General features: G+C 53.2%; 39 protein-coding genes and 1 pseudogene (1 of these 40 cut by a window edge). 23 read left to right on the top strand and 17 right to left on the bottom strand.

What is annotated here, in order from left to right; all coding sequences use genetic code 11:
* Positions 1-100 precede the first annotated feature (100 nt).
* The 6 genes from ACIGCM_RS20070 to ACIGCM_RS20045 form a co-directional block, all read right to left on the bottom strand.
* Positions 101-1,120 (bottom strand): phosphotransferase enzyme family protein, encoded by a 1,020-nt coding sequence (locus tag ACIGCM_RS20070; protein WP_397503814.1) that lies wholly within the window; start codon positions 1,118-1,120, stop codon positions 101-103.
* A gap of 9 nt (positions 1,121-1,129) precedes the next feature.
* Complete coding sequence (locus ACIGCM_RS20065; RefSeq protein WP_397503812.1) at positions 1,130-2,410, bottom strand: aspartate aminotransferase family protein; 1,281 nt, start codon at positions 2,408-2,410, stop codon at positions 1,130-1,132.
* A 1-nt stretch (position 2,411) separates the two neighbouring features.
* Complete coding sequence (locus ACIGCM_RS20060) at positions 2,412-3,725, bottom strand: amino acid permease (protein ID WP_397503811.1); 1,314 nt, start codon at positions 3,723-3,725, stop codon at positions 2,412-2,414.
* Between the two features lie 128 nt (positions 3,726-3,853).
* The gene (locus ACIGCM_RS20055) at positions 3,854-4,483 is read right to left on the bottom strand and encodes a TetR/AcrR family transcriptional regulator (RefSeq protein WP_397503810.1); all 630 of its coding nucleotides are present in this window, start codon (positions 4,481-4,483) and stop codon (positions 3,854-3,856) included.
* Positions 4,484-4,645: 162 nt separating this feature from the next.
* Entirely contained in the window at positions 4,646-5,578 is a 933-nt protein-coding gene (locus ACIGCM_RS20050) for a hydroxymethylglutaryl-CoA lyase (RefSeq protein ID WP_397503809.1), read from the bottom strand.
* 10 nt (positions 5,579-5,588) lie between these two features.
* Positions 5,589-6,791: a CaiB/BaiF CoA transferase family protein gene (locus ACIGCM_RS20045; protein WP_397503807.1), complete on the bottom strand. Its 1,203-nt coding sequence runs from the start codon at positions 6,789-6,791 to the stop codon at positions 5,589-5,591.
* A 196-nt stretch (positions 6,792-6,987) separates the two neighbouring features.
* Here ACIGCM_RS20045 and ACIGCM_RS20040 point away from each other — a divergent pair, with 196 nt between their 5' ends.
* The 14 genes and pseudogenes from ACIGCM_RS20040 (at position 6,988) to ACIGCM_RS19975 (ending at position 23,480) form a co-directional block, all read left to right on the top strand.
* Entirely contained in the window at positions 6,988-7,908 is a 921-nt protein-coding gene (locus ACIGCM_RS20040; RefSeq protein WP_397503806.1) for a LysR family transcriptional regulator, read from the top strand.
* Positions 7,909-8,079: 171 nt separating this feature from the next.
* Positions 8,080-9,087 carry a TRAP transporter substrate-binding protein gene (locus ACIGCM_RS20035; RefSeq protein ID WP_397503805.1) on the top strand — a complete coding sequence of 336 codons (1,008 nt, stop codon included), beginning with the start codon at positions 8,080-8,082 and terminating at the stop codon, positions 9,085-9,087.
* A 286-nt stretch (positions 9,088-9,373) separates the two neighbouring features.
* Entirely contained in the window at positions 9,374-10,003 is a 630-nt protein-coding gene (locus ACIGCM_RS20030; protein WP_397503804.1) for a TRAP transporter small permease, read from the top strand.
* Complete coding sequence (dctM, locus tag ACIGCM_RS20025; protein ID WP_397503802.1) at positions 10,003-11,286, top strand: C4-dicarboxylate TRAP transporter large permease protein DctM; 1,284 nt, start codon at positions 10,003-10,005, stop codon at positions 11,284-11,286. Before ACIGCM_RS20030 ends, dctM begins: the two co-directional genes overlap by 1 nt.
* 1,242 nt (positions 11,287-12,528) lie before the next feature.
* Positions 12,529-12,834: a DUF2845 domain-containing protein gene (locus ACIGCM_RS20020; RefSeq protein WP_397503800.1), complete on the top strand. Its 306-nt coding sequence runs from the start codon at positions 12,529-12,531 to the stop codon at positions 12,832-12,834.
* 675 nt (positions 12,835-13,509) lie between these two features.
* Complete coding sequence (locus ACIGCM_RS20015) at positions 13,510-14,439, top strand: LysR substrate-binding domain-containing protein (RefSeq protein WP_397503799.1); 930 nt, start codon at positions 13,510-13,512, stop codon at positions 14,437-14,439.
* Between the two features lie 280 nt (positions 14,440-14,719).
* On the top strand, positions 14,720-15,910 hold the full coding sequence (locus tag ACIGCM_RS20010; protein WP_397503798.1) for an aromatic ring-hydroxylating dioxygenase subunit alpha: 1,191 nt from the start codon (positions 14,720-14,722) through the stop codon (positions 15,908-15,910).
* A gap of 10 nt (positions 15,911-15,920) precedes the next feature.
* A complete protein-coding gene (locus ACIGCM_RS20005) occupies positions 15,921-17,366 on the top strand; it encodes an aldehyde dehydrogenase family protein (protein ID WP_397503797.1) in 1,446 nt (481 codons plus the stop codon).
* Positions 17,367-17,378: 12 nt separating this feature from the next.
* A pseudogene (locus ACIGCM_RS20000) lies at positions 17,379-17,540 on the top strand (rubredoxin); the annotation flags it as partial.
* A complete protein-coding gene (locus ACIGCM_RS19995) occupies positions 17,529-18,761 on the top strand; it encodes an FAD-dependent oxidoreductase (RefSeq protein ID WP_397503827.1) in 1,233 nt (410 codons plus the stop codon). The pseudogene ACIGCM_RS20000 and the gene ACIGCM_RS19995, both read left to right, overlap by 12 nt.
* Before the next feature lie 9 nt (positions 18,762-18,770).
* Positions 18,771-20,102 (top strand): NAD(P)/FAD-dependent oxidoreductase, encoded by a 1,332-nt coding sequence (locus ACIGCM_RS19990; RefSeq protein WP_397503796.1) that lies wholly within the window; start codon positions 18,771-18,773, stop codon positions 20,100-20,102.
* Complete coding sequence (locus ACIGCM_RS19985; RefSeq protein ID WP_397503795.1) at positions 20,099-20,482, top strand: ethanolamine utilization protein EutQ; 384 nt, start codon at positions 20,099-20,101, stop codon at positions 20,480-20,482. The genes ACIGCM_RS19990 and ACIGCM_RS19985 overlap by 4 nt, the downstream gene beginning before the upstream one ends.
* 237 nt (positions 20,483-20,719) lie before the next feature.
* Complete coding sequence (locus tag ACIGCM_RS19980) at positions 20,720-22,285, top strand: BCCT family transporter (protein ID WP_397503794.1); 1,566 nt, start codon at positions 20,720-20,722, stop codon at positions 22,283-22,285.
* A 229-nt stretch (positions 22,286-22,514) separates the two neighbouring features.
* Positions 22,515-23,480, top strand: coding sequence for a zinc-binding alcohol dehydrogenase family protein (locus ACIGCM_RS19975; RefSeq protein WP_397503793.1), 966 nt, complete (start codon positions 22,515-22,517; stop codon positions 23,478-23,480).
* Between the two features lie 123 nt (positions 23,481-23,603).
* On the opposite strand, the gene ampC is transcribed toward ACIGCM_RS19975, so the two are convergent.
* The 4 genes from ampC to ACIGCM_RS19955 are packed head-to-tail and all read right to left on the bottom strand — an operon-like array spanning position 23,604 to position 25,738.
* Complete coding sequence (gene ampC, locus ACIGCM_RS19970; RefSeq protein WP_397503792.1) at positions 23,604-24,749, bottom strand: class C beta-lactamase; 1,146 nt, start codon at positions 24,747-24,749, stop codon at positions 23,604-23,606.
* Between the two features lie 19 nt (positions 24,750-24,768).
* Positions 24,769-24,990, bottom strand: coding sequence for a hypothetical protein (locus ACIGCM_RS19965; protein WP_397503825.1), 222 nt, complete (start codon positions 24,988-24,990; stop codon positions 24,769-24,771).
* A gap of 52 nt (positions 24,991-25,042) precedes the next feature.
* Positions 25,043-25,420: a Rho termination factor N-terminal domain-containing protein gene (locus tag ACIGCM_RS19960; protein ID WP_397503791.1), complete on the bottom strand. Its 378-nt coding sequence runs from the start codon at positions 25,418-25,420 to the stop codon at positions 25,043-25,045.
* 45 nt (positions 25,421-25,465) lie between these two features.
* Positions 25,466-25,738, bottom strand: coding sequence for a hypothetical protein (locus tag ACIGCM_RS19955; RefSeq protein ID WP_397503790.1), 273 nt, complete (start codon positions 25,736-25,738; stop codon positions 25,466-25,468).
* 301 nt (positions 25,739-26,039) lie between these two features.
* On the opposite strand from ACIGCM_RS19955, the gene ACIGCM_RS19950 reads away from it, so the two are divergent.
* Entirely contained in the window at positions 26,040-26,435 is a 396-nt protein-coding gene (locus ACIGCM_RS19950; RefSeq protein WP_397503789.1) for a lysozyme inhibitor LprI family protein, read from the top strand.
* A gap of 44 nt (positions 26,436-26,479) precedes the next feature.
* Here ACIGCM_RS19950 and ACIGCM_RS19945 read toward each other — a convergent pair whose 3' ends face one another.
* The 3 genes from ACIGCM_RS19945 to ACIGCM_RS19935 are packed head-to-tail and all read right to left on the bottom strand — an operon-like array spanning position 26,480 to position 30,050.
* Positions 26,480-27,193, bottom strand: coding sequence for a sulfite exporter TauE/SafE family protein (locus tag ACIGCM_RS19945; protein WP_397503788.1), 714 nt, complete (start codon positions 27,191-27,193; stop codon positions 26,480-26,482).
* A 23-nt stretch (positions 27,194-27,216) separates the two neighbouring features.
* Positions 27,217-28,614 carry an amidohydrolase family protein gene (locus tag ACIGCM_RS19940; RefSeq protein WP_397503787.1) on the bottom strand — a complete coding sequence of 466 codons (1,398 nt, stop codon included), beginning with the start codon at positions 28,612-28,614 and terminating at the stop codon, positions 27,217-27,219.
* Entirely contained in the window at positions 28,611-30,050 is a 1,440-nt protein-coding gene (locus ACIGCM_RS19935; protein WP_397503786.1) for a uracil-xanthine permease family protein, read from the bottom strand. The genes ACIGCM_RS19940 and ACIGCM_RS19935 overlap by 4 nt, the downstream gene beginning before the upstream one ends.
* 172 nt (positions 30,051-30,222) lie before the next feature.
* Between ACIGCM_RS19935 and ACIGCM_RS19930 the strand changes: the two genes are divergently transcribed.
* Complete coding sequence (locus ACIGCM_RS19930) at positions 30,223-31,245, top strand: substrate-binding domain-containing protein (protein ID WP_397503785.1); 1,023 nt, start codon at positions 30,223-30,225, stop codon at positions 31,243-31,245.
* A gap of 430 nt (positions 31,246-31,675) precedes the next feature.
* Here the strand turns inward: ACIGCM_RS19930 and ACIGCM_RS19925 are convergent, their stop codons facing one another.
* Positions 31,676-31,996 carry a DUF2892 domain-containing protein gene (locus ACIGCM_RS19925; protein WP_397503784.1) on the bottom strand — a complete coding sequence of 107 codons (321 nt, stop codon included), beginning with the start codon at positions 31,994-31,996 and terminating at the stop codon, positions 31,676-31,678.
* A gap of 26 nt (positions 31,997-32,022) precedes the next feature.
* Positions 32,023-32,496 (bottom strand): hemerythrin domain-containing protein, encoded by a 474-nt coding sequence (locus ACIGCM_RS19920; protein WP_397503783.1) that lies wholly within the window; start codon positions 32,494-32,496, stop codon positions 32,023-32,025.
* 227 nt (positions 32,497-32,723) lie between these two features.
* On the opposite strand from ACIGCM_RS19920, the gene ACIGCM_RS19915 reads away from it, so the two are divergent.
* Positions 32,724-33,176, top strand: coding sequence for a PA2169 family four-helix-bundle protein (locus ACIGCM_RS19915; protein ID WP_397503782.1), 453 nt, complete (start codon positions 32,724-32,726; stop codon positions 33,174-33,176).
* 200 nt (positions 33,177-33,376) lie between these two features.
* Here ACIGCM_RS19915 and ACIGCM_RS19910 read toward each other — a convergent pair whose 3' ends face one another.
* Positions 33,377-33,706: a DUF3509 domain-containing protein gene (locus ACIGCM_RS19910; RefSeq protein ID WP_397503781.1), complete on the bottom strand. Its 330-nt coding sequence runs from the start codon at positions 33,704-33,706 to the stop codon at positions 33,377-33,379.
* 248 nt (positions 33,707-33,954) lie between these two features.
* Positions 33,955-34,653, bottom strand: coding sequence for an extensin family protein (locus tag ACIGCM_RS19905; protein WP_397503824.1), 699 nt, complete (start codon positions 34,651-34,653; stop codon positions 33,955-33,957).
* A 521-nt stretch (positions 34,654-35,174) separates the two neighbouring features.
* On the opposite strand from ACIGCM_RS19905, the gene ACIGCM_RS19900 reads away from it, so the two are divergent.
* The 6 genes from ACIGCM_RS19900 to ACIGCM_RS19875 all read left to right on the top strand — a co-directional run.
* Positions 35,175-36,512: a lysine N(6)-hydroxylase/L-ornithine N(5)-oxygenase family protein gene (locus ACIGCM_RS19900; protein ID WP_397503780.1), complete on the top strand. Its 1,338-nt coding sequence runs from the start codon at positions 35,175-35,177 to the stop codon at positions 36,510-36,512.
* The gene (locus ACIGCM_RS19895) at positions 36,512-37,723 is read left to right on the top strand and encodes an MFS transporter (RefSeq protein ID WP_397503778.1); all 1,212 of its coding nucleotides are present in this window, start codon (positions 36,512-36,514) and stop codon (positions 37,721-37,723) included. Before ACIGCM_RS19900 ends, ACIGCM_RS19895 begins: the two co-directional genes overlap by 1 nt.
* Complete coding sequence (locus ACIGCM_RS19890; RefSeq protein WP_397503777.1) at positions 37,713-38,330, top strand: GNAT family N-acetyltransferase; 618 nt, start codon at positions 37,713-37,715, stop codon at positions 38,328-38,330. Before ACIGCM_RS19895 ends, ACIGCM_RS19890 begins: the two co-directional genes overlap by 11 nt.
* Before the next feature lie 8 nt (positions 38,331-38,338).
* Positions 38,339-40,201, top strand: coding sequence for an IucA/IucC family protein (locus ACIGCM_RS19885; RefSeq protein WP_397503776.1), 1,863 nt, complete (start codon positions 38,339-38,341; stop codon positions 40,199-40,201).
* A 111-nt stretch (positions 40,202-40,312) separates the two neighbouring features.
* Complete coding sequence (locus ACIGCM_RS19880; RefSeq protein ID WP_397503775.1) at positions 40,313-41,497, top strand: aromatic ring-hydroxylating dioxygenase subunit alpha; 1,185 nt, start codon at positions 40,313-40,315, stop codon at positions 41,495-41,497.
* Between the two features lie 76 nt (positions 41,498-41,573).
* Positions 41,574-42,206 carry the 5' end (the start) of a TonB-dependent siderophore receptor gene (locus ACIGCM_RS19875; protein ID WP_397503773.1) on the top strand. The gene runs 1,557 nt beyond the window's last position, so 633 of the gene's 2,190 nt are visible here — the first part of the coding sequence; the start codon lies at positions 41,574-41,576; the stop codon falls past the right edge of the window.

Raw genomic sequence — 42,206 nt, 5'->3', positions numbered from 1 at the left:
GGGCTAGCCCCAATTGGACGCCGGATAGATTTAAGCAAGCCAACCATTTCACCCGTTAATCAGTATTGCAAAAAATGGGGTGACCATAGATTTTAATGGCTTACTGGCAGTTCAGATATGTCCGGGCCAGCATGCAGGTACGCTCAATCAAAAAGTCAGTCAGTTCCAGTGCTGTGGCTGAGCCTGCACGGGTATGCACCCACCCCAGGTAAGTCATGCCGCGCAAGGTAAGAAACAATGGCAATAGTGCGCGATCTGCGTTGCTCAGTGGCCGAACAGAGGCGTATCCAGCGAATAGGGCATCCTCCATTTCATTGTAACGAGGATCCTCAAGGCTGAAATACAATGCAGTCGCCAGCTCAAACATATGCCAGCCAAAGCCGGCATCATCGAAGTCGATCAACCGCAGTTTGGCACCTTCAACCAATAGGTTCTCCGGTACAAAATCTGCGTGAATCATGCCGTAATTGGCTTGGTTTCGACCGTATCGACGCAAGTCGTTACGGGCCGCTCTACGGGCCAGCAGTAGAAGCTCGCGCTGCTCGCCGGTGAGTGCCTGAAGGTCCCAGAAACGGCCCCAAAAAGGCTGGCTGCCAATTAAACCCTCTTCATCCCATGCATGACGTATAAACTCGTCAGGTTGTTGCCATGTTTCGCTGTGATTATGAATACTCGCAGCGACGGCACCGGCGTTGAAGAACAATGGCGCTATCTCGGTACTTGTACTGACCCCGGACTCACTGGTGCCGAGAGTGCTACCTGACAACCAGACGAGCATATCGACATGGCGGGTTTCGCCCACGGCATCGGTGTAGACACTGACGAGGTGCTGATCATCGCGGGCGCGAATAATGCTGGGTACCTCAACGCCTTCACCGCCCAAGGCTTCCATCCACTGCAACTCGGAGCGCAAAGCCGCTTCACAATGATAGTTATGCCGATGTACACGAAGGGCGATGCGCTGACCGTCGTGGCGGTAGGCTGAAAACACCGCGTTTTCCCGGTATTTAATCAGCGCTATATCGTGAAACTCGCCGTCCCATTGACGCAGGGCGATACAGGCCATTTCATGCAAATGGGTGATTTGCTCGTCACCGCTTAAATTTTGAAAATTGCTCATGACACCCCCTTAAAGTCTACTCAGCACATGGTCGAGGGTGTCGACGAACAAGTCCGCGTTGGCGATTGAGAACACCAGCGGCGGGCGTAATTTGAGAATATTGTCTGCTGGGCCGATTTTGCTAATAAGCACGCCATTTTCGCGCATAGTGTTGACGATAATTCTGGCTTCAGCCCCAGCAGGTTCTTTGCTGGCACGGTCACGCACCAGTTCCATGGCGAAGAACAGACCTTTACCGCGGACATCACCGATGATGGCGTGTTTCTCTGCCAGTTTTTGCAAGCGGGTATGCACATGGGCACCTACCTGATGGGCATTGGCCAACAATTGCTCGTTTTCGATCACATCAAGCACCGCCATGCCCACAGCAGCGGCAACAGGCGAACCGCCAAATGTGTTGAAGTACATGGCATTACGACCGAATGACTCGATCAACTCACGTGAGCTGACCAACCCGGCCAGTGGATGACCGTTGCCCATGGGCTTGCCTAGGGTGACGATGTCAGGCACAACTTTATGCGCCTGATGGCCCCACAGGTGCTCACCGGTGCGGGCAAAACCGGCTTGCACCTCATCGGCGATAAACAGGCCGCCAGCCTCACGAATCAGGGCGACAGCCTTGTCGACAAAGCCTGCTGGCAGGCGAGGCAGCCCTTCATTGGCAAACAGGGTGTCGATCAACAAGGCCGCCGGCTTAATCCCGTCGGCCTTGAGTGAAGCAATTGCCCCAGCCACTTTCGCGGCATACTCCTCGGCGAGTTGATCGGCACTGACGCCTTGTTTGGCGTGATAAAGATTGGGGATAGGTACTGCTCGCGCATGCCGGCCAAAAGGCTCCGGTGCGGGCAGGGCGGTAGTTACCTCAGCCAATGAAGTGGAGTTACCGTGGTAGTTGTAGTCACTGACGATTACGCCGTGGCCGCCGCTGGCAAAGCGTGCAATACGCAAGGCCAGTTCGTTGGCTTCACTGCCGGTGCAGGTGAACATCACCGCGTCTAAAGGGTCGGCAAAAGTGGCCGTAAGGCGCTCTGCGTAGGCGACTATGCCTTCGTCGAGGTAACGCGTATGGATGTTGAGTTTTGCAGCCTGGTTGCTCAGCGCCGCAACAACATGGGGGTGGCAGTGGCCGACTGAAGGCACGTTGTTATAAACATCCAGATAACGCTTACCGTTAATGTCATACAGCCATACACCTTCGCCACGCACCAGATGCAGGGGCTCGTCATAGAACAGTGGGGACTGATCGCCCAGCACCTTGTGCCGACGTTGCAATAAGGTCGAAACTGTCATGTTAAATATCTCCTACAGAGGCTGTCGTGCGGCCGCGCACACGCATTTTGTCGATGGCGAAACCCAGTGCAAACAGGCCAAGAATGCCGCCGATACTCAGCAACACGGGTGCTGTTAGTTGAAAGCAGGCAGCAATTACACCTGTGGTCAGTAGCAAACCGCACCAGGCAACCAATGGCCCGCAGCGTAGGCGGAATGGACGGGGCAGGTCGGGTTGCGTCGCACGGATGCGCAGGTAGGCGGCAAATACAAAGAGGTAGCAAAGGTTCAATAACAGCACGACAGAAACCAGCACGGTTTCTGGATTAACCAAGGACATCGGCAAGCCGATCAGTGCCGTAAGCAACAGTGCATTGTAGGGCGAGCCCTTTTTATTGGTCTTGCCGAGCAGGCCGGGCAAGTGACCATCGCGAGCCATGGCAAATACCTGACGCGAACCGGCGTATGTCAGCGAGAAAAAAGTCGCAACCAGACCAAACAACGCCCCAAGCCCAACTACCGTTGCAAGCCAGGATTCCTTGCCATAGGCGCTAGGGCTTGTCATGGCGGCATAGAGGGGATCACCTGCAGCGCCTATCAGGGCAACACCACCGGCACCCGGGGCACAAATCAAAACGGTCATGGCGGTTATCAATAGCACGCAAACGGCGGCGACAATACCGCGGGGCATGCTCTTGCCCGGGTCACGGGCTTCTTCAGCAGCGGAACCAGTTTGTTCAACGGTAATAAACAACCAGATAGCGAAGGGAACACAGGCAAACACACCGGCAAGGCTCAGTTCGCTGCCAGGGACGCTGACCAGCAGTTGATCTAACTGGACAAAGGGCAGCATGGCGATGCCGAATGTCAACAATGCGGCAACTGCGATAGCGCCTGCCAGCAAAGTCAGGCCGAGAGCTTCACCAACGCCGCGGATATGAATGCCAATGATCACTGCAAACAGGGCGATTTTTACCGGCCACCCGCCATACCCAAGAACGGATTCTGTGTAGGCACAAATGAAAGTAGCAGCGGCACCTGTACCAATAATCAGGGCCAATGCCGTCGCAACTCCAATCAGGTAGCCAACGAACGGACCGAAAGCACTTTGCGCATATGCAAAGACCCCGCCTGCGTTGGGTAATGCGGTGGACAATTCTGCCACGCATAAGGCTAATCCACTGCACAGCGCAGCCATCAACAACGTGGCAACCAGCATGTTCTGCCAGCCGCCGGCTGCTAAACCAAAGTTCCACCCGGAAAACTGCCCCGCGACAACCAGTGCTATCCCCAGTCCCGCAATTTTTGACCAACCTAAAGCACCCTTGTTCAGCACGTTGTTTCCCCTTCGATCTAGATGATCGTGTTGTTGTTAGTAGGCAAAAAACAAACTCAGAACTAGTCTGTAGTCCGTTTCTGGCGAAAACAAGCCATGGGAAACGTTGTTGGGCGATTATCGATCAGTTACTTGTGGCGGCGGGATATTTGTTCTGGCAGATAAAGTGCGAGATAGGCGAGGGCTGCGCGCTCACCTTCTTCGGCCATGCTGGGGATAATTTCATCGTGCTGTTGCACTGACAGGCAATAGAGAACGTCGGCTAGCTCAATTGCGTAGTAGATGCGTTCAACGGTCGTTGCGTCTGGCGTGAAGTCAAACAGTTGAGTTATGTGCGCCAGTATGACTTCGGCAACCTGATGGTCGTTAGCCCGGTCACTGCGCTTGATTGCTGGAGGTGACTTGGGCCCGTGGATAAGTTGCCGTCCCGCAGGGTCAGCACTTAATAGTTGTGTGCCTCGGCGCAGGCAAAGCAAAAAGACGTCGCGCCAGTCTTGCACTTCATCTGTGATAGGCGCTGCCACCGCGCTGTGCAACTCCTGGCCAATGGTGCTGACCACATCCATGTACAGCTCTGCGATGTTGGCATAGCTGTGATAGGCAGAACCCTTGGAGGCTCCGGCTGCAGTGGCGACGTCGGCGAGGGTGATGCTATCCAGTTCGTGCTCGGCAAGCAGGTTGCGCGTTGCCTCGATCAATTGCTGACGGCGCAGGCGTCCACGCGCTTGAGTACTGGTTTTTTTCAGGATGGTTGTCATCGATGACGGCTGCACACAATTATTTGATGTGCCAAGGGTAGAGAGCGACGCAGGCTGAGGCAATGGCTAAAATGCCTGACGCTCAATTGTCTTTGTGTTGGGTCGTGCAATGTCCGAGAAAGGGCTGCAACTCGTGTCGCAACCGTTTTCTCTGGCTGCGGCCTATGCCTCGGCGTTCATCCACTTAGGTTTTGGATAGCGCCGATCCGCTTTGCCGGCCTTGAGAATCGCGCCTGGAACATCGTGGCCGAGCAATTCAGGCAAGCTGGCTGCTGCTTCGACCAGGGCATCGAGGTCAACGCCGGTATCCAGGCCCATGCGTTGGAACATATGCACCAGATCTTCGGTGCAGATATTACCGCTGGCTCCCGGTGCGTAGGGGCATCCGCCTAGGCCGCCAAGAGAGGCGTCAAAGCGATCAACACCGGCATTCAACGCCGCAATTGCATTGGCCAGGCCCATGCCTCGGGTGTTGTGAAAGTGCAGGGTAAACACGGTTTCAGGCCAGCGCTGAAGAGCCTCGCGGCTTATGCGTTCAACTTGTGCCGGGTCGGCCATACCGGTGGTATCGCACAGGGTAACGCCCTGTACGCCAATATCCGTCAAGCGCTGGATCAGTTCAAACACCCGAGGTTCGGCAACAGCACCTTCAAAGGGGCAACCAAAGGTGGTGGACAGTGAAGCATTGATAAACACCTTGGAACCGCGGGTGACTTCGATGATTTCCTTGAACTGCGCCAGTGACTGTTCAGGTGTCATGCGTAGGTTAGCCAAGCCATGGGTGTCACTGGCTGACATCACCAGATTGACTTCATCGACCTGACACGACAGGGCGCGTTCACAGCCTTTAACGTTGGGCACCAATACGGTGTATTCAACGCCAGCCACGCGCTCGATGCTGCGCATGACTTCTTCAGCATCACGCAGGTTAGGTATCGCCTTGGGCGAGGTAAAGGAGGTGGCTTCGATTTTCGCAAGGCCAGTGTGTGAAAGTTGATTGATCAGGGCGATCTTGTCTTCAGTGGCAACAAAATTCGGCTCGATCTGAAAGCCATCACGGGTGGCGACTTCTTGAATATATAAACGCTTGCTCATTAATCGCTCCTCAGACTATGCCGCGGTCACGCAGGCCTTGGCGCTGCTCATCGGTCAGGCCCAAACCGGCCAGTACATCATCGGTATGCTCACCCAGGGCTGGGCCGCCAGTGCCGATTCGCCCTGGCGTACGGCTCAGTTTTGGCAGCACCCCAGGCACTTTTAGTGGACCCGCAGCGGTTTGCACTGTCTCGATCATCTGCCGTGCAAGGTAGTGGGGGTCCTTGACGATATCTGCTGCGGTATAAGGGAAGCCTGCTGGAACATGGACAGCATTGAGCGCGGCAAGCACTTCATCGCGGCCACGCTGGGTGGTCCAGTCGGCGATGGCCTGGTCGATTAGCTCTGCGTGTTCACTGCGGCCATCGTTTTGCGCCAAGCGTGGATCATTGGCCAGGTCTTCACGCTCAACCAAGGTCATCAAGCGTTTGTAGATGCTGTCACCATTCCCAGCAATCAGTACAAAGCTGCCATCGTTACAAGGGTAAGAGTTTGATGGCGTAATGCCGGGCAGGGCGCTGCCAGCCGGTTCACGAATGTAGTTAAAGGCATCGTATTCAGGAATCAGGCTTTCCATCATGGCAAAGACCGACTCATACAAGGCGACATCAATTACCTGACCCATGCCGCTGCGTTGACGCTCTTGTAGCGCGAGTAATACGCCAATTACACCGTAGAGCGATGACAGCGAGTCACCGATGCTGATGCCGACACGGACCGGCGCTTGCCCCGGATATCCCGAAAGGTGGCGTAAGCCGCCCATGGCTTCACCGATCACGCCGAAGCCGGGTAGGTCGCGATAGGGGCCAGTTTGGCCGTAGCCAGAGATGCGTAACATGATCAACCGTGGGTTGATTTTCGACAGCTCTTCCCAGCCCAAGCCCCAGCCTTCAAGAGTGCCTGGCCGGAAATTTTCGACCAGAATATCGGCTTCGGCAATCAACTTACGGACGATGTCCTGACCTTCAACTTCCTTGAGGTTGAGTGTCAACGACTGCTTGTTACGTGACTGCACATGCCACCAGAGCGAGGTACCGTCTTTGATCTTGCGCCATTTACGCAATGGGTCGCCGACCTTGGGCGGTTCGATCTTTACGACCTGTGCGCCAAACTCGCCGAGCATCTTGCTGGCGAATGGACCTGCAATCAGCTGGCCCATCTCAACCACCTTCAATCCTTGCAGCGCCATGTTGGTCACGTTTTGATCTGTCATTGTTGTGCCTCTAGCAGGGTGCTTTGTTCTATAGGGTCGCAGGATTACTCAAGCCAGACTCAGGAACAATTGATCAATTATCAAGCCTGACTTCGTATTCTACGAAGTAAATCTATGAGAGCCTTGTCTTCAGGCATTAAAGGCGCTGTCGCTGAGCCTGCGCTTTTAACAACTATCCTGGCTGGGAGCATCAACCTTGCGCCGTATCGACTTCATCACCCTTAAAGTGTTTATCGCTATTGCCGATGAGCGCAGCCTCACTAAAGCCGCTGAGCGTGAGCATCTGGCATTAGCGGCCGTGAGTAAAAGGGTGAGTGATCTTGAAAGTCAGCTGGGGATCAACTTGCTATATCGACAACCCAAAGGGGTTGAATTGACGCCAGCCGGCCATGCTTTGTTGCACCATGCACGCACTGTTATGGATAACCTTGAGCAAATGAATGCTGACCTCAGCGAGTTTAGCGAAGGGGTCAAGGGCCATGTGCGGATTCATGCTAATACCTCGGCGGTTATCGAGTTTTTACCGGAAGACTTGAGCACCTTCACCCAGCTGCATGCAGAGGTCAAAATTGACCTTGAAGAGCGGGTGAGCAGCGAAACCATTCGGGCTGTGCGCGAAGGCCTTACCGACATTGGCATCTTTGCCGGGCACGTTCCTGCCGAAGACTTGCAGCTGTTTACCTACCGCCATGACCAGCTTGTATTGGTCACCCCACGAGACCATCCACTGGCTAGTCGTAACAGTGTTGCCCTGCGTGAAACCGTAGGCTACGACTTCATCGGCTTACAGCAAGACGCATCGCTGCACAGCCTGCTGCAGCATTCAGTGCACCATCTAGGTGGAGCGCTACGCCTGCGCATTCAAGTGCGAAGCTTTGAGGCCATTTGCCGAATGATTCATACCGGTATGGGCATCGGTGTGCTGCCTGAAATTGCAGTGCGTACGTATTTACCGGCGTTGAATGTGCAGGTGGTGCCGCTGACCGATGATTGGGCGCGCCGGGAAATAAAGATTGCCGTGCGCAGCATTGATGCACTTTCAGTGACGGCCAAACAGATGCTTGAGCATCTAGTGGGCAGTGAGGCCCGTGCGGCAGGAGTCAATTTGCCTTCGTGAATGCCGAAGGGCTCATTACTGAAATGTGAATTTCAGTTGCGCTACCTGCGCGATAGAGTTCGCCGGTCGATGAAACGCTAGCCTGTAGACGTTTCAACGCTCAGAGAGCCGCTGAAAACTATCGAATCGTTTTCAGCCGCTCCTAAGACAAAAATAATAGGAGCTCACCCCATGAAGTATCCGTCTGTTCGTCGTGTCCTGTTGGGCATGGTCACTGGTTTTGCGTTGGCTGGAGCTCTGACTGCCCAGGCCGCGGACCCCATTCTGATCAAGTTCTCGCACATTACTGCTGATAACACCCCGAAAGGCAAAGGCGCGCTGCTGTTCAAGAAACTGGTTGATGAGCGTCTGGCGGGTAAAGTTGAAGTACAGGTGTATTCCAACTCATCGCTGTATGGCGATGGTAAAGAGATGGAAGCGTTGATGCTTAATGAGGTGCAAATGCTTGCGCCTGCACCCTCAAAACTTGAGCAGTACACCAAGCAACTGCAACTGTTCGACATGATGTTCCTGTTCGACAACATGGCGGCTGCCCAGCGCTTCCAGAACTCTGACAAGGGCAAGGCGATGCTCAAGTCGATGGAAGACAAAGGTATTACGGGGTTGGCTTTCTGGCTTAACGGTATGCGTCAACTGACGGCCAACAAGCCACTGGTCAAGCCATCGGATGCTCGGGGTCTGAAATTCCGGGTTCAGCCATCTGACCTGCAGGCAGCACAATACAGCGCCTTGCGTGCCGTGCCGCGTAAAATGTCCTTCGCTGAGATTTACCAAGGTTTGCAGACTGGCGTGGTTAACGCCCAAGACAATCCATGGTCGAATATTTACAGCCAGAAATTCTACGAAGTGCAGAAGTACATGATCGAATCCGATCATGCCATTGGCAACTACGTATTGATCACCAACACAAAGTTCTGGAACGGCTTGCCAGCGGATATTCGCAGCCAGCTTGAAGAGATCGTCGCTGAGGTTACCACCGAGGTGAATAAGCAAGCAGCTGAGCTTAACGATCAGGCCAAACAGGCGATTCTGGACTCAGGTAAGGTCGAGTTGATTACCCTGACACCTGAGCAGCGCAATGCTTGGCGCGATGCCGTAAGCCCTGCGTGGAAGAAGTTTGAAGATCAGATCGGCAAAGATGTGATCGAAGCGGCTAAAGCGGCAAACAAAGCTGAATAACAGCCCGCTGCGGCCACCGCGTTGGTGGCTGCAGATCCAGTTTCAGGCTTTTGGTTAACCCCCGAAATTCAACTGACCTCAACGTCCCCCACGATCAACGTTGTGGTCAGTTGATTCCCCCAACCAAAAGCCTGCTTTATTCCCTCGCGTTGTTTTTTGCAAAACGGCCTTAGGCTGTAGCGAAACCGGCATCCATCAATGGTGAATGTCGGGCTGCAAGCTGCTGGGGTAGAGTCCCGCATTCTTAATGGATTAAGCCAATAATAACTCGTTCAGGAGGCTCCTTATGAACGCCCTGCGGCGCACCTGGGATCACTTTGAGGAAGCTTTTATCGCCTTCCTGTTGGGTGCTATGACCCTGGTCACTTTTACCTACGTAATCCTCAACAACCTCTACACCTTCTTCTACAGCTGGGCTGACCACTGGGAAGGCGGGAGCGAGACGCTGTTCTGGATCGGTGATCACATTCTCGACATGGCCCAGTCCATGACTTGGAGCATCGCCCTGACCAAGGCCCTGTTTGCCTGGTTGATATTTTTCGGTTTGGCCTACGGTGTGCGTACCGCAGGGCATATCGGTGTGGATGCGCTGGTCAAACTGGCCCCACGCCCAATTCAACGTGTTATCGGCCTGATCGCCTGCGCGGCCTGCCTGACTTACGCCGGGATGATCGCAGTGGGCAGCTTTGACTGGGTCAGAACCCTGTTTATTGCCGGCATCGGTGCTGAAGACCTCGGCCATTACGGCATCAAGCAATGGCACATCACCGCCATCGTGCCATTTGGCTACGCCATGGTGTTTATCCGTTTTCTGGAAATCTTCGTGCGCATTCTGAGTAACAAGCAAACCGGTCTTGGTTTGGCCGATGAAGCGGCAGATGCATTGAAACTGAAAGAGCACGGAGAGCATAACTAATGACTATTTTGTTCCTCTTCGTCGCACTCTTTGTGCTGATGTTTATCGGCGTGCCGATTGCCGTTTCGCTGGGCCTGGCGGGCTCGGTGACCATCATGCTGTTCAGCCCGGATTCGGTCCGTTCGCTGGCCATCAAACTGTTTGAAACCTCCGAGCACTACACCCTGCTGGCGATTCCGTTCTTCTTGCTGTCAGGTGCGTTTATGACCACCGGCGGCGTGGCCAAGCGTTTGATCGACTTCGCCAACGCCTGTGTCGGGCACATTCGTGGCGGCCTGGCGATCTCGGCGGTCATGGCCTGCATGCTGTTTGCTGCGCTGTCGGGTTCATCGCCTGCCACCGTTGCAGCGGTTGGCTCGATTGCCATCGCCGGCATGGTTCGCTCGGGTTACCCGCAGGCGTTTGGTGCCGGTATCGTGTGTAACGCCGGTACGCTGGGTATTCTGATTCCGCCTTCAATCGTCATGGTTGTGTATGCGGCCGCCACTGAGCAATCGGTCGGCAAGCTGTTTATGGCCGGGGTTATTCCGGGCCTGCTACTTGGCGTGTCATTGATGGTGGCGATCTACATCGTCGCGCGCAAAATGAACCTGCCTGCCCAGCCACGCGCGACGTTCCGCGAATTTCTGACCGCTGCTCGCAAAGCCGTTTGGGGCTTGCTGCTGATGGTGGTGATTCTTGGCGGTATCTACTCGGGTATGTTCACCCCGACTGAAGCGGCAGCCGTAGCGGCGGTGTATGCAGGTTTTGTGGCGCTGTTCGTCTACAAAGACCTGACCTTCCGCGACTGCCCGAAAGTGCTGCTCGACTCCGGCAAGCTGACCATCATGCTGATGTTCATCATCGCCAACGCCATGCTGTTCGCCCACGTGCTGACCACTGAGCAAATCCCGCAAACCATCACCGCCTGGGTGATCGAAGCAGGCTTGCAGCCTTGGCAGTTCCTGTTGGTGGTGAACATCGTGTTGCTGGTGGCCGGTGCCTTCATGGAACCGTCGGCAATCATCCTGATTCTGGCACCGATCCTGTTCCCAATTGCCGTGCAACTGGGCATCGATCCGATCCACTTGGGCATCATCATGGTGGTCAACATGGAGATCGGCTTGATAACCCCACCAGTGGGCTTGAACCTGTTCGTCACCTCGGCGGTGACCGGCATGCCACTGACTCAGGTGATCCGCGCTGCATGGCCTTGGCTGATGCTGCTGCTGGGCTTCCTGATGGTGATTACCTACATCCCGGCGGTGTCCATGGCCCTGCCGAACTGGCTGGGTATGAACTAAGCCACAGGTATCGATGATCTGCTTTTGACTCACGTAGGGTGGTTGACGCTTTTTTCAGCCACCATTTGCGTGATCGAATATTTGGATAATTGCCTGCAAATGGTGGCCAAGCTGCGCGTTGACCACCCTACGGATTGGACCATTTTCGCCGCTGGATAGACCATAGGCGGACAACGCTTTTTTGTCCGCCATTCTCTGGCGCAAATATTTGAATAAACCGCTCAACCTTGGTGGACAAACTTCGTTTGTCAATCGGATTGAACTGTTGGCTCATTGCGTGGATATTGGGTTAGCGGCTTTTGACTCACATAGGGTGGTTGACGCTTTTTTCAGCCACCATTTGCGCGATCGGATATTTGGATAATTGCCTGCAAATGGTGGCCAAGCTTCGCGTTGACCACCCTACAAATTGGATCATTTACGCCGCTGGATAGCCCATAGGCGGACAACGCTTTTTTGTCCGCCATTCTCTGGCGCAAATAATTGAATAAACCGCTCAACCTTGGTGGACAAACTCCGTTTATCACTCGGATTGGACTGTTGGCTCATTGCGTGGATATTGGGTTATCGGCTTTTGACTCACGTAGGGTGGTTGACGCTTTTTTCAGCCACCATTTGCGCGATCGGATATTTGGATAATTGCCTGCAAATGGTGGCCAAGCTGCGCGTTGACCACCCTACGGATTGGATCATTTTCGCCGTTGGATGACCCATAGGCGGACAACGCTTTTTTGTCCGCCATTCTCTAGCGCCAATATCCAGATAAACCGCTCAACCTTGGTGGACAAACTCCGTTTATCACTAGGATTGGACTGTTGGCTCATTGCGTGGATATTGGGCTATCGGCTTTTGACTCACGTAGGGTGGTTGACGCTTTTTTCAGCCACCATCTGCGCGAACGGATATTTGGATAATTGGCTGCAAATGGTGGCCAAGCTGCGCGTTGACCACCCTACGGATTGGACCATTTACGCCGTTGGATGAGCCGTAGGCGGACAACGCTTTTTTTGTCCGCCATTCTCTGGCGCCAATATCCGGATAAATCGTCAACTTTGGTAGACAACCTGCGCTTGTCGCACCGTAGTTGCCATTTGCCCCGGATTTACGAATTGCTCAGCGCTCTGAACACGCTTCGCCTTGTCACAACGTTCGAGAAATTGCCAAGCGTCTTGAGGCTCCGGAGAAAAGGAATAGCTGCTATCTTCGGGTAAATCCGTAGCGCCCCTCCAAGGTAGGGTACTTATGAAACTCACACTCAGCCGGACATTGCTGGCGAGCTTAATGCTGATGGCCATTCAGACGAGTGTCGAAGCATCGATGCGCTGCACAAATGGAATTATCAGTAAGGGCGACACGACAGCCGTCGTGCTAGAGAAGTGTGGTAAGCCGGACACACAGCAAACAATCACCCCAGAGATTGGTGCTGATGGACGCCCACCGGACAACTCAGTAACCGTCGAAAACTGGGTGTACGGGCCCGATAACGGCGCATCCAGGCACCTCAAGTTTCTCGACGGCAAGCTGGTTAAAATTGAAATGCACCGATAATAACCGGAGTTCCCAAGCTGTGGTAGCGCAGCGTATCTAGCATTCATCCACCAGCAAAACGTTGTGCCAGTCGAATTAAGAGTACAGGTCGACTGGTCATTGTCTGCCTTTCGTTAAAATTTTCTGATGGAAATAGACTGGTTTTAAAATAATCGTTGTTCAGTTAAATAAATCTAGCCGCAAACAGTACCTGGGACTGGTTGAGTCTGAGGTTTTGACTTTCTGACGCGGCACGCCAAGACATTATGGCAGCCATCGCGGCGCGCAGCGCGTTGGCGTTTTTGACCTAATAACAGGCCGTTTGCAGAGCATTGCGCGAACAACCAAGTAATTAAAATTGTGGTGGGATTAGTAGGTTCATCAATTAGATTGGCAGTATTCAAGGAGAACTCCTGGCAGCAATGCTGGTGACACTCCGGTGCCAGCCTTGACCTCTACTCTGGACTCGGTGCCAACATAAAAGACTGGCGCACTCGCTAGAGGGTGGCGTAAAAAGCCTGTCTTGCGATGAACAACTCATCAGAAACTTTTTATTTGGGTGTGCTGATAAAGCCTAGTTATCTTAAAGACGAGCATCTGTGCCTGCAGATGCTTGATCTGCATTTCTAGGTTTAGCTTTATCAAACCCCGTTTTAAAGTGAGATGAGCTACAAACATAATAAAAGTGGTTGCCTGATGAAAATTAATCCATTGCCACCGTTGAACAGTCTGGTTGCGTTTGAAAGCGCTGCGCGTAATTTAAGCTTCACCCTGGCGGCACATGAGTTGAATGTGACCCAAGGGGCGGTGAGTCGCCAAGTGCGGCTGCTTGAGGATTATCTGGGCAAGGCGTTATTTGAGCGTACAACCCGTGCGATGAATCTGACGCCAACGGGTAATCAGTATTACGAAGTGGTTCGTGACACCTTGCTTGGGCTTGCCAACGCCACCGGTGAAATCCGTCATTGGCGCGGCGCACAGCAGGTTACGGTGGCCACCAGCACCGCTATGGCATCGCTGTGGTTACTGCCGAAAGTGGCTGAATTTCAGCGCGATAACGAAGACATTGATCTGCGCATTATTGCCTACGATCACGTTAAGGATTACTCGCGGCTGGATTGCGACTTAGCCCTGTACTACTGCCGTACACTGCCAAAAAACATGCAAGTAACACCCTTGTTCGCCGAGGAAGTATTCCCGGTTTGCAGCCCGGGCTACCTGGCGAAGCATCCAGAGTTGGAAACGGTTGATCAGTTTTCATCTTGCACGCTGTTGTGGCTGGAAGATCCACAACGGGACTGGATTGGCTGGTCGGAGTGGTTTACCCGCATTGGCACCAAAATGGTGGAGCCACGGCACCGCATCAATATCAACAGCTACTCGATGCTGCTGCAGTCCGCCACTGGCGGGCAGGGCATCGCATTGGCTTGGTCTAATCTGGTCGACAATCACTTACAAACCGGAGCACTGGTACGGCCGGTTGAAGCGACGTTGATGACAGAGGGCCAGTTTTGTTTGCTTGAGCCGAACAATAGAGCGTCCACCCGCCAGAGCGTTAGGCAATTTCGCTCCTGGTTAATATCCCAACTTCCTGTCGTGTTGAGCGACCCTGAAACGGCGACCTGATAATTAGGTGCGCTTATCCTTAGCGCACGCTATTTCAGGCGTCTAAGCAGTTATAAGTTTTCCTCTTTAATTAATGATATTTAATCATAAATAAATAATACAGCCTCTAATTCAGCTATTTCAGAAGGCTTATAAAATTATTAATGATAAAAAATCATAAAACGTGATGTAAAAAATCGTTTGTCGATAATCCCTGTTTTTCTCGAAACTCGCGGTCAACGGAGTGTGGCTAACGCGCCTGCCAAATAAGACTAATCGTGCCCAGCAGGGGAGAAAAACAATGAACAATTCCATCTCTCAACGTATTCCCGTCCAGCAACTGGAAAACGTCCTCAATCCAATTCATCAGGCCACTGGCCTGGGCAATGAGTTTTATACCGAGCAGCGTTATTTCGAACTTGAGCGCGATGAGGTGATGGGCAAAACCTGGGCCTGTGTCGGCTTCGCCAGCGACCTTGTGCAAAATGGTTCGGTCAAACCAATCGACTTCATGGGTTTACCTCTGCTGCTGATGCGTAATCGCGAAGGCGTGGTGCAGGTATTCCACAACGTCTGCAGCCACCGCGGCATGAAGTTGGTGCAAGAAGAAGGGGTGGTGCAGGGCGTTATTCGTTGCCCTTACCACTCCTGGACCTACGATTTGAACGGTTCACTGCGTGGTACACCGCATGTGGGCGGTATCGATAAACACAAAGATGAACGCTTTGCCTGCGAGAAGCACGGCCTCAAAGCATTGCGCAGCGCTATTTGGATGGACATGGTGTTCATTAACCTGTCGGGTGATGCGCAACCGCTCGAAGAAATGCTTGCGCCTCTGACTGAACGCTGGAGCCAGTTTATTGGTGAAGAAGGCATGAGCCTGCTGCGTCGTCGCCCAGGCTTTGATGCCACTAGCCTGGATATCAACTGCAACTGGAAGCTCGCCGTTGAGAACTACTGCGAGGCTTATCACCTGCCTTGGGTTCACCCAAGCCTGAACACCTACTCGCGCCTTGAAGATCACTACAACATCATGTTCGGCGACAACTTCGCGGGCCAAGGCAGCTATGCCTACAACCTGTCTGATGTAGCCGGTACGCACATGCCGAAGTTTCCGAGCTGGCCGCAGGATCGTCTGCGCAATGCTGAATATGTCGCGTTTTTCCCGAACGTACTGCTGGGTATTCAGGCCGATCATGCGTTCGCCATGCAACTTGAGCCTGTCTCTCCGGGCCGCACCCTTGAGCATTTGCGGGTGTTTTATGTTGGTGATGAGGCGCTTAACGATGAGTACGCCGCCTGCCGCAATTCAGTTCTGGAATCCTGGAAAGTGGTGTTTGCTGAGGACATCAGCTCCGTTGAGGGGATGCAAAAAGGTCGTCATTCGCCGGGTTACAAGGGCGGTGCCTTCTCTCCTGAAATGGATATCCCGACTCACTTTTTCCATACCTGGGCTGCCCGCCAGTTTCTAAACACTGATAAGTCAGCCTGAGGAGACAGACATGACCAAGATTGCTGCTCACTGGCTTAACTACATCGATGGCGAATGGATCGACAGCGCGAACCATTTAACGGTCAACCAGCCTGCCAATGGCGAGCCGCTGGCGACCATTGCTCAAGCCTCAGTTGAAGATGCTCAACGTGCACTGGATGCTGCTCGGCGCTGCGCTGACAGCAATGAGCTGACCCGCGTGCGACCTGCGCAACGGGTGACGTGGCTGCTGCAAATTGCTGCTGAAATTCGTGCGGTGGCGGAAGAGGGCGCTTGGGTACTTTGCCAGGAAAATGGCAAAAGCCTGAATGACTCCCGTGATGAGTTCATCGAGTCAGCACGCTACTTTGAGTACTACGCCGGCATGGCCGACAAAATTGAAGGCACGTCAATTCCGCTGGGTAACGGCTATATGGATTTTACCCAGTACGACCCTATGGGCGTATCGGCGCAAATCGTGCCATGGAACTTCCCGGTTTCAATCTGCGCACGTTCATTGGCACCTGCATTGGCCGCTGGCAATGCAGTGGTAATCAAGTCCCCAGAGCTATCGCCGCTGGGCATGTGCGTATTAATGCGCGCTATTGCCAAAGTGGGTCTGCCTAAGGGCGCGGTTAACTTGATTTGCGGCCGGGGTCGTGAAGTCGGCTCGTACCTAGTCAGCAGCAAACAGGTCGATCAGATTGTGTTCACCGGTTCGGTGCCAACTGGTCAGTCAATCCTGCGTGCAGCGGCTGAAAACGCAATCCCGAGTGTGATGGAGCTGGGCGGTAAATCTGCTGCATTGGTGTTTGCCGACGCGGATCGTGAGCAAGTATTGGCCAGCGTCAAGAGCGGTATTTTCTTCAACGCCGGTCAGGTGTGCTCGGCGATGTCACGCTTACTGGTTCAGCGCGAAATCTACGATGAAATCGTTGACGCTGTGGTGCAGATGGCCGAATGCATGAGTGTCGGGATTGGCTCGGAGAACCCTGACCTGACACCCGTTATCAGCGCTGGGCAGCTTTCCGGTATCGAGCAGCTGTGCCGAGAGGCCGCTGATGAAGGTGCAGTTATCGCCACCGGCGGGGAATCCTTCAGTGATCGTGCGGGGCACTTCATGCGCCCAACCGTACTACGTGATGTCACGCCTGAAATGAGCATTGCCCAGACCGAAGTTTTCGGCCCGGTATTGGCCGTCATCCCGTTTGACACTGAAGAAGATGCCTTGCGCATCGCCAACGGTACTGAGTTCGGTTTAGTTGCGGGCGTATTCACCCAAGACATCAGCCGCGCCATGCGCTGCACCCGCCGTTTAAAGGCAGGCCAGGTGTTCGTCAACGAATGGTACGCCGGTGGTATTGAAACTCCATTTGGCGGCGTGGGATTGTCAGGCTTCGGTCGGGAGAAAGGTCAGGAAGCCCTGTACAGCTACGTACGGACCAAAAACGTAGCCATTCGTGTGGCTGGCGAGTAAGTGGAGACGATCATGAAAAAGTGGCTCTGTGTGGTCTGTGGCCTGATCTACGATGAAGCATTAGGCTGGCCAAAAGACGGTATCGTCGCGGGAACCCGTTGGGAAGATGTGCCTGAAGATTGGGAGTGCCCCGATTGTGGTGTTGGCAAAAGTGATTTCGAGATGCTCGATATCACAGAGCCCGTCGCTGCTGTGGCGGCTCCAGTGATCACAGCAAAACCAGTGATAAGCGCGCAACCGCGTCAACCAATCGTGATTATCGGCAGCGGCTATGCCGGTTACGGTTTGGCTCAGGCACTACGCCGCGCAGACGCAAACGTTGAAATTCGTTTGATCACCCAAGAGTCAGGGCATCTGTACTCCAAGCCCGCGCTGTCGATTGGCTTGGCTCAAGGCAAAACCGCTGAAGGGCTGGCAGGTGAGACGCCTATGGCCTTGGAAAAACGCCTGAATATTCGTATCTATGCACATTGCCGGGTCGAGCGCATCGACAGCGTCAAGCGCACACTGCACACCAATTTGGGTGATATGGAATACGGCCAATTGGTATTGGCCAGTGGTGCTGCACCGATTCGGTTGCCAATTGTTGGCGAAAGCGATGCGGTACTGAGCATCAACAACCTGCATGACTATCAAGCTTTCCGCCAGCGTCTGGAAGGGGTTAAGCGGGTCGCAATCATCGGCGATGGCCTGATTGGTTGTGAGTTCGCCAATGATTTGGCCAGCAATGGTTATCAGGTCAGTGTGATTGGGCTCGGGAAATGGCCCATGGAGCGCCTGCTGCCCGCCGAGGCGGGGCAACACCTGCAAACCGCGCTGAGCGAGCAGGGCGTGAATTGGTACTTAGGTAATTCAGTGGCTCAGGTTGATCGGCAGCCGCAAGGCTATCGTGTGCAGCTCACGGATGGCCAGACGCTGGATACCGATCTGGTGTTGTCAGCAGTCGGCCTGCGCCCCAACCTGGCCTTGGCGCAAAGCGCAGGTGTGGCCACTGATCGTGGTATCAAAGTCGACACGCATCTACAAACCTCGGTACCAGGTATTTTCGCATTGGGCGATTGCATTGAAATTGATGGGCAATTACTACCGTATCTTGCGCCGATTAATCAAGGTATTCAGGCTCTGTGCAAAACCTTGCTCGGTGAACCAAGTCCAGCCACATACCCGTTAATGCCCGTGATGGTGAAAACTCCGGCAGCGCCATTGTGCTTGCTGCCACCTGCAGTGGGTGCAATCGGGGAGTGGCGTTGTACGCCAACAGCCGATGGCATATGTGCTGGTTTTTATCACACCGATGGTTTGGTAAGCGGCTTTGTCTTGCTAGGCCGCCAAGCCCAGCTGCAACGTAACGCTTGGCTGCAAAGCTGCCAAACCGCGCAACAAGCCGTAGCCTGAGGCTCAATCATGACTAATAAAAAGATTAACTTGCCGCTGGATGACTCTACCTGCGGCTGGTACAGCGCCTTGCATGATGTGCCAGCGGCCAAGCGTTTAGCCGGCCAACAACGGGCTGATTACGCCATTATTGGTGCCGGTTTTGCTGGTCTTGCCGCCGCTCGACGTCTGGCTGAGCAACTGCCGGAGGCTCGTATCATTCTGGTCGATGCACAGCGCGTCGGCCATGGTGCGTCGGGCCGTAACTCAGGATTTGTGATTGACCTGCCGCACAAGTTTGCCCTTGAGCATCCGGACCCTGCACACAAGCAGCGTTTGCTGGCTCTCAATCGTGCGGCAATCGGTAAGTTACAAGGCTTGGTTGATCAGCATGGGATTGATTGCCAATGGTCGCACGCCGGTAAATACCAAGGCGCAGTCGGCCCGCGTGGGCAAGCTTACCTTGAGCATTTTGCAGGCTTGATGAAGGACCTCGGTGAGCCTTTCGAATGGATCGAACGTGAGTCGCTGGCCAAGGTCATTGGCAGCCAACATTACAGCCAGGCTATTTTTACCCCGGGCTGCTACCTGATGCAGCCTGCCGCCTTGGTTAATGGGTTGGCGCGTAGCTTGCCAGCTAATGTTGAACTGTTGGAAGAGTCGCCCATTCAGCGGCTTGAGCGTGATGGCAATGGCGGCTGGATTTTGCACGGCACTAACGGTCGCATCACTACGCCGACGTTGCTGTTGGGCACCAGTATATTTACTCAGGAATTCGGTTTTCTGCGTAACCGTTTGCTGCCGGTGATGACCTTCGCCAGTTGGACCCGCCCACTCACCGATTCTGAACTGGCTGAGTACGGTGGCCAACTGGATTGGGGCCTGACCCCTGCTGATCATGCAGGCACTACCGTGCGCATGACACAGGATCGTCGGTTGATCATTCGTAACACTTACAAGCATGTGCCCAAGTACGGGCGCAGTACCAATGATGCAATGCGCCAACAGGTTGCAGTTGATCATCGCAAGGCGTTTTTGGCGCGCTTCCCGCAACTGGCCAATGTTCCCTTCACCCATACGTGGGGCGGGGTATATGCCATTTCCCGTAACTTCACCAACTTCTTTGGCGAATTACAGGACGGCGTTTTTGCATCGGCCTGTGACAATGGTGTCGGTGCTGCTTGGGGTACGATTTCCGGCACGCTGCTGGCTGACCTGGCTATTGGCGCAGAGTCGAGTCAGTTACGTGATATTCAAGCGGTTACAGGCATGCCGTCACTTAATCCGCCTGAGCCCTTTTTAGGAATTGGTGTGCGTTCACGCATCCGTTTGGCCGCATTTAACAGCCGGAGTGAAATATGAGTGAAGCAAGCAAAACCTCCGGCAAAGGCCCTGTGTTGTTGGTCGACCATCAAAACCTCGATTTCGCCTTGCGCAGTGCTGCCGATAGTCAAGGACAAGCATTTGTAGCGCGTGCAATCAGCAATGAAATTTCACCCAACATAGGAGTTGGTTTCGCCCGTTGGGAAGGCGCAGAAGTGGCATGGACGCTGCTCTATGACGAAGTTATTTTCGTTATTGAAGGCTGTTTCGAGTTACAGGCAAATGGCCAACTATATCGCGTTACACCTGGGCAAATGCTGTGGATTCCAGAAGGCACAGCGTTAGTTTATGGCGGTCATGCGCTGTTTGGCTATGTGGTGCATCCCGGTGACTGGAAGCAACGTCACGGGCTTGGCTGAGCGACAACCATCCGTAATTTGCGAACAGTTTCACAGGCAGAAAAATGCCTGTGAACGGGTGGCGTGGATGAGCAAAACATCAGTGATAAAAACTCATAAATCAACGAGATAAAATGGTTTGTTGAGTTGTTCGACCTGACTGAATATCGCACCCCAGCACAATTCAGGAAACTTGCCTTGTAGACGAAATGTCTTCCCTGAATTGGCTTAATACAAAAACAATAGCGAGGCCGTGTAATGAAAGATATAACTGCAGAAGCTGCCCAGCCCCCCGCATTAAATATGCGCATCCTGGGCCTGAATTTTCATCGTGTGATCTTTCCAGCGTCATTTTTTATTGTTTTAGCGCTGGTGTTAGCTGCGCTCTATGATCCTGTGGCATTTGGTCAGACCCTTGAATCAACAAAGGGCTGGATTATCCAGAACTGTGATTGGTTTATTATGATCATGGGCAACTTGGCAGTTCTATTCTGCGCCGGGATTGCAATCTCACCCTACGGTAAAATTCGCCTTGGCGGTGAAGACGCAAAACCTGAATTCAGCATGCTGTCGTGGTTCTCAATGATGTTTGCTGCAGGCATGGGCGTTGGTTTGCTTTACTGGGGTGTTGCCGAACCTGTAGCGCAATATACCGAATGGTGGAAGACACCCCTCAACGTCATTAAAAATACCCCTGAAGCCGCGCATGCATCTATGGGCGCAACCATGTTTCATTGGGGCCTTCACCCTTGGGCGATCTACCTCACCAGCGCATTGGTGATTGGCTATTTTGCCTTCAATAAGGGCATGCCATTTTCCCTTAGCTCTGGTTTGAAGCCGCTGATTGGCGACGCCTACAAAGGTTTGCCAGGTCAAATCGTTGATATCTTCACGGTGGTACTGACTGTGTTTGGCTTGGCCACTTCCCTTGGTTTAGGTGCCATGCAAGCCACGGCGGGCATTACCCATGTACTGGGGATTGCCAACTCATTCAGTTTTCAGCTTCTGTTTATCTTCATCGTGACTGCGCTTGCTGCGCTGTCATTGTGGCGAGGCATGCATGCCGGGGTGAAGCTGCTCAGCAACATCAACATGCTGTTGGCTTTGGCCTTGTTCGTTTTGGTCGCTATCGCCGTTGGCGTCGGGACTTTCTTCTCATCTGTCGTCACCACAGCAGCTGACTATGTCGAATACTTTGGGCCATTGGCGAACTGGATTAACCGGCCTGACCAAGACTGGTTTCATGGCTGGACCGTTTTCTATTGGGCTTGGTGGTGCACGTGGGGGCCAATTGTAGGGGTATTCGTTGCGAGGGTTTCTCGCGGCCGTACATTGCGCCAACTGGTTTGTGTGGCGATGGTTTTCCCAACTATTGCGACTATTTTCTGGTTCGCTGCTTTTGGTCTCAGTGCAATTGATCAAGTCACCGCAGGGCAGGGCGGTCTTGCGGCTGGGCTGACCGATATCAACATGGCGCTGTTCCAATTCCTCGAAGTGCTGCCAATGTCGACCATCACCTCAATTCTTGTGGTCGTGTTACTGGTGATCTTTATGGTTACGTCCATGGACTCTGGTGCCTTGGTCGTCGATAACCTGGCTGCAGGGGGAGAACCCGACACCCACGCAGGGCAACGTATTCTGTGGCTGTTGATGGTGGCATTGGTGACCATCACATTGTTCGTCATCGGCGGAGATACTGCGCTCAAAGGTATTCAGGCCGGAGCTGTCGCAATGGGCCTGCCCTTTATGGCGATCATGCTGCTGTTGATGATGGGCTTTATTAAATCCTTGGCAACTGACGGTGTCAGTAAACAATTAAGCTAACGAACTGGCCGTGACGCACGGCCTATTCTCCTCTCGAAACATCCACTAAAGCCGTTGACAAGCAATTGTCAACGGCTTTTCTCTACTCGTGTTCCTGGTGATTAACTTCTGAATAGCACTGCTCAGCTAATTTATACTGTTGTAAATTTATGCGAGCAGTTGCCTATTGAATTGGCATTTAATAGTGTCGCCCTTGAGTGCCTGTAGGTTAATGCAAAGGAAACGGTTCATGATAAAAGCTGCCATCGTTCACGCCTTCGAACGGCCCCCTCAGTATGGTGAAATCGCTGCGCCCGTGGCTCAGACCCAAGAGGTTTTGGTGCGCGTCAAAGCTGCGGCACTGAGCCAGTTGGTCCGGGCGCAGGCAAGTGGTAAGCACTACAGCAGTGGCAAGGTAACGCCTATGGTGCCTGGCGCAGACGGTGTGGGTTTGTTGGAAGATGGAACACGGGTGTATTTCGCATTTCCACGCGGACCTGTTGGTGCCATGGCTGAAACCGTGGCAGTCAAGGCTGACCAATGTGTGGCACTACCGGACAGTGTGGATGATGTTACTGCTGCAGCCATTGCTAACCCGGGGATGTCATCGTGGGCCGCGCTGCAAGAGCGGGCGCATTTCAAAGCTGGTGAGTCTGTATTGATTAATGGCGCCGCGGGTGTTTCTGGCCGTCTTGCCATTCAGGTGGCACGTCATTTGGGTGCGTCCCGAATCATTGCCACTGCGCGTAATCCTAGCGTTGAAGCAGAGCTGCGTGACTTGGGTGCTGATCAATTTATTTGCTTGGGTCAGTCATCTGAATCGCTCACCGCGGCCTTCCGTGAGGCGATACAAAACGGGGGCGTGGACGTTGTACTGGATTACCTGTGGGGCCCGCCCGCTGAATGTTTTATCAATGCGGCAGTAGGCTATGGCAGTGGCGAAGCAGCGCCGCGAATTCGCTTCGTCAATATCGGCGCGCTGGCGGGTGCGACCCTTGCCATGACGACCGGACCACTACGCAGCTCAGGGCTGGAGTTGATGGGTAGCGGTTTAGGCAGTATTTCAAATGCGGACTTAGTTAAAGTAGTTGGCCAACTCTTGCACGCCATAGGACCTGCAGGCCTGAAAGTTGAAGCCTGCGCCGTACCACTGGATCAGGTCGAGGAAGCTTGGTCGCGCACTTCTGCAGAACGGATTGTATTTACCCTTGCATGAACTGAACCGGGCGCGTGCGTAGCGCCTCAGTGAATAGGCATAAATGGTTAGCCACGACATCTGGAGAAGGGGCCTTTACCCTTGGGCGTAGAGGCAGGCAGATACCGTGAAGGCAAAGCGCGCCTACATCGCCCCAAGGTCAGAGAGAATGCGGTATGCAGCCTGGACACGTGCATCGTTGGGGTAGTTCTTGTTGGCCAGCATTATCAGCGCCGTCTGCTTACCGGGCAGCATGACAACATAGCCTGCGAAACCATTTGTAGAACCGGTCTTGTTTATCCAGACATCATTGCGAGGCTTCTGACTGGGTTTGATCGCATCAGCCGGGTTGGGCTTGAGGATCATGTCATAGCCGTTACCCGCCAATAGCCTATCCACTGAAACTGGCAGGGCATACTGTTCCCAAATCATGTCCTGCGTCATTTGGCCAACTTGATAACGACCTTCTCGGGTCGCGTTCAAGGCCGCTTTAAACTTGTTTTCGATATCCAGTAAGCCCAGATTGGCCTGAGCAAAATATGCCAAGTCCCCAGCAGTTGTCTTGATGCCATAGGCCTCGTCGTCGAGTACGCCGGGCGCAACACGAATCGGCTTGCCTTGCTTGTCCTCACCCATGGCGTAATGGGCCTGCTGAGACTGGGGAACGGCATACCATGTATGGGTCATGCCCAGTGGTTTCAGTACGTTTTGCTGCATCGCAGTCACGAAGTCCTCACCCAAGCTTGCAGCGGTTTCGAGGCCAAGCAAGCCGATGCTTAAATTGGAGTAGGTGCGCACCTTGCCAATTGGAGCGGTTGGCTGCCATTGGCGATACCAGGCCATAAGCTGTTGGCGATTGGTGACTTCATCGGGTACGAAAAGTGGCAGGCCGCCAGAGGTGTGAGTCGCAAGATTGGCCCCGGTAATGGCGTCGAAGGCGCTGTTTTTAAGTTCTGGCAGGTACTGAGTGACAGCAGCATCAAGCTCAAGCTTTCCGTGTTGGACGGCAACCGATGCCAGGGTTACGGTAAAGGTTTTGCTAAGTGAGCCAATTTCAAACAGGGTTTGATCATTGACCGCTGTTCTCAGCTTGCGATCGGCAACGCCATAATTCAACACAGCAGTGCCCTGCGGACGAACAATGGCGACCGACATGCCGGGTATTTTCTGTTGTTGCATCAATGAGCTGATGACAGGGTCAATCACCGCTTTTACATCGTTCTTCTGCGCTAGTACCGCATTGGAGTTAGCCAGCAATCCTAGCATCACGCCAGCCATCAACAATTTCATTCGTGTTCCCATAAACAGATTATTGGTCGAGTTCGGCACGTGCTTCTGCGCGATTTTTTGCCAATCCGCGGATATTCATTAAGAACAGACATAGCTGCAAAACAATCAGGGCCCATGCATGGGCGTGCCACCCCCATACGGCCCATAAAATATTGCTCAGTATAAAACTGTAAAAGCCAAATATTCTTCTTTTGGGGCTAAGCGAGCCAATCAACCAAGCTGCCAATACTGTCATGACCATAGCAGGCCACTGAAGTAGATCGATTAGGTCCAAGGTTAACGCCTCATACTTGCTAGGAGTGCTTGCGCAGGGCTTCTAATAGCTGCGCCTTACGCATGGTTGAGCGGCCGCTGATGTTACGTTTTCGGGCGAGGTCCATTAATTGGTCTTTCGTCAGTTCATCGAAGGTTTGTCCAGGCCGAAGTTTTCCTTCACGTGATTTTGCAGCGGTTTGAGCTGATGATTGGCGCGCCTTTTTTTTGGCCGCAGCACTTGTACTCGCGCCTGAACCGCCTGCTTTATTACCACCCCCTGACTGCTTGTTTACAGTGGCCCAAGCACGGGCTTTGGCTTCAGTTTCACTTACGCCTTGGTCTTCGTACGTGGTCTCGATGTGCTCAGCTTTGCGCTTTTGCTTATCGGTGTATTTAGCTTTGCTTCCACGCGGCATAGTTACCTCCTGGCGCTGCGCTGAACCTAGGTTTCAGGCACAGTTTTAATCAAGCTCAGCGTCAGTGTCGTTTGATTCGCTAGGTTGCTTCGTCTGGTCATTGTCAGTTTCACCGTCATTATTATCGGTGTTCTGATCCTGATCTTTGATCTGCGGTTTAATCAGTGTTGGAGGCGTCTGACTTTGCGCGCCTGGCTCAGGTGTTTGAACTTTGTCTTGGCTGTCAGGCTTATCAGAGGTGGCTGCACCAGCGGACGCGCTCGCGAGCAAGGTCAGTGAAAAAAGTGCTGAACAAATGCATTTAATCGGGCTGTTCATTTTGTACTCCTTTTTATGGATGCAGGCTTTTGGCATCCATAAATGTAGAGCGGGTGTGCGCCCCAAGAGTTCAAGTTGTCTGGCGGTATGCACTGATGATTAGCACGTTTGCATAGGCAGTGAGTTGGGCTGCTAATAGGCGTAAATTCGAGACGGTGAAGGCTACTGCGGCAGAGCAGGGAAGGGCTAAACCAATCATGGGTAATTCGAGCCTAAGGTGGCCAGGCTCGGGTTTACTCATAATCGATTACACTGCCTGCAACAACCATTAATACCCGTGGCGAATTACAGAGGCTGACCCATGTTCCGAGTAGCCGCATTTATCTTCACATGCGCTTTATCATCCCAAAATGTTTTCGCCCAGGAAGCTGATTGCGCCAATGCTCAGGATCAAGCCTCATTGAATATCTGTGCGCAACAGTCATACCGAGCCTCCGATGCCGCACTGAATAAATCTTACGCAGCCCTCAGCCAAAAGGTCAGTAAAGAGGGGCTTGCCAAGTTGAAAACAGCCCAGCGCGCATGGATCAATTACCGGGATGCTCAATGTGAGTTCGAGTCCTACGGAACCGCCGATGGCAGTGTGCACCCAATGATTGTGTCCGCCTGCCTGGATCAGCTCACGCAAGCGCAGACAGAGCGTCTGAACTTGCAATTAAATTGCGTTGAAGGCGATTTGTCGTGTGGCAATCAATAACGCAGTCGTTGCGAGTGCATCGGCTAGTTCGCAACGACTTTGCCTTACTGCAGCACTAAAAGTGATCCGGAAACGAAAGCAAATATCAGTACAAATCGACGTAAGCGACTCTCGTTAAGAAGGTGACGTGCCCAGTGGCTTGCGAACACACCTATCGCCAAGGGAAAACATAGAACCAGAACCGGTGAAATCTGCTCTGTATGCAAATGCCCGCCTAAGGTGAGCACCACAAGCGAGATCAACTCACCCACCAAAAAGCACAGAGCCACAGAGCCCCGTAATGTGGCAACCGAGGCATGCTGGTAAACCAGTGCCAGTGGCGGCCCACCAACACCTGTGGCCGTTTCGGTAATCCCTGTTATGACGCCAGTTGAAATCAACGCTCGCCGTCCAGGGATGAAAGAAGGTGCCATCCAGGTGACGAGGCACGCTGCAATGGTTGATAAGCCAATAAGCAAATTCAATTGCGAGAGCGGCAACCAGAACAGTATCCAAACACCACCGAAGGTACCCGCAAAACGGCCTAAGGTGATCCATGAGCTGCCCCTGAAGTCGATAGCATTACGCTCTCGCCATGCAATCACAGCATTTAACGGCAACATCAGTATTAGCAGGCTTATTGGCAATGACTCGGGAGCCAGCAAGCCCATGACTGGCGCAACAATGAGGGCGAAGCCCATGCCCGTTGTACCTTGGATAAGGCCACCAGCGGCAACGGCGAAAGCAATGATATACAGTGGGTCAACTGGCAAGTTCATGGTGTTCTCAATAACGATTTGAATTAGGCCACCGTCGGAAACGGATGGACTTTATGCACGGGAGCTTGGTTTACGACGTCTCTGGCCAGCGCATCAACCTGACGCATTAATTCACGGGCATCCCAGTCAGTTGGCCAGCCATGCCATAGACGCACCTTGCCTTGCACGACAACGGCTTGAATCTGATCCCGATTAGCCAACCGCACCAGATCCCAGGTCAGGTTCCATGATGGCAGTAGTTCAGGTACAGCCAGGTCTACCAGCAGAAAATCGGCAGCCAAGCCTTTAGCAATTCGCCCGGTCACTTTGCCTAGCCCCAACACATCTGCAGCGGTCTGTGTGCCCATGTTCAGCCATAGTTCTCCACTTCCACATACGGAGTCTCCGACGGGCAAACCATGGGCAAAGCGCTGTGCGGACTCGGCGGCGTCCAGCAAGCGAAAGGCGTCGCCGCGAGTGCCATCGGTCCCTAAACCCAAGGGAACTCCGAGGCAGTGCATCAAATGTGCTTGCGCAACAGCATTGCCTTTCCATGCACTGGCTACAGGGTTGTAACTAACGGAGGCACCACTATCACGTAATAAGCAGAGCTCTTCTGGCGTCAGGAGGGTTGCGTGAGCAAGCAATGCATGGGGACCAAGCGCGCCGGCTCGGTGCAAATGCTCTAATGGCCTGACGCCGTAACGCTCCAGGGAACGTTCGACAGCAACGAGGTGTTCATTGACATGGCTCTGGAATACACGTCCTGCCTCGTGGCAAAGCTGATACACAGCCCGCAAGGTACTGTCAGTCGCAATTTCCGGGATAGGAATGGCCAAGGACGGCGTGATCAACGGATCGTTGTCCCAGTCTGACAAATGCTTATCCGCCACCATCAGGATGCGACTTGCATCAAGCACCTGCTCACCCTGCAGGTCGTTGCAAGTCTTCGCAAGCACGCAGCGCATGCCGACTTCATGAACGGCCTTGGCAATGGCTTCAACCCCTTCCTGAGAACGAGTGCCCGCATCACAAACAGTCGTGAATCCACCACGCAGTGACTCGAAGGCTGCCAGCTTGCTGGTCAAATACAGCAGCTCTGCATCAAGCGAGCCTTCAAGGGGAATCCATATACGCCGAAAGATCTCTGAGGGTTCACCGAACACCAGGCCTTTGCCAAAGCTCTGGCTAAGGTGGTGGTGAGTATCGATAAACCCGGGCATGAGCAGCATGTTTTCAAGCCGCTGGATCTGATGAGCGGGATATCGACTTTTCAACATCGCCAGGGGGCCTACATCCGCGAACACACCGTCTACCACAAGTACGGCCTGGCCACGGCGCGGCCCCTCGGGAAGCAACAACCAGTCGGGCGCTAACAGCTGATCTGCGGCGACAAGTTGTTCAGGAGAGTAGGGGGACAGGGAGGAGATTTTACTGTTCATAAAGAAGCCTTAGTCGCTAGTTTTGCCTTGTCATCAACTGATGCGTGCGGGTGGCCAATGCAATGGAATAAAAAATTCATGACAGCAGCGGTTAGTGCGCCCATCGCCACGCCATTACCCAGCAAACCAGAAAGACCGTTGGGAAAGTGGCTGTAGACGCCGGGGACAAGTATGGGTAGCAACCCGACGGCCATGGCCGTCGACACAACGTACATGTTGCCGTGATTTCGTAGGTCGACTTTGCGCAACATGTCGATGCCCATGGTTCCCACAATCGCGAAGACAATCAGGCTGGTTCCACCGACAACGGCTTCAGGCACGCCCTCAATCAAACGGGCCAAAGGGGCCAGCAATGCGAACAAAAGCAAGAGCAAACCAGAGACCGCCGTCACATACCGGGAGCGAACCTGGGTCGCACGAATAACGCCGATGTTTTCTCCACTGGTAATGATTAACGAAGTCCCCATGAATCCCCCAAGAATTGACGCCAAAGCATCACCTCGAATGGTGCGAACAACGTCCCGATTTACATCAAGGGGTTTGTCTACAGCTTCACGGATAGCCACCGTCTGACCGGTAGCCTCAACCATCGAAACAAGGCAAAAAAGCATCAATGGAATTGAGGCGAATAGGTCGAACTCAGGCATGCCAAATGGCAGTACGGTGGGCAGGCTCAATAAAGGAAACAGGCTTAATTGAGAGCTATCAAAAACCCCGAGTACGACGGACAGTAAACTGCCGCCCAACAGCCCAAACAATATTGATAATTGGCCGAGTGTTCCCCGCAACAAGCGCGAACAGAGCACAGTGATAACGATGGTAGAAAAGGCCAGAAGTAGATGTTGAGGTGCAGCAAAATTGACACTGTCTGGTCGGCCGACAATCAACTCACCCGAAAGCTTTATCAGGTTGACTGAAACCAGCAGCAGCATCGTTCCAACCACCACCGAAGGAAAAAACCGCAGTAATCTGCGAAAAATGGGTAAGACGAGAAAATAGAAAACACCGGTCAAAATGACCGCGCCCGATGCAACGGCCACCCCGTTTTGCTGGGCAATCAATATGAACAACATAATAGGTGCTCCACCCGGGAGCATGATGAAGGGTAAGCGAGCACCACAGCCGCGCCAGCCTAACGACTGTAGGAGAGAGCCCAGCCCGCAGACCATGAAGGTTGCGCTCAAAAGCTGAAGCGTTAATTCACTGGAGAAACCTAGCGCTGTAGCCATCAGGAAGACTGACGCGATGGGTGACGCAGCCATAACTAGCACGTGCTGGGTGCCAAACATCAGTAACTGTCGCCATGGCAGGCGCTCATTAACAGGAGAAAAGACGTGTTTATCGTTGTCCGGCATACCCACCTCTACGTTGAGCCAATAATGGCGGCTCATGGAATTATTGTTATTCAGGTCTAGACGTAGTGTTGCGATGATCATGTAGATAAGTTCTTTACCAAATCGATTTAAATGTTACCCCAAATCGATTTGGGCAGAATGTATTCCTGTAATGATTAGCTGTCAACAAGATGCGCATCGCACACCCGACTGATAGCTGATACCCTTCAGGCAGCGTATAACTCTGCGCACCGCAAACAGAGCTTCCATTTCTATGCCCAACAGCATCTCTCGTCGCCCAACCATTGCTGATGTAGCCAGCGAAGCAGGGGTCTCACGCACTACGGTGTCCCATGCGCTCAACGACCGTGGCCAAGTCGATCCCGCCACCAGAAGCCTGGTTAAAGAAGTCGCAGGACGCCTTGGCTACAGCCCCAATCTACGCGCCCAACGCTTGCGTACCGGTCAAGCCAGCGCCATAGCCTTGATATCCTCGATGCCATTTGCCGTCGCTGGTGGGGCATCGAAGTTAGGTTTCTTGATGGAGATCGCTGCCACTGCGATGGAAGCAGCATTGCGCCGCGGAGTGGCTTTGGTGTTGGTTCCGCCCCTGGACGAAGCTCAAGCACTGCTGGATACACTGGATATCGACGGTGCAGTGATCATCGAGCCGATCGCAAACGACCCACACATCGCCAGCCTGCGTAAAAGGGGAGTGAAGCTAGTCTCCATTGGCCGCCAGCCTGAGGCTGATGCCACCTTGCCCTACATCAACATGCACGGCACAGAGGCTGGAAAGCTCTTGTTAGAGCATTTGCACGAACAAGGTGCTCGTAAAATTGGCTTAGTGATAGGGGCGCAATCCCGGCACTCATACTTGGATATGGAACAGGCATACCGGACCTATTGCACAGCCAATAAGCTCGATCCAGCCATCGTCCGAGCCGATGAAGCCGGTGGTGAATCAGCCGGAGCTGAAGCCTGCATCCAACTGTTAGAGCAATACCCTGGAATTGATGGCCTGTGCATACCCGTTGATGCATTTGCAATTGGAGCCGTCAAAGCCCTGTCTGCGAGAGGAATCAAGGTTCCGCAAGATGTAAAAGTAGCGACTCGGTATGACGGTTTGCGCGCGCGTGAATGCACGCCACCTTTGACAGCCTTGGATATGCACCTTGAAGATGTTGCAGCACAGGCAATTGAACTGCTTTTTGAGCAAATCAACGGTACAGGGCAACGTCAATGCATCGATGCGCCATTCGCCACGCTTGTGGCTCGTGAATCCAGTCGTAAGTAGCCTATGGCAGGATTGAGGCGCCGCACAAATTACCAACTGAATGTTTACAGTGCTGATAAAACTCGATGACGTCGATCTAACCGGCAGTAACTATTGTGCGAGACGTTAACGAACGACATAGGGTGCTGTTGTCGATAAAGCAGTGAGCGCAAGATAAAAAAGTGTTGAGCCTGGCTGGTACCGCTTAATACCTAACTTCGCATAATGTATATTATGTTAAATTGGATGTTATGTGTGTAAGGCTCATCAGGCGCTGATTCCACAATCCCGTTTCAGACCTCCGCTCTCTGAATTGGCCAAGTCTTTTCAAATGCAGGCACTGTGCAAATAACCCTAACGCAACTAACTTGCCTGCGATCCTAGCTTCCAAACTTTCGGCCCTTGTGGCAAAAGCCGAGACCGCGAATCGCAACTCAATCAAACAGAGCGATCACGGTTTGGCTGCAGGCTTCTCTGCTGCTGGTAAGGCCCGGGATCTTGTGCGGGCAACTTCTGCTTCGAGTTTCGTCAGCAATAAGCGCATTTCCGCGACTCGTCCGCGCAGGTACTGTAGCTCAGCTGCGGGATCGCAGCTCATGCCTTTGAGCACGCAGTGGCCGCTCAGGCCGCGCTGTAGGATAGCCGCACCGCCTAGCGCTTTAAGCACACCAGCGGCCCCACCTTGATGGACACCACGTGCAACCGTAAAGAGGCCTGCAGCAACTGAAACGGCCCGCTCTAAGCCGTTAACGTTTTGATAGAGTTCGGCCATGGTATTTGCTCCTAAGTCGGATTCGTTTACGCAGCTTTGCCGCTTGCAGCTTCCTTTTTAAGCTCAGCGCGCAACGCCTGCATGGCGGAGCCCAGTTCATTTAAAACCTTTGCACTGAGCAGTTTTTTTGCTTGAGGAAACAGCTCGTCTTCCTCTTCCTCGATGTGATGTTCAAGTAACTCTTTGAGCACCTTGGTACGACCGGAAAAGGTTATTTTCGAAGGGTCCGTAGCTTTGAGATCGGGCAGCACCAGGTCTTCGACAGCGCGATGTTCTTCGCGAGCTTCAGCATCCATTGTGGCCTCTTCTTTACCTCCGGCGGCCTTGTAGGCGGGGTAAAAAATCTTCTCTTCGAGCTGAGTATGGATCAATAGCTCGTGCTCGATTTTACTCAACAGCTCTTCACGGGTTTTCACTCCCCGCTCAGTGGTGCTCTCTAGTTGAGTTAATAGTTTTTTCACCTTCTCATGATCGGCTTTTAGTAACGCTATCGCGTTCATCTTTCACTCCTGACTTTTTATGATGGCCTCACAAATCGGGGGCTTGTAAAAATGAGAGTGAGCGGACATCAAAATGGTTCTACTTTTTTCCAAGGCAAAGGGTGAACCTTTGCTTCCTGCTAAAGCGACTGAGATAAACCTTGAACGATTTATGCAAATGCCACGTCGGAATTTAAGAGTGACATTGTGTGCACTCTGATATTTCCAACCTAAATGGAGCGTGGCAAATGGATAATTCTGAGCAAACCATTAAGACGTTGAACGATTTGATTGAGACCAGCAAAGACGGAGAAGCTGGTTTCAAGGCCTGTGCCGATGATGTTAAGCGTGCAGACTTGAAACAGATCTTCTCAGCCCGCTCCCTGGAGTGTGGACAAGCTGCTGCAGAGCTACAGGCTCTAGTGCTGCAGCTAGGTGGAGATCCTGAAGATAGCACTAGCCTGGGCGGCGATATTCACCGTCGCTGGGTCGATCTAAAGTCCATGGTGACTGGCAAAGATGACACGGCAATTCTAAACGAATGCGAACGTGGCGAAGATGTCGCCAAGAAGCATTACAAAGAAGCCTTGGAAGAGGATCTGCCAGTAAACATACGTGACGTTGTGTTACGCCAACAACAGGGCGTATTGCGTAATCACGACCAGATCAAGGCGCTGCGTGACGCATCGAGAGCCAACTAAGCCTACGCGATAATACAGTGACTATCCTCGACGCATTGGGTCGAGGATTCACTTGAGCATCGCGACTAGAAAGCTAAGTCCGTGTGTTGTGGATCAAGGGTCGAAACAGCGAAGCCTGCGTGCACATGACAATGGCTCGCCCGGTGTGCTGCCGCATTTTGAAGACTAAAATGTGGCGCGAGACATCTGAACTCGCGCAATTAGGCCCCAACTTTCCGGCCAGCGAACAAGGTTTTTGCGGCTGTTCGATGTATTGGATGACCGGTGTAGGTTGGCAATGTGCTTTCCAGCAACTGACTTCCTTTACCTTTCCAGGTCACCTCACCGGTGCGCAGTTTTAACTCCAGCTGAAGTTCCCGTATTAGGCTGTGCACATGAAATGGCGTGTAGATATTCAGGGGGTCAACAACCCTGCGCAGTTCGACTTTACCTTCACGCTCAAGGGTGATCAAAACCGTAGCATCCGGCCGGGCCGACAGATTGATATTGAATTCTGGAAATGCCCGGAAAATCTCTTTCATTGTTTCCATGCTGAGCCTCCTTCAGTTAGTTATCCCCCATCCGGCATGAGAGATAGCAGGAGACGTGCCAAATATTTTTATGATTGATTTATAAAGGTTATTTTTGCCGTCTATGACACCGAGCATTGCAAACTGCATGATATGTACATTCTCAGCCTGCAAACTGCACGTTCGCGCAGGCAACGACAGCTCAAGTCTGCAAGCAAATAAACGGACTTATCAGTTATGCCCTGCAACCCAACTGCCCTGCTCCCAGCTTATCGACAGACCCACCATGACCCCGCATCGAGATGAAAGTGATTGCGATGAGCTGCGTTGTAATCCGGGCTTAGTACCACATTGAACGACTCACAGGCACTGTCACGGGCAAGGCGCAGAAAGCGTGCATCATCGCCCTCCTCAGCCCACCCCTTGAGCACGCTGATGTTTCGACCGTCGGCTAAGCGAAAACCGGCGATATCCAAGGCGTTGGCGCTAGCATGTTGGCTAAGCGCTCCACTCTTGCGGTTGTAAACATTACGACAGGCAAAGCTACCGAGATGATCGATGCGGGTCACTCGCTGTCCATAGACCTGCTGGGCTGCGGGTTGCAACCCATGGCGTTCAAATAACGCAAAAGCGACTGCAAGTGGGCAGCTTGCCAGGAAACTACTGCTTAACCCAATCTCGCCGCCTTGGATGCGCAAAACGTTGTGTAACGGGCACTGGGTGTCCGCAGCGGTGTCTTTCTGAGCAACTGCACGCAAGCTAGAACGGTTCAGTACTTGCTCACACAGCTGTGGGTCATCGCGTAATTGCATCAGTTTGAAGCGAGTCAGCCAATTGGGTTTATCGCGAATATCCAACGGAGCCCACGGATTCCAGGCACTCGACAGTGGAATCAACCCTCGCCAGACACCGAGCGCTAATGCACTAATCAGCAATAACAGCAGCAACATCACCTTCAAAACCCGCACCTCAACGCCTGATTGAATACGGCAGTTTGCGCTCATGTGAGCGGTTCTTACTGCCATGCAACAGTGACTAAACCGGTGCTACGTTCTCAGCGCCCGTCATCAGTATTGAAAGCACTGAAACGCCAAGACATCAATATTTAGCAGATGCCAATAGTATTCAAGATGCGACAGCTCGGCGTATCAGCCGAGCGCAGCTTCTCCTCTAATGACCTCTTCCGGTTACGCGCTTACTCAGGCACTGAAACCATGATGGCCCTGGTTTTATGCACCCCGCTCCTGCCACCTTAAGAACCCTAGGCTAATTAATTTGTTCACCGCTGTTACGGCTACGATCAAATATGCGAGCAATATATTTATCCGCTGCTAGTCCCCCTTAGGCCCCGGCAATCGGAGGCTAGAAGCAGGTGCGTTAAATTATTACAAACCACTTAATGAGAATACATAGCATTAGCATTTGACAATCAATGCTAATGGCCGTAGTTTTTTTTGGCACTTCAAACAGGATTCTGAGGGGCCAAATAGTGAACGATGCACAGGTCTACGACTTTATAGCAATTGGACTGGGGCCCTTCAATCTGGGGCTTGCGTGCCTATCGGCTCCACTTAAAGACGTCAATTGCCTGTTTCTGGAAAAGAAGCATGAGTTCAGCTGGCACGCAGGAATGCTGCTTGACGGTACAACCCTGCAAAACCCGTTTCTTGCTGACATGGTGTCGATGGCGGACCCGTCCAACCCGCTTTCTTACCTCAACTACTGCAAGCAACAAGGCCGCCTTTACACCTACTACATTCGCGAAAACTGGTACCTCTCCCGCACTGAATTCGACCGCTACTGCAAATGGGCTGCAAGCCAGCTCGAAAGCGTGCGTTTTCAGCATGAAGTACAGGAGATATGGCATGACCCCCAGCTATCAGGTTACGTCGTATCCGGTGTCTTCGGCCCGGATAAAATTGCCTTCCAACTGCGCACCCGCAAGCTGGTGATTGGAATCGGTGGTGTGCCTTATCTGCCGGCTTGCGTAGCGCAAGATGACACCACAGGCGTTGTGCATACCTCTAGCTACCTGAACAACAAAGCTCGATTGCAGAAATGCAAGAACATCACGGTGATCGGTAGCGGCCAAAGCGGTGCAGAGGTTTATCACGAACTGCTCACGGAATCGTCACAACATGGCTACACCGTTAATTGGGTAACCCGTGCCGCCCGCTTCTTTCAGATGGAAGACGCCAAGCTCACGCTCGAACTGATTACCCCTGATTACGGTGATTACTTCTACAGCCTGGATCCTGAGGTCAAGAAATACAGCTTAAAGAATCAGCGCAGCATCTATAACGGTATCAATCAGTCGCTGCTTAAGGATATCTACCAAACGCTGGACGAGCGCAGCCATCACCACCTGCCGCGTACTCAGTTGCTGACTAATCTTGCGCTTAGTCAGTGCAAACCTGTCGATGGCGGCGGTAACTGGGAATTGGTTTTCGATCATGTGCAGTTGGGCCGCCGCTATCGTCACGTGACCGATGGCCTGGTGTTCGCCACTGGCTACCGGCACCAGTTGCCACGTTTCATTGATGGCATTCGTGAGCGAATACGCTGGGACGACCAAGGTCGCTATGCGCCGTCAAGTGACTGGGCGGTTGACCATGAAAATACCGAGATCTTTGTCCAGAACGTAGGTTTGCACAGCCACGGGTTAACCGGTCCTGATCTGGGATTGGCTTGTTATCGCAACAGCCGACTGCTGCACAAGCTGACCGGCATCGACTTTTACCCCTGCGAACAGCGTACCGCCTTTCAGGATTTTGTTCCGCGCGCCAACAGCGGATTTGAAGCACTCGAAACCCGGGGCGCAATTTAATGACGTTACGCACCACTATTCTGATCATGTCAGCGTTCGGCGTGATCAGCGACTCCATACTCATCGCTTTTTATCCGCAATTCTTCGAAGATCGTTACGGCATTACCAGCCCGGTGCACGTCGGTGCCTACATCGCTGCCATTTCCATTGCCGTCATGTGCATGTTGCCAGTATGGGCGCGCGTAGCGCGGCACATCGAAACCATGCAACTGCTGGTGTTCACCCAGGCGGCCGCTGCAATGTTTTGCGTGCTTGCCATCTGGGCACCGAACGTCACCACTTACTGGCTGCTGACCATGCTCATGTTTATGACCAAGGCCAGCTATCTATTGATGTTCCCCTACCTGATGCGGCTAGAAAAGCCTGAGAACCACAGCGTTACCATTGGCCTGTTGTCGGTCGTGGTTCACATCGGTGCGATCTTTGGTGCTGCCGTTGGCGGATTGGCGCTGCAGCACTTCGGTCCAAAATTCAGTGTGGGGTTGATGGCCGCCGGTGATTTTATTCAGATGGGGCTGTGCATCTATCTGATTCGCGCTGGCAAGGTGGTCAACGTACTGACCCAGGAAGAAAAGGATCGAAAAGCGCCACCTTTTCGACGGGCACCGGGGTCGCTTGCGCTTCTGCTCAAGTTGAGCCTGCTGATGTTGCTGTTCGACTTCAGCGCCTACTTGGTTCGGCCATTTTTTACTGTGTTCTGGGAAGAAACCACAGGGCTAAACAACCAGACGCTTACGGGGGTGATTTTCGCCATTCCCGGCATCATCGCGTTGCTCGCGCTGATGATCAAACATTATGTCAAGCAACCCCCTCGGTATCTGGATCACACCCTTGGCAACTTACTGCTTGGCACCCTAGGTCTGTTGCTTCAAGCCAGTCCGTCAATGGTTTTGATCATTATTGGCCGCTGCATGTATGGCTGGGCCATGTATCAAGTGATCGTGAAACTCGAAGTCACGCTCTTCAAAATCAGCACCCCGGACGCCTATGCCCGGGACTTCAGCATCACCAACTTTTTCCAGAACCTCGGCGTGCTGCTGTCGTCCTTTGGCGCCGGTTACGTCGTCAGCCTCGTTGGGATCCCCATGACGTTCGTGATCGCTGCTGGCGGCATGTTGCTCACCGCAGCGATTGATCGCTGGTCATTCGGGCTGGATCACCGCCATGCCGGTGCAGATAAAGAAAAAGGAGAGCTTTGCCATGCCACTTGAACAGTTGCAAGCCAAACCGATGCCGATCAATCCAGCATCTGCCCTGCCCTCGGTGCCTTACGCGAATCGGTCGGTGTTAAATCCGTCACTGAGTTTGCGCCCGATGCAGATGCAGGGCGATATCGAAGTCATACACCCCTGGTACCAGATGGATTACGCCCACTACTGGAACATGCAGGACATGACCCTTGAAGCGACGCGTGACTTCTACCTCAGCGCGGCTTCAAACGGAAACTTCAAGGCCTACATGGGCCTGCACCATGACCAACCGGCTTTTGTCATGGAGTGTTATGACCCCGCTTCTGATGAGGTCGGACAGCACTATGACGTACAAGCCGGTGATATCGGCATGCACTTCTTCACCGGCCCTTGCGCGCAACCGGTCGCCAATTTCACGCGGGACATCTTGCGTGTGGTCATGGCCTTTCTCTTCGATGAACTAAATGCCCGTCGCGTCGTGGTGGAGCCTGACCTGCGCAATAGCAAGGTTCATCGCCTCAATCAAATGGTCGGCTTCGTTAGCCATGCCGTCATCGAACTACCCAGCAAGAAGGCACAACTGGCTTTTTGTACCCCAGCAGACTTCGCCAACTCACTGAAAGGATGATTTCACCGATGACTTCCACTCCATTGCATCAGCCAGGCACTGCCGTCGCTCACCTGAACCCGAACGTCTGGAGCAAGGTAAACCGTTTGTTGGTGCGAAAAGCTATTGCTGAGTATGCCCATGAACAGGTGTTCACCCCGACCTTATTGGGCGATACGGACCGCGAGGGTTGGTCGAGCTATGAACTGACCGCCGATACTGAGCAATGTGTTTACCGCTTTAAAGCGCGGCAAATGGCCTTGCGCCACTGGCATATTGATCCCGTCAGCATTGTGCGCCTAGTGAAGGGCCAAGCAGAGCAATCGCTCGACGCGCTGGCCTTTATCAATGATTTCAAACACACCTTGGCTATTCCGGCCGACAAATTGCCGGTGTACCTAGATGAGATCAGCAGCACCCTGTATGGCGCCGCTTACAAACACAGCCGCAACTATATGACCAGCGCGCAACTGGCCGACGCCGAGTATCAGGACTTTGAGACAGGTATGACAGAAGGCCATCCCGGGTTCGTCGCCAACAACGGTCGCCTGGGTTTCAATGCCTTGGACTACAGCGCTTATGCGCCAGAAACCGGCTCCCAATTCGCTATTATCTGGCTGGCGGTACACACCGACAATGCCCACTTCGCAGCCGTTCCGGGTCTGGATCACGATAGCTTAATGCGCCAAGAACTCGGCAGCTCCACTGTCGATCAGTATCGCCAACAGCTGGTTGATCGTGGGCTGGCTGCTGAAGACTATGTGTTTATGCCGGCCCATCCTTGGCAGTGGCTAAACAAGTTAAGCATCATGTTTGCGGCCGACATTGCTAATGAAAAAATCGTTGCGCTGGGCAGCAGTGACGACGACTACGTTGCGCAACAATCAGTGCGCACCTATTTCAATGCATCCAACCCCAGCAAGTGTTACGTCAAAACCTCGTTGTCAGTGCTTAACATGGGCTTCATGCGCGGTTTGTCTCCTTACTACATGGCAGGTACGCCAGCGATAAACGCCTTCCTTGACGAACTGATCTCCAGTGACCCGGTCTTGCATGACCATGGTTTCAGCATCCTTCGTGAAGTTGCGTCAGTTGGCTACCGCAACCGTTACTACGAGGCTGCCCAGGAAGCGGACAGTCCTTACAAAAAAATGCTTTCTGCCCTGTGGCGTGAAAGCCCGATGAGTCGCGTGAAGCCCGGAGAGCGATTGATGACCATGGCGGGCCTGCTGCACGTCGACCCGCAGGGGGCGGCTTTGCTCCCAGAGCTGATGCGCCGCTCGGGGTTGCAGCCGGTGGAGTGGATGCGTCAGTACCTGTCGGCCTTTTTGCAGCCGCTGATTCATTGCTTCTACGCTCACCACCTGGTGTTCATGCCCCACGGTGAAAACCTGATACTGGTACTGAAGGATCACGTGCCAGTGCGCGCAATAATGAAAGACATCGCTGAAGAGTCCGCCATTCTCGATAAAGACGCCAAGATGCCTAAGGGCCTTGAACGCCTGGCCGTGGATGTCCCTGAGGAATACAAGATTCTCGGAATTTTCATTGATGTATTTGATGGCGTGTTCCGCCACATGAGCCAGATTCTCGAAGATAACGGTTGCATGAGCGAAGACACCTACTGGCGCACCGTTGCCGAATCAGTCATCGACTATCAAGCAGCGCACCCTGAGTTGCAGCATCGCTTTGATCGTTATGATTTTTTCGCCCCAACGTTCCTGCACTCTTGCCTGAACCGCCTCCAGCTCAAGAACAACCTGCAAATGGTTGATCTGGCCAACCCGGCAGGCAGTTTGATCATGGCCGACCCACTGGATAATCCAGTCGCGCCGTTTGCGCCTGCACGGGGCAAGAAAACGCAGGCGAGCCAGGCCGCTCTGAGCGTTTAAAGCGCTTACCTGTATCAGGCGTCGATGCATTTGACCGCGACTGGTTAAGTGCATCCTGCCCGCGCCTGTACGCCGTATCGACTCCGAGAATTCAGCGCAAGGAGCAATAGAATGTTCAGCCCCAGCCGTATGGCTAACATCGAAGTGGATCGATCTAACCCCTTGGCAGAGAGCCCGCAGCTGCCAATTCACACCTATTGCGATCCCGAAATTTATAAGCAGGAACAGGCGCTGATATTTCAGAAGAGCGCTCGATATATCGGTCACGAAAAGATGGTGCCCAACATCGGCGACTGGTATGCCCTGCCCCATGATGACCATTCGCGGATTCTGGTTCGTAGCGAAAGCGGTATCGAATTACTGTCCAACGTATGCCGTCACCGGCAAGCCCTGATGCTCGGGGATTTCAGCCCTGAAGCGCCAGATTCAACAATCCATCGGGGCAATCTTAAAGCCACAGGCGGCAAAATAATGTGCCCGCTGCATGCATGGTCCTATGACACCAGCGGTTTGATTGTAGGCGCGCCAAAATTTCCCGACCGGCCATGCCGAAACCTACCGCGGTATCCGATTACCAATATTGGTGGCTTCCTGTTTGAAGGCCCGCGGGACCCTGCCGAAGACATTGGCGCGCTCTTCGACCGCCCTGAAATGAGCTTCGACAATTACGCCTTGGACCACGTCGAGATGCACCCGTGCAAGTGCAACTGGAAGACATTCCTCGAAATTTACAACGACGACTATCACATCGCGACCTTCCACCCGGGCTTGCGTAAATACGTTCGTAGCGAGGGATTGAGCTGGAATTATGGTGACTGGTACAGCCTGCAGCGAATCAACGTGAACCCCAATCTGGAGCGTGCAGGCACGGACACCTACAAAGCATGGCATCAGGGATTGATGGCCCACTGCGGCGGCGTATCCCCCGATTTCGGTGCCATCTGGGCGAGCTACTACCCCACTCACATGATCGAAGTCTTTCCCCATGCGCTGGTGTTGTCGACTGTTTACCCACGAGGCGTGCATGACTCAGTCAACGTCATCGAATTCTATTACCCCAACGAACTCCTTGAGACAAACCGCGAACTGGTTGAGTCCCACCGTGCGGCCTATATGGAAACCGCCATTGAGGACGACGAGATTGCCGAGCGCACAGATGCAGGTCGACGTGCCTTGTATAAGCGAGGCGTCGACGACAGCGGCCCTTATCAGATCCCCCTAGAAGAAGGCATGCAGCACTTCCACGGCTGGTATCGCTCGGTAATGGGCCGGGCGATTCATGCACGTTCAACCTAAAAAAATGGTTCAGAAGCGCGTTAGCAAGCGCTCTACAACCAACACTTAACTCCAACTAACAAGCAGACGTATTACGATGAGAAAAACAAACAGTCACTCAATCAGGGCCACTTCCAGTTCCTGCACCCTGGCCGTTGCATTGAGTCTCGTGCCCTCTACATTGATATTCCCGTCCTCAGTGTTTGCCGCTGAGATTGAAAAACCGTCCACTGAGGCACTGGACTTGGGCGCCGTCGAGGTGGTTGGTGAACAGGCTGAAGTTCCGAGTGTTACCGAACAAAGCGACTCCTACACGATCGGCTCAACCAGCACGGCTACGCGCCTCGATCTGTCGCCAAGGGAAACGCCGCAAACCACTACAACAGTGACCCGTCAGCAGCTCGAAGACTTTAAACTGAACAGTGCAAATGACGCGCTTCAGGCGGGTGGGGTCAATGTACAGCGCGTCGAAACTGATCGAACTTACTATTCTGTCCGTGGCTTTGATGTGAACAACTTCCAGCTTGATGGCATCGGTTTGCCATTTAGCTCTGAAGAACAGATGGGCGATATCGACACCTTTCTCTACGACCATATCGAAGTCCTCAAAGGGGCCAACGGACTGACGTCCAACCCCGGCAACCCAGCGGCCACAATCAACTTCGTGCGCAAACGCCCCACGCGTGACTTCCAGGCTCAGGGTTCGTTTGGCTACGGTTCTTGGCAAAAC

Source organism: Pseudomonas sp. NPDC078700, from assembly GCF_044542375.1.
Classification (GTDB): Bacteria; Pseudomonadota; Gammaproteobacteria; order Pseudomonadales; family Pseudomonadaceae; genus Aquipseudomonas.
The sequence above is the reverse complement of the archived record's forward strand: the minus strand, read 5'-3'. Positions and strand labels throughout refer to the sequence as shown.

Excerpts from the sequence above, each read along its gene's own strand:
- ACIGCM_RS20070 (WP_397503814.1), bottom strand. The coding sequence starts at position 1,120 with ATGAGCAATTTTCAAAATTTAAGCGGTGACGAGCAAATCACCCATTTG.
- ACIGCM_RS20010 (WP_397503798.1), top strand. The coding sequence starts at position 14,720 with ATGAACAATTCCATCTCTCAACGTATTCCCGTCCAGCAACTGGAAAAC.
- ACIGCM_RS19915 (WP_397503782.1), top strand. The coding sequence starts at position 32,724 with ATGGATAATTCTGAGCAAACCATTAAGACGTTGAACGATTTGATTGAG.
- ACIGCM_RS19960 (WP_397503791.1), bottom strand. The coding sequence starts at position 25,420 with ATGCCGCGTGGAAGCAAAGCTAAATACACCGATAAGCAAAAGCGCAAA.
- ACIGCM_RS19885 (WP_397503776.1), top strand. The coding sequence starts at position 38,339 with ATGACTTCCACTCCATTGCATCAGCCAGGCACTGCCGTCGCTCACCTG.
- ACIGCM_RS19945 (WP_397503788.1), bottom strand. The coding sequence starts at position 27,193 with ATGAACTTGCCAGTTGACCCACTGTATATCATTGCTTTCGCCGTTGCC.
- ACIGCM_RS20030 (WP_397503804.1), top strand. The coding sequence starts at position 9,374 with ATGAACGCCCTGCGGCGCACCTGGGATCACTTTGAGGAAGCTTTTATC.
- ACIGCM_RS19935 (WP_397503786.1), bottom strand. The coding sequence starts at position 30,050 with ATGATCATCGCAACACTACGTCTAGACCTGAATAACAATAATTCCATG.
- ACIGCM_RS19910 (WP_397503781.1), bottom strand. The coding sequence starts at position 33,706 with ATGGAAACAATGAAAGAGATTTTCCGGGCATTTCCAGAATTCAATATC.
- ACIGCM_RS19950 (WP_397503789.1), top strand. The coding sequence starts at position 26,040 with ATGTTCCGAGTAGCCGCATTTATCTTCACATGCGCTTTATCATCCCAA.
- ACIGCM_RS19975 (WP_397503793.1), top strand. The coding sequence starts at position 22,515 with ATGATAAAAGCTGCCATCGTTCACGCCTTCGAACGGCCCCCTCAGTAT.
- ACIGCM_RS19895 (WP_397503778.1), top strand. The coding sequence starts at position 36,512 with ATGACGTTACGCACCACTATTCTGATCATGTCAGCGTTCGGCGTGATC.
- ACIGCM_RS19990 (WP_397503796.1), top strand. The coding sequence starts at position 18,771 with ATGACTAATAAAAAGATTAACTTGCCGCTGGATGACTCTACCTGCGGC.
- ACIGCM_RS19920 (WP_397503783.1), bottom strand. The coding sequence starts at position 32,496 with ATGAACGCGATAGCGTTACTAAAAGCCGATCATGAGAAGGTGAAAAAA.
- ampC (WP_397503792.1), bottom strand. The coding sequence starts at position 24,749 with ATGAAATTGTTGATGGCTGGCGTGATGCTAGGATTGCTGGCTAACTCC.
- ACIGCM_RS20005 (WP_397503797.1), top strand. The coding sequence starts at position 15,921 with ATGACCAAGATTGCTGCTCACTGGCTTAACTACATCGATGGCGAATGG.
- ACIGCM_RS19890 (WP_397503777.1), top strand. The coding sequence starts at position 37,713 with ATGCCACTTGAACAGTTGCAAGCCAAACCGATGCCGATCAATCCAGCA.
- ACIGCM_RS20045 (WP_397503807.1), bottom strand. The coding sequence starts at position 6,791 with ATGACAGATCAAAACGTGACCAACATGGCGCTGCAAGGATTGAAGGTG.
- ACIGCM_RS19980 (WP_397503794.1), top strand. The coding sequence starts at position 20,720 with ATGAAAGATATAACTGCAGAAGCTGCCCAGCCCCCCGCATTAAATATG.
- ACIGCM_RS19985 (WP_397503795.1), top strand. The coding sequence starts at position 20,099 with ATGAGTGAAGCAAGCAAAACCTCCGGCAAAGGCCCTGTGTTGTTGGTC.
- ACIGCM_RS20015 (WP_397503799.1), top strand. The coding sequence starts at position 13,510 with ATGAAAATTAATCCATTGCCACCGTTGAACAGTCTGGTTGCGTTTGAA.
- dctM (WP_397503802.1), top strand. The coding sequence starts at position 10,003 with ATGACTATTTTGTTCCTCTTCGTCGCACTCTTTGTGCTGATGTTTATC.
- ACIGCM_RS19925 (WP_397503784.1), bottom strand. The coding sequence starts at position 31,996 with ATGGCCGAACTCTATCAAAACGTTAACGGCTTAGAGCGGGCCGTTTCA.
- ACIGCM_RS20055 (WP_397503810.1), bottom strand. The coding sequence starts at position 4,483 with ATGACAACCATCCTGAAAAAAACCAGTACTCAAGCGCGTGGACGCCTG.
- ACIGCM_RS20065 (WP_397503812.1), bottom strand. The coding sequence starts at position 2,410 with ATGACAGTTTCGACCTTATTGCAACGTCGGCACAAGGTGCTGGGCGAT.
- ACIGCM_RS19930 (WP_397503785.1), top strand. The coding sequence starts at position 30,223 with ATGCCCAACAGCATCTCTCGTCGCCCAACCATTGCTGATGTAGCCAGC.
- ACIGCM_RS19940 (WP_397503787.1), bottom strand. The coding sequence starts at position 28,614 with ATGAACAGTAAAATCTCCTCCCTGTCCCCCTACTCTCCTGAACAACTT.
- ACIGCM_RS20050 (WP_397503809.1), bottom strand. The coding sequence starts at position 5,578 with ATGAGCAAGCGTTTATATATTCAAGAAGTCGCCACCCGTGATGGCTTT.
- ACIGCM_RS19880 (WP_397503775.1), top strand. The coding sequence starts at position 40,313 with ATGTTCAGCCCCAGCCGTATGGCTAACATCGAAGTGGATCGATCTAAC.
- ACIGCM_RS19955 (WP_397503790.1), bottom strand. The coding sequence starts at position 25,738 with ATGAACAGCCCGATTAAATGCATTTGTTCAGCACTTTTTTCACTGACC.
- ACIGCM_RS19965 (WP_397503825.1), bottom strand. The coding sequence starts at position 24,990 with ATGGTCATGACAGTATTGGCAGCTTGGTTGATTGGCTCGCTTAGCCCC.
- ACIGCM_RS19995 (WP_397503827.1), top strand. The coding sequence starts at position 17,529 with ATGCTCGATATCACAGAGCCCGTCGCTGCTGTGGCGGCTCCAGTGATC.
- ACIGCM_RS20020 (WP_397503800.1), top strand. The coding sequence starts at position 12,529 with ATGAAACTCACACTCAGCCGGACATTGCTGGCGAGCTTAATGCTGATG.
- ACIGCM_RS20035 (WP_397503805.1), top strand. The coding sequence starts at position 8,080 with ATGAAGTATCCGTCTGTTCGTCGTGTCCTGTTGGGCATGGTCACTGGT.